This is a genomic window from Streptomyces sp. NPDC104367 (genome assembly GCF_055583825.1).
On the sequence record NZ_JBVJND010000051.1, the window covers coordinates 1 to 52,709 of the forward strand.

Annotated in this window: 54 protein-coding genes, 1 pseudogene and 1 riboswitch; of the genes and pseudogenes, 27 read left to right on the forward strand and 28 right to left on the reverse strand. The window is 72.0% G+C overall.

Annotation, left to right across the window (positions count from 1 at the left end; translation table 11 throughout):
- The 3 genes and pseudogenes from ACZ619_RS42705 to ACZ619_RS42715 all read left to right on the forward strand — a co-directional run.
- Positions 1 to 258, forward strand: a pseudogene (locus tag ACZ619_RS42705) (helix-turn-helix domain-containing protein); the annotation flags it as partial.
- A gap of 49 nt (positions 259 to 307) precedes the next feature.
- On the forward strand, positions 308 to 655 hold the full coding sequence (locus ACZ619_RS42710) for a hypothetical protein (RefSeq protein ID WP_469611248.1): 348 nt from the start codon (positions 308 to 310) through the stop codon (positions 653 to 655).
- On the forward strand, positions 652 to 909 hold the full coding sequence (locus ACZ619_RS42715) for a hypothetical protein (RefSeq protein ID WP_469611250.1): 258 nt from the start codon (positions 652 to 654) through the stop codon (positions 907 to 909). Before ACZ619_RS42710 ends, ACZ619_RS42715 begins: the two co-directional genes overlap by 4 nt.
- 39 nt (positions 910 to 948) lie before the next feature.
- Here ACZ619_RS42715 and ACZ619_RS42720 read toward each other — a convergent pair whose 3' ends face one another.
- The gene (locus ACZ619_RS42720) at positions 949 to 1,875 is read right to left on the reverse strand and encodes a DUF3027 domain-containing protein (protein WP_469611252.1); all 927 of its coding nucleotides are present in this window, start codon (positions 1,873 to 1,875) and stop codon (positions 949 to 951) included.
- A 298-nt stretch (positions 1,876 to 2,173) separates the two neighbouring features.
- Between ACZ619_RS42720 and ACZ619_RS42725 the strand changes: the two genes are divergently transcribed.
- The 4 genes from ACZ619_RS42725 to ACZ619_RS42740 all read left to right on the forward strand — a co-directional run bounded on the left by ACZ619_RS42725 (position 2,174) and on the right by ACZ619_RS42740 (position 5,685).
- A complete protein-coding gene (locus ACZ619_RS42725; RefSeq protein WP_469611254.1) occupies positions 2,174 to 3,586 on the forward strand; it encodes an MFS transporter in 1,413 nt (470 codons plus the stop codon).
- Positions 3,587 to 3,648: 62 nt separating this feature from the next.
- The gene (locus ACZ619_RS42730) at positions 3,649 to 4,122 is read left to right on the forward strand and encodes a DUF2771 domain-containing protein (RefSeq protein ID WP_469611255.1); all 474 of its coding nucleotides are present in this window, start codon (positions 3,649 to 3,651) and stop codon (positions 4,120 to 4,122) included.
- Positions 4,092 to 4,844, forward strand: a complete 753-nt coding sequence (locus ACZ619_RS42735) for a futalosine hydrolase (protein WP_469611257.1) — start codon at positions 4,092 to 4,094, stop codon at positions 4,842 to 4,844. Before ACZ619_RS42730 ends, ACZ619_RS42735 begins: the two co-directional genes overlap by 31 nt.
- Positions 4,831 to 5,685: a 1,4-dihydroxy-6-naphthoate synthase gene (locus ACZ619_RS42740; RefSeq protein ID WP_469611259.1), complete on the forward strand. Its 855-nt coding sequence runs from the start codon at positions 4,831 to 4,833 to the stop codon at positions 5,683 to 5,685. Before ACZ619_RS42735 ends, ACZ619_RS42740 begins: the two co-directional genes overlap by 14 nt.
- 76 nt (positions 5,686 to 5,761) lie before the next feature.
- Here ACZ619_RS42740 and ACZ619_RS42745 read toward each other — a convergent pair whose 3' ends face one another.
- Positions 5,762 to 6,145 (reverse strand): cold-shock protein, encoded by a 384-nt coding sequence (locus tag ACZ619_RS42745; RefSeq protein ID WP_469611261.1) that lies wholly within the window; start codon positions 6,143 to 6,145, stop codon positions 5,762 to 5,764.
- Between the two features lie 158 nt (positions 6,146 to 6,303).
- Positions 6,304 to 6,660 (reverse strand): recombinase family protein, encoded by a 357-nt coding sequence (locus ACZ619_RS42750; RefSeq protein ID WP_469611263.1) that lies wholly within the window; start codon positions 6,658 to 6,660, stop codon positions 6,304 to 6,306.
- On the opposite strand from ACZ619_RS42750, the gene ACZ619_RS42755 reads away from it, so the two are divergent.
- On the forward strand, positions 6,653 to 6,934 hold the full coding sequence (locus tag ACZ619_RS42755; RefSeq protein WP_469611265.1) for an ATP-binding protein: 282 nt from the start codon (positions 6,653 to 6,655) through the stop codon (positions 6,932 to 6,934). The two genes, ACZ619_RS42750 and ACZ619_RS42755, sit on opposite strands and share 8 nt — an antisense overlap.
- A gap of 189 nt (positions 6,935 to 7,123) precedes the next feature.
- Here the strand turns inward: ACZ619_RS42755 and ACZ619_RS42760 are convergent, their stop codons facing one another.
- Complete coding sequence (locus ACZ619_RS42760; RefSeq protein ID WP_469611267.1) at positions 7,124 to 8,737, reverse strand: recombinase family protein; 1,614 nt, start codon at positions 8,735 to 8,737, stop codon at positions 7,124 to 7,126.
- 242 nt (positions 8,738 to 8,979) lie between these two features.
- Between ACZ619_RS42760 and ACZ619_RS42765 the strand changes: the two genes are divergently transcribed.
- A complete protein-coding gene (locus ACZ619_RS42765; RefSeq protein ID WP_469611269.1) occupies positions 8,980 to 9,234 on the forward strand; it encodes a hypothetical protein in 255 nt (84 codons plus the stop codon).
- Here the strand turns inward: ACZ619_RS42765 and ACZ619_RS42770 are convergent.
- The 3 genes from ACZ619_RS42770 to ACZ619_RS42780 all read right to left on the reverse strand — a co-directional run bounded on the left by ACZ619_RS42770 (position 9,207) and on the right by ACZ619_RS42780 (position 11,482).
- The gene (locus ACZ619_RS42770) at positions 9,207 to 9,941 is read right to left on the reverse strand and encodes an HAD family hydrolase (protein ID WP_469611271.1); all 735 of its coding nucleotides are present in this window, start codon (positions 9,939 to 9,941) and stop codon (positions 9,207 to 9,209) included. The genes ACZ619_RS42765 and ACZ619_RS42770 overlap by 28 nt on opposite strands.
- A gap of 46 nt (positions 9,942 to 9,987) precedes the next feature.
- Complete coding sequence (locus ACZ619_RS42775) at positions 9,988 to 10,947, reverse strand: hypothetical protein (RefSeq protein ID WP_469611273.1); 960 nt, start codon at positions 10,945 to 10,947, stop codon at positions 9,988 to 9,990.
- A gap of 64 nt (positions 10,948 to 11,011) precedes the next feature.
- On the reverse strand, positions 11,012 to 11,482 hold the full coding sequence (locus ACZ619_RS42780) for a hypothetical protein (RefSeq protein ID WP_469611275.1): 471 nt from the start codon (positions 11,480 to 11,482) through the stop codon (positions 11,012 to 11,014).
- Positions 11,483 to 11,720: 238 nt separating this feature from the next.
- On the opposite strand from ACZ619_RS42780, the gene ACZ619_RS42785 reads away from it, so the two are divergent.
- Positions 11,721 to 14,309, forward strand: a complete 2,589-nt coding sequence (locus tag ACZ619_RS42785) for a helicase-associated domain-containing protein (protein ID WP_469611277.1) — start codon at positions 11,721 to 11,723, stop codon at positions 14,307 to 14,309.
- A 194-nt stretch (positions 14,310 to 14,503) separates the two neighbouring features.
- Here ACZ619_RS42785 and ACZ619_RS42790 read toward each other — a convergent pair whose 3' ends face one another.
- Positions 14,504 to 15,052 carry a hypothetical protein gene (locus ACZ619_RS42790; RefSeq protein ID WP_469611279.1) on the reverse strand — a complete coding sequence of 183 codons (549 nt, stop codon included), beginning with the start codon at positions 15,050 to 15,052 and terminating at the stop codon, positions 14,504 to 14,506.
- A 177-nt stretch (positions 15,053 to 15,229) separates the two neighbouring features.
- On the opposite strand from ACZ619_RS42790, the gene ACZ619_RS42795 reads away from it, so the two are divergent.
- Complete coding sequence (locus ACZ619_RS42795) at positions 15,230 to 16,873, forward strand: DNA repair helicase XPB (RefSeq protein ID WP_469611281.1); 1,644 nt, start codon at positions 15,230 to 15,232, stop codon at positions 16,871 to 16,873.
- Here ACZ619_RS42795 and ACZ619_RS42800 read toward each other — a convergent pair.
- Entirely contained in the window at positions 16,831 to 17,994 is a 1,164-nt protein-coding gene (locus tag ACZ619_RS42800; protein WP_469611283.1) for a glycosyltransferase 87 family protein, read from the reverse strand. The two genes, ACZ619_RS42795 and ACZ619_RS42800, sit on opposite strands and share 43 nt — an antisense overlap.
- A gap of 129 nt (positions 17,995 to 18,123) precedes the next feature.
- Positions 18,124 to 18,303 carry a hypothetical protein gene (locus ACZ619_RS42805; RefSeq protein WP_469611285.1) on the reverse strand — a complete coding sequence of 60 codons (180 nt, stop codon included), beginning with the start codon at positions 18,301 to 18,303 and terminating at the stop codon, positions 18,124 to 18,126.
- 332 nt (positions 18,304 to 18,635) lie between these two features.
- Between ACZ619_RS42805 and ACZ619_RS42810 the strand changes: the two genes are divergently transcribed.
- Entirely contained in the window at positions 18,636 to 20,711 is a 2,076-nt protein-coding gene (locus ACZ619_RS42810) for a HelD family protein (protein WP_469611287.1), read from the forward strand.
- Positions 20,708 to 21,127 carry an ankyrin repeat domain-containing protein gene (locus tag ACZ619_RS42815; protein ID WP_469611289.1) on the forward strand — a complete coding sequence of 140 codons (420 nt, stop codon included), beginning with the start codon at positions 20,708 to 20,710 and terminating at the stop codon, positions 21,125 to 21,127. The genes ACZ619_RS42810 and ACZ619_RS42815 overlap by 4 nt, the downstream gene beginning before the upstream one ends.
- Positions 21,128 to 21,314: 187 nt before the next feature.
- On the opposite strand, the gene ACZ619_RS42820 is transcribed toward ACZ619_RS42815, so the two are convergent.
- Positions 21,315 to 22,007 carry a copper homeostasis protein CutC gene (locus tag ACZ619_RS42820; RefSeq protein ID WP_469611291.1) on the reverse strand — a complete coding sequence of 231 codons (693 nt, stop codon included), beginning with the start codon at positions 22,005 to 22,007 and terminating at the stop codon, positions 21,315 to 21,317.
- 582 nt (positions 22,008 to 22,589) lie between these two features.
- Between ACZ619_RS42820 and ACZ619_RS42825 the strand changes: the two genes are divergently transcribed.
- The gene (locus ACZ619_RS42825; protein WP_469611293.1) at positions 22,590 to 23,255 is read left to right on the forward strand and encodes an HD domain-containing protein; all 666 of its coding nucleotides are present in this window, start codon (positions 22,590 to 22,592) and stop codon (positions 23,253 to 23,255) included.
- A 10-nt stretch (positions 23,256 to 23,265) separates the two neighbouring features.
- Complete coding sequence (locus tag ACZ619_RS42830) at positions 23,266 to 24,336, forward strand: GNAT family N-acetyltransferase (RefSeq protein WP_469611295.1); 1,071 nt, start codon at positions 23,266 to 23,268, stop codon at positions 24,334 to 24,336.
- Positions 24,337 to 24,342: 6 nt separating this feature from the next.
- Here the strand turns inward: ACZ619_RS42830 and ACZ619_RS42835 are convergent, their stop codons facing one another.
- Both ACZ619_RS42835 and ACZ619_RS42840 read right to left on the reverse strand, forming a co-directional pair.
- On the reverse strand, positions 24,343 to 24,609 hold the full coding sequence (locus ACZ619_RS42835; protein WP_469611297.1) for a DUF4031 domain-containing protein: 267 nt from the start codon (positions 24,607 to 24,609) through the stop codon (positions 24,343 to 24,345).
- Complete coding sequence (locus tag ACZ619_RS42840; RefSeq protein WP_469611299.1) at positions 24,606 to 24,989, reverse strand: hypothetical protein; 384 nt, start codon at positions 24,987 to 24,989, stop codon at positions 24,606 to 24,608. The genes ACZ619_RS42835 and ACZ619_RS42840 overlap by 4 nt, the downstream gene beginning before the upstream one ends.
- A gap of 55 nt (positions 24,990 to 25,044) precedes the next feature.
- On the opposite strand from ACZ619_RS42840, the gene ACZ619_RS42845 reads away from it, so the two are divergent.
- The 4 genes from ACZ619_RS42845 to ACZ619_RS42860 are packed head-to-tail and all read left to right on the forward strand — an operon-like array spanning position 25,045 to position 29,384.
- Entirely contained in the window at positions 25,045 to 25,971 is a 927-nt protein-coding gene (locus ACZ619_RS42845; protein ID WP_469611301.1) for a MurR/RpiR family transcriptional regulator, read from the forward strand.
- 39 nt (positions 25,972 to 26,010) lie between these two features.
- Positions 26,011 to 26,940 (forward strand): N-acetylmuramic acid 6-phosphate etherase, encoded by a 930-nt coding sequence (gene murQ, locus ACZ619_RS42850; RefSeq protein WP_469611303.1) that lies wholly within the window; start codon positions 26,011 to 26,013, stop codon positions 26,938 to 26,940.
- 16 nt (positions 26,941 to 26,956) lie between these two features.
- The gene (locus tag ACZ619_RS42855) at positions 26,957 to 28,759 is read left to right on the forward strand and encodes a PTS transporter subunit EIIC (protein WP_469611305.1); all 1,803 of its coding nucleotides are present in this window, start codon (positions 26,957 to 26,959) and stop codon (positions 28,757 to 28,759) included.
- Positions 28,760 to 28,808: 49 nt separating this feature from the next.
- Positions 28,809 to 29,384 (forward strand): hypothetical protein, encoded by a 576-nt coding sequence (locus tag ACZ619_RS42860; protein WP_469611307.1) that lies wholly within the window; start codon positions 28,809 to 28,811, stop codon positions 29,382 to 29,384.
- Positions 29,385 to 29,426: 42 nt separating this feature from the next.
- Here ACZ619_RS42860 and ACZ619_RS42865 read toward each other — a convergent pair whose 3' ends face one another.
- From ACZ619_RS42865 to thrC, 7 genes are all read right to left on the reverse strand, one after another.
- Positions 29,427 to 30,299, reverse strand: a complete 873-nt coding sequence (locus tag ACZ619_RS42865; RefSeq protein WP_469611309.1) for a metallophosphoesterase — start codon at positions 30,297 to 30,299, stop codon at positions 29,427 to 29,429.
- 100 nt (positions 30,300 to 30,399) lie between these two features.
- Positions 30,400 to 31,527, reverse strand: a complete 1,128-nt coding sequence (locus ACZ619_RS42870) for an NADH:flavin oxidoreductase (RefSeq protein ID WP_469611311.1) — start codon at positions 31,525 to 31,527, stop codon at positions 30,400 to 30,402.
- Between the two features lie 251 nt (positions 31,528 to 31,778).
- Positions 31,779 to 32,837, reverse strand: a complete 1,059-nt coding sequence (locus ACZ619_RS42875; RefSeq protein WP_469611313.1) for a tyrosine-protein phosphatase — start codon at positions 32,835 to 32,837, stop codon at positions 31,779 to 31,781.
- Positions 32,838 to 33,107: 270 nt separating this feature from the next.
- Positions 33,108 to 34,730, reverse strand: coding sequence for a chaperonin GroEL (groL, locus tag ACZ619_RS42880; protein ID WP_469611314.1), 1,623 nt, complete (start codon positions 34,728 to 34,730; stop codon positions 33,108 to 33,110).
- Between the two features lie 313 nt (positions 34,731 to 35,043).
- Entirely contained in the window at positions 35,044 to 35,250 is a 207-nt protein-coding gene (locus ACZ619_RS42885; protein WP_019057200.1) for a cold-shock protein, read from the reverse strand.
- A gap of 513 nt (positions 35,251 to 35,763) precedes the next feature.
- Positions 35,764 to 36,039 (reverse strand): MoaD/ThiS family protein, encoded by a 276-nt coding sequence (locus tag ACZ619_RS42890; protein WP_469611316.1) that lies wholly within the window; start codon positions 36,037 to 36,039, stop codon positions 35,764 to 35,766.
- A 46-nt stretch (positions 36,040 to 36,085) separates the two neighbouring features.
- Positions 36,086 to 37,369: a threonine synthase gene (thrC, locus tag ACZ619_RS42895; RefSeq protein WP_469611318.1), complete on the reverse strand. Its 1,284-nt coding sequence runs from the start codon at positions 37,367 to 37,369 to the stop codon at positions 36,086 to 36,088.
- 18 nt (positions 37,370 to 37,387) lie between these two features.
- A riboswitch (SAM riboswitch) is annotated at positions 37,388 to 37,530 on the reverse strand.
- Between the two features lie 157 nt (positions 37,531 to 37,687).
- Here thrC and ACZ619_RS42900 point away from each other — a divergent pair.
- Positions 37,688 to 38,632: a glucosyl-3-phosphoglycerate synthase gene (locus ACZ619_RS42900; protein ID WP_469611320.1), complete on the forward strand. Its 945-nt coding sequence runs from the start codon at positions 37,688 to 37,690 to the stop codon at positions 38,630 to 38,632.
- An 83-nt stretch (positions 38,633 to 38,715) separates the two neighbouring features.
- The gene (locus ACZ619_RS42905) at positions 38,716 to 40,161 is read left to right on the forward strand and encodes an alpha,alpha-trehalose-phosphate synthase (UDP-forming) (RefSeq protein WP_469611322.1); all 1,446 of its coding nucleotides are present in this window, start codon (positions 38,716 to 38,718) and stop codon (positions 40,159 to 40,161) included.
- Positions 40,162 to 40,242: 81 nt separating this feature from the next.
- Here the strand turns inward: ACZ619_RS42905 and otsB are convergent, their stop codons facing one another.
- Genes otsB through ACZ619_RS42920 form a run of 3 tightly spaced genes read right to left on the reverse strand, consistent with a single transcriptional unit; the run spans position 40,243 to position 42,671 of the window.
- A complete protein-coding gene (otsB, locus tag ACZ619_RS42910; protein ID WP_469611324.1) occupies positions 40,243 to 41,079 on the reverse strand; it encodes a trehalose-phosphatase in 837 nt (278 codons plus the stop codon).
- Positions 41,080 to 41,133: 54 nt separating this feature from the next.
- Positions 41,134 to 41,367 carry a DUF3263 domain-containing protein gene (locus ACZ619_RS42915; RefSeq protein ID WP_469611326.1) on the reverse strand — a complete coding sequence of 78 codons (234 nt, stop codon included), beginning with the start codon at positions 41,365 to 41,367 and terminating at the stop codon, positions 41,134 to 41,136.
- 17 nt (positions 41,368 to 41,384) lie between these two features.
- Positions 41,385 to 42,671: an extracellular solute-binding protein gene (locus ACZ619_RS42920; protein WP_469611328.1), complete on the reverse strand. Its 1,287-nt coding sequence runs from the start codon at positions 42,669 to 42,671 to the stop codon at positions 41,385 to 41,387.
- 109 nt (positions 42,672 to 42,780) lie between these two features.
- On the opposite strand from ACZ619_RS42920, the gene ACZ619_RS42925 reads away from it, so the two are divergent.
- The 3 genes from ACZ619_RS42925 to ACZ619_RS42935 all read left to right on the forward strand — a co-directional run bounded on the left by ACZ619_RS42925 (position 42,781) and on the right by ACZ619_RS42935 (position 45,964).
- Entirely contained in the window at positions 42,781 to 43,722 is a 942-nt protein-coding gene (locus ACZ619_RS42925) for an ROK family protein (protein ID WP_469611329.1), read from the forward strand.
- Positions 43,722 to 44,927 carry an N-acetylglucosamine-6-phosphate deacetylase gene (gene nagA, locus ACZ619_RS42930; RefSeq protein ID WP_469611330.1) on the forward strand — a complete coding sequence of 402 codons (1,206 nt, stop codon included), beginning with the start codon at positions 43,722 to 43,724 and terminating at the stop codon, positions 44,925 to 44,927. The genes ACZ619_RS42925 and nagA overlap by 1 nt, the downstream gene beginning before the upstream one ends.
- A gap of 107 nt (positions 44,928 to 45,034) precedes the next feature.
- On the forward strand, positions 45,035 to 45,964 hold the full coding sequence (locus tag ACZ619_RS42935) for a 1-phosphofructokinase family hexose kinase (protein WP_469611331.1): 930 nt from the start codon (positions 45,035 to 45,037) through the stop codon (positions 45,962 to 45,964).
- On the opposite strand, the gene ACZ619_RS42940 is transcribed toward ACZ619_RS42935, so the two are convergent.
- Together ACZ619_RS42940 and cdgB are read right to left on the reverse strand one after the other, a co-directional pair.
- Positions 45,961 to 46,908 (reverse strand): carbohydrate-binding protein, encoded by a 948-nt coding sequence (locus tag ACZ619_RS42940; RefSeq protein WP_469611332.1) that lies wholly within the window; start codon positions 46,906 to 46,908, stop codon positions 45,961 to 45,963. The two genes, ACZ619_RS42935 and ACZ619_RS42940, sit on opposite strands and share 4 nt — an antisense overlap.
- 130 nt (positions 46,909 to 47,038) lie before the next feature.
- Positions 47,039 to 48,703, reverse strand: a complete 1,665-nt coding sequence (gene cdgB, locus ACZ619_RS42945) for a diguanylate cyclase CdgB (protein WP_469611333.1) — start codon at positions 48,701 to 48,703, stop codon at positions 47,039 to 47,041.
- A gap of 371 nt (positions 48,704 to 49,074) precedes the next feature.
- Here cdgB and ACZ619_RS42950 point away from each other — a divergent pair, with 371 nt between their 5' ends.
- Positions 49,075 to 49,593: a flavin reductase family protein gene (locus tag ACZ619_RS42950; RefSeq protein WP_469611335.1), complete on the forward strand. Its 519-nt coding sequence runs from the start codon at positions 49,075 to 49,077 to the stop codon at positions 49,591 to 49,593.
- Between the two features lie 125 nt (positions 49,594 to 49,718).
- Here the strand turns inward: ACZ619_RS42950 and arfB are convergent, their stop codons facing one another.
- The gene (gene arfB / locus ACZ619_RS42955) at positions 49,719 to 50,147 is read right to left on the reverse strand and encodes an alternative ribosome rescue aminoacyl-tRNA hydrolase ArfB (protein WP_469611336.1); all 429 of its coding nucleotides are present in this window, start codon (positions 50,145 to 50,147) and stop codon (positions 49,719 to 49,721) included.
- A gap of 181 nt (positions 50,148 to 50,328) precedes the next feature.
- On the opposite strand from arfB, the gene ACZ619_RS42960 reads away from it, so the two are divergent.
- Positions 50,329 to 50,904: a TerD family protein gene (locus tag ACZ619_RS42960; RefSeq protein WP_469611337.1), complete on the forward strand. Its 576-nt coding sequence runs from the start codon at positions 50,329 to 50,331 to the stop codon at positions 50,902 to 50,904.
- Positions 50,905 to 50,967: 63 nt separating this feature from the next.
- Here ACZ619_RS42960 and ACZ619_RS42965 read toward each other — a convergent pair whose 3' ends face one another.
- Both ACZ619_RS42965 and ACZ619_RS42970 read right to left on the reverse strand, forming a co-directional pair.
- Positions 50,968 to 51,249 carry a DUF397 domain-containing protein gene (locus ACZ619_RS42965; RefSeq protein ID WP_469611339.1) on the reverse strand — a complete coding sequence of 94 codons (282 nt, stop codon included), beginning with the start codon at positions 51,247 to 51,249 and terminating at the stop codon, positions 50,968 to 50,970.
- A complete protein-coding gene (locus tag ACZ619_RS42970; protein ID WP_469611341.1) occupies positions 51,246 to 52,100 on the reverse strand; it encodes a helix-turn-helix domain-containing protein in 855 nt (284 codons plus the stop codon). The genes ACZ619_RS42965 and ACZ619_RS42970 overlap by 4 nt, the downstream gene beginning before the upstream one ends.
- 147 nt (positions 52,101 to 52,247) lie before the next feature.
- Between ACZ619_RS42970 and ACZ619_RS42975 the strand changes: the two genes are divergently transcribed.
- Positions 52,248 to 52,709 (forward strand): ATP-binding protein (locus ACZ619_RS42975; protein WP_469611343.1); only part of this gene is annotated, 462 nt, incomplete at its 3' end.

The following is a 52,709-nucleotide window of genomic DNA, read 5'->3' on the forward strand; positions in this document are numbered from 1 at the left end:
GAACGAGACGTCACCCCCACCGCCGTAGCCCACGCCCTCAGCCACGACCTACCCCCCGGACACCTGCACCGCCCCGCCGCCCTCCTCGCCCACCGGCTGACCGACCGGCTCCCGCCGCCACCGCCGTTCCGCGCGCCGCAACCGCCGCCACCCACCCCGACCAGCATCCAGAACTGCGACCGCTGCGACCGCGGCTTCCGCTCCCCCGCCCCAGGACGCTGCCGCGACTGCCGAACCGATCCCGTGGAGGCCGCCTAGCCTGAAAGCGACGATCCTTGCCCCCGGGCGCTGACGAGGAGCGAGCGCCATGAGCACCGAGGCCGGCCACGGGAACGAGCTGATCGCCCGTCCCGAACCGACTCCTGCCGCCCTGCGTGCCGCGCTCGCCGTCCTCGCCCCGGGACGCCTGGACGAAATGCAGGCGTCGAAGGACGAGGCCTTCGCCCGAGCTGTCGAGTGGCAGTCGCTCAGCCCGGTGCAGAGCTGGGTCCTGATCTGGGCCAGGGACATCGAGATCGCCCACCGCCCGGACCTGTCGGTCCGGTACGCACAGGCGGAAGGCAACCTGGAGCACGAGGATCCGGTCGCCGCCCGGGAGGCACTCCGCGAGTTGAGCGCGGTCCTGGACGAGGCCCTGAAGGCAGTACGCGAGTGAGCTGGAAACGGGAGTACGCCTTCGGAGCCGAAGCAGCCGCTCGCAGCGCTCCCCAGGACTTCCTCACCGCTGTGGAACGCAGGGCCGACGAACTGGTCCGGGCCGCTGAAGCGCTCCATGTCCACGGCCGGGTCGACGAACGGACGGACCCGCGAGGCGGCGACATCACTCTTCCCGGCGGCATGTTCAGGTACCAGGTCGTCGTGCGCGGCGAGCGGGTCCACGTCGTCCAGATCACGTACCTGGGATTCTGAGCCGCCCGCGGGATGCGGGCGGCGCTTCCCCCGGGTCCGTCACGAGTGGCCCAGGTCCGCCGTCTCCGTGTCGGAGGAGGGGGGGACGGAGCCGGAGTCGGCGGCGGGGCGGAGGGGGAAGGGGTCGACGCGGGTCTCGTCGATGACCGGCGCGGGCGGCTGCGGGGGTTTGGGCATGACCGCGGCCTCCGAGTGCCCGCCGCAGCCGTAGGAGAGGGAGACGACCCTGCCGTCGGCCGGCGAGAACTCGTTGGCGCAGACACCGAACGCCTGGCCGAGGGAGCCGCCGATGGGGCTCAGGAAGCCGCAGCTGACGCAGGTCGCGGGGGCCGCCTGGGCCATCGGCGTCTTGGCGCCGAACGACTCCTCCCAGCGGTCGGCGGCGGTGTGCAGGCCGTACCGGGACAGCACACGGGCGCGGCGCATGCCGAGCTCCTCGGCGACCGAGGCGATCGTGCCGCGGGCCGGGACCGTGGGGAGGTGGGCCGGGGTGCCCGCGGTGACGTCGGCGTCCTCCGCCTCCGCCAGCTGCTCCATCTCCTCGGAGATCGGGGCGTTCGGGACCGGCTCGTCCTCGCCGCTGTAGCCGGGCTCCAGGCGGAGGTCCTCCGCCTCGGTGGGCAGCAGGTCGCCAGGGCCCATGTCGCCGGGGCGCAGCCGCTCGCTCCACGGCACCCACTCCGGCGCGAGCAGGGCGTCGGAGCCGGGGAGCAGGACCACCTCGTCCAGGGTGACGACCTTGGCGCGGGAGGCGCGGGCCACCGTCACGGCCCAGCGCCAGCCCCGGTAGCCCGGTTCCTTGCACTCGAAGAAGTGTGTGACCACACGATCGCCCTCGGCCACCGCTCCGGCGTGCTCGCCGACCACCCCCGGCGCTGCGGCCTCCTCGGCGGCGGCACGGGCGAGGTCGACCGCCTCGGCGCACAGACGGTCGGGGGTGCGGCTTCGCGTTGTCGCTGCGCTCACAGGTATCGCTTCTCTCCTACGCCGTCTCACGAGTGCGGTTGCCTCCGGCGGTGGGGCGGACGGAGCGGACCTGTGGGCCGCATCGACGTCCGCGTCCGATCGCGCTCGGGCGCACCTATGCCATCCATTCTGCGCTATGGCTGAGATAGGCACGCTACCCCGTCGCAGGTAGTGGGGGACAGTCCGGCGGGGCCGAGAGCCTCGGGGGGTGCGTCCCGGATGCCTCGCACGGGGCTCCGCGGACGCGCTTGGCCACAAAGTGCACTAGGACGAGTCCGCTCAGGGCACTATGAACGACGTGGCAACCGCGAGGTCCCCCCAACGTGCCGTCGGGGCCGGTAGCGGTGCGGGCCGGGTGCGCGGTGCCGTCCGCTCGGTGGGGCGTGCCCTGAACGTGCCGGTGACGGGGACGGCCCGGGGCATCCGGAAGGCCACGCACGCGCACGGGGCCGGCGAGTCCGGGCTCGGCAAGCTGATCGAGCTGCACGCGGTCAACGGCGCCGGGGACGTCATGATCACCGTCGCGCTCGCCTCGACCGTGTTCTTCTCCGTGCCGACCGACGAGGCCCGCGGGCGGGTCGCGCTCTACCTCGCCATCACGATGGCCCCCTTCACCGTCCTCGCCCCGGTCATCGGCCCGCTCCTGGACCGGCTGCCGCACGGCCGGCGCGCCGCGATGGCCGGCGCGATGCTGGCCCGGGCGCTGCTCGCGCTGGTCATCGCGGGCGCGGTGGCCGACGGCAGCCTGGGGCTGTATCCGGCCGCGCTCGGCGTGCTGGTCGCGTCGAAGGCGTACGGGGTGGTGCGCAGCGCCGTCGTACCGCGGCTGCTGCCGCCCCGGTTCTCGCTGGTGAAGGCCAATTCCCGGGTCACGCTCGCCGGGCTGCTCGCCACCGGCGTGGCCGCCCCGGTCGGGGCCGGGCTGCACGCGATCGGCGATCCGTGGCCGCTGTACGGCGCCTTCGTGATCTTCGTGGCCGGGACGGTCCTCTCCTTCACCCTCCCGCCCAAGGTCGACTCGGCCAAGGGCGAGGACGTGGCGCTGCTCGCCGCCGACGAGAAGCACCTGCACGGCCCCCGGAGGGAGAGAGAGGCGAAGGACGCCAGGCGGCCGGGGCTGCGGACCGTCGGGCCCGCCGTCACGCACGCCCTCGGCGCCAACGCCACGCTGCGCTGCCTCTCCGGCTTCCTGATCTTCTTCCTGGCGTTCCTGCTCCGCGAGCACCCGCTGACCGGCGAGAGCGCGGCGGTGTCGCTGGGGATCGTGGGCGTGGCGGCGGGCGCCGGGAACGCGCTCGGCACGGCGGTGGGCGCCTGGCTGCGCTCCCGGGCGCCGGAGATCATCATCGTGACGGTGGTGGCCGTGGTGCTGGGCACGGCGGTCGTGGCGGCCCTGTTCTTCGGCGCGCTCCTGGTGGCCGTGCTCGCCGCGGTGGCCGGGTTCGCGCAGGCGCTGGCCAAGCTGTGCCTGGACGCGCTGATCCAGCGGGACGTGCCGGAGCTGGTGCGCACCTCGGCGTTCGCGCGGTCGGAGACGCTGCTTCAGATGGCGTGGGTGTTCGGCGGCGCGGTGGGCATCGTGATGCCGCTGAACGGCACCCTCGGTCTGGTGGTCGCCGCCGCGATCGTCGCGGCCGGCTGGCTGGCCACGCTGCGCGGTCTGCTGAGCTCCGCCCGGCACGGCACCCGGCCCCGCGCGCGAGTGGCGTAACGAACCGGGCACGCCGTACCCCACATGGGGAGACGGCCCCAAGCGCCCGATAGCCTTCGGCCATGACCACGCTGCACTCCCGCTCGCGACGCCGCCGCGTCGTCGCCGCCGCCGGCGCCGTTTCCGCCGGACTGCTCGTCCTGTCGGCCTGTGACAAGCCCACCCCGATCGCCACGATCACCGTCGGCACGACCTCGGTCAACTCCGAGGCCACCTGCTACAACGACGGCAAGGCCCTGGACACGGCCTCCCTCACCGCCTGCCTGAAGGACACCGGGATCAAGTCCATCAAGGTGGACCCGGACGACACCGTCCGCTTCGGTGTCGACCCGAAGATCGCGGACAGCGGCTGGACGATCCTGATGAACGGTCAGGCGCTCACCGACTCCAGCACCAAGACCTACCGCACCATCCCGGGCAGCGTGTTCTTCAACGCCCAGTACGGCGCCTCCGGCGACTCGACCCTCGTCTCCATCAAGGAGGGCGACAAGTCGGTGCTGGGCCTGTGGTCCTTCAAGCTCAAGAAGGACGCCTGACCACGACCACGGCACGGATCCTCGTAGCCACCGCGGTCCCGGCCGAACGGGACGCGGTGGCACGGGCGTTCACCGGCCCGGTCACCGAGGTGCGGCTGCCGGCCGGGACGCTGCTGCGCACCGCCGGTGGGTACGACCTCCTCGCCGCCGGGGTCGGTCCGGCCCTGGCCGCCGCCTCCACCGCGACCGCCCTGACGGCCGCCGCCCTGGCGGGCCGCCCCTACGCCCTGGTCGTCTGCGCCGGGATCGCCGGCGGTTTCCAGCCCGAGGCGCCCGTGGGCTCGCTCGTCGTCGCGGACGGGATCGTCGCGGCCGATCTGGGCGCCGAGACGGCCGACGGGTTCCTGCCGGTGACCGAACTGGGCTTCGGGACCGTCAGCCACCGTCCACCGAATTCGCTCGTACGAGCGATCGCCGAGGCCACCGGGGCTCACTCCGGAGAGGTACTCACGGTCTCCACGGTGACCGGCACCGCCGCCCGCGCCACCGCGCTCCGCGCCCGGCACCCGCACGCGCTCGCCGAGGCCATGGAGGGCTTCGGGGTCGCCGAGGCCGCCGCCGCGCACACCGTGCCCGTGCTGGAGATACGCGCGGTCTCCAATCCCGTCGGCCCCCGCGACCGCGCCGCCTGGCGCATCGGCGACGCGCTGGCCGCCCTCACCGCGGCCTTCGGGAAGCTCACGCCCGTCCTGGAGAGTTGGAACCCACATGACCACCGGTGAATCGCTGAAGATCGCTTACTCGCCCTGCCCGAACGACACCTTCGTCTTCGACGCCCTCGCCCACGGCCGCGTCCCCGGCGCCCCCGCGCTCGACGTGACCTTCGCGGACATCGACATCACCAACGGCATGGCCGAGCGCGGTGAGTCGGACGCGCTGAAGGTGTCGTACGCCGTGCTGCCGTACGTCCTCGACGCGTACGCGCTGCTGCCCTGCGGCGGTGCGCTGGGCCGGGGCTGCGGGCCGCTGGTGCTGACCCGGGAGGCCGCAACCGACCTCACCGGCCGGACGGTCGCCGTGCCGAGCGAGAAGTCGACCGCCTACCTGCTGTTCCGCCTCTGGGCCGCCGACACCCTCCGGGAGGGCGGCGTGGGCGAGATCGTGGTCATGCCCTTCCACGAGATCATGCCTGCCGTGCGGGACGGGAAGGTCGACGCGGGGCTGGTGATCCACGAGGCGCGCTTCACGTACCAGAACTACGGCCTGCACAAGCTCGCCGACATGGGCGAGCACTGGGAGAGCACGACCGGTCTGCCGATCCCGCTGGGCGCGATCATCGCGAAGCGCTCGCTCGGCGCCGAGACGCTGACCCGCCTCGCCGAGTCGATCCGTGCCTCCGTCCACGCGGCCTGGGACGACCCCGAGACCTCCCGGCCGTACGTCATGGCGCACGCGCAGGAGATGGACCCGGCCGTCGCCGACCAGCACATCGGGCTCTACGTCAACGAGTTCACCTCGGAACTCGGCGAGGACGGCTACGCGGCGGTCCGCGGCCTGCTCACCCGCGCGGCGGCCGAAGGGCTCGTCCCGCCCCTCGGCCCGCACGCACTCGACTTCCCGTAACCGGTCTCCCGACCCGTATCCCGCTCACTGGCCCGGTTCGGCATTCCCCGGTCGTTCCGTGACGTTCCCTTGCCGCCTACACGTCCAATTGGTCGGCGACCGCGCGCAGCAATCCGGCGATCTTCTTCCCGGCGTTCTTCTCGGGGTAGCGGCCGCGCTCCAGCATCGGCGTGATGTTTTCGAGCAGGGTCGTCAGGTCCTGCACGATCGAGGCCAGCTCGTCCGGTTTCTTGCGCTGGGCCGCCGCGACCGACGGGGTGGGATCGAGAAGGACCACCGACAGGGCCTGGTCACCGCGTTGACCGGCGACGACGCCGAACTCCACGCGCTGGCCCGGCTTGAGAACGTCGACCCCGTCGGGGAGAACCGAGGAATGGACGAAGACGTCACCGCCGTCGTCACGGGAGAGAAAGCCGAAGCCCTTCTCGCTGTTGAACCACTTGACCTTGCCGGTAGGCAAAGCACACGCTCCCTCTGTCTGCCCCGGACTGGCCGGACGCCTTTGAACTGCCGTTGCGACAGCCTACCGGGGGTCTCTCCAGCGGAACACGCCTTAAAACGGTAGCGAGCCCCTGCCAGTGATGACAGAGGCTCAAAGTGGCGGGGAAGTGTGAGGGGCTATCCGATGTGCCGGTAGAGGGTGGTGCGGGAGACACCGAGTGCCTTGGCAATGGCAGTGATGCTCTCCCCCTTGGCCTTACGTGCCTTGGCCACAGTGAGCACGTCCTCGGTGATGACGGTGGGACGGCCACCGGTACGCCCCTGCGCCTTGGCTGCATCCAGACCCGCACGGGTGCGCTCAACGATCATGTCTCGCTCAAGCTCAGCAAAGGCAACCATCATCGTGAAGAAGAACTTGCCCTCCCCCTTCGGCGAGCAGTTACCGGCGAGAGTTCCCGTGAGGATACGGAGCGCGATTCCACGTGCGTGCAGATCCTCAGCGATCGTCAGCACGTCCTTGACCACGGTGAACATCGAGCTTCCCGAAATCCCTGGGGTCAAAGAGTGGCGCTGGGCAGCGACCGAGGGGTGCGCCCCGCTCTCAAGGAAGGTGTTCCGGAAGTGGCCGTTCAAGGTGGGCTCATCTCACCTTGAGGAAGACGCCACCGTTCTCTTCTCCGAGCTGTTCACCAACGCTCTGAGGTACCCGCCGCCCGACCGGCTGATTCCAACCCGCCGGCTCGACCTGCCGGAAGCCATCAGGGTTGAAGTGGACGACGCGTCAGACCAGCACCCCCGTAGCGAGTAGTCCGCCAATGGGATCTGAAGAAGGGAACTGCCTCTCAGGGAAAACCGTCTGGTTCGAGCCAAAGAAAACAACCACCGCCTAACCGGTAGGCAACTCCAGGCACTCGAAAGACTAGGCCACCCCGGAATCTTTACCAACTTTTAAGGCCCCGCTATTCAGCGGAGCCTTTTCTCTACGCCTGTTTACCTCTTACGGCTTAGCGAGGTCCAACGATTTCCGCAATTGAGCTTCCGCATTGTGGCTAACCACCAGTCTTGCCATCTTCTTCCCTCCAGGGCGCGCGAGTGCAAGTTCATTTGCCATTGACTGAATGTCCCCAAGGTCCATGACCATTCCCCTTTCACTCTCGTCCGTCCCCTTGTTCCACCCCCAGACCTTTACCCGATAGGCACGAAGGAATTCCCTTCGGTCTTCCTGGTCTTTGACTCCCCAGGCTTCCCCGTACTTCTTACCCGTCGCCTTGAGTGTGGGGTTAGCCCTTTCCGCCTCCTGCTTGGCAAGGAGAGCGACCTTTGCGGAGAGACCCTTATGCATTCGCATGTACGACTCTTCCTGCCCCTCTCCGTCGTACTCCCCTGCAATGTATTTGGCTTCCAGGCTTTCCAGGCGTGCCCTGGTGTCCTGGAGTTCCCTTGCCTGACTGGGCCCCGTACCGGCACGCTCGTACATGTCCCACGTGCCTACGCTGCCTAGAATCTCCTGGTCAACCCACGTGTCCAGGAGATCAGCACGGACGTAAAGCCCTTCGGTACACGCTCCGCCCTTGAACTTATTGGAGCAGCGGTAATACCTGTGTCCGGGAACCCTGGTGCCGTCCTTCTTGACGTGTCCCGAATTCAGGAGAGAACTAACAGCCGCTCCACAGTTACCGCACCGGGCAATACCAGCAAGCAGGCTCTTTGTACTGCTGCGGCTCTCTGCACCTTCAGCCTTTGCCGCAGGCTTGACCTTATCGACCAGGTCTGTCCATTCATCCATGGTGGCCAAAGGCTTCTCAGGGAGAATGACAGGCTCTCCCTGGTCATTCAGAACAGCCTCACCCTTGTACGCGTAGATACCGGGAATCCAAGAGGAGCGGATGAATTTGTTGATGATGGTGGACTGCCACTGAGTCCCCTTTGTTTCCTGTCCCTTGAGCTTCCGGAGATGATCCCCCCACGTGAGTACACCACGGGAATTGAAGTCCCGTGCGATCCGGTGCGTGGACTGTCCCTCACCGATACGCCGGAAGATCTCTTGAACGATGGGGTAGTAGTCCTGGTCAATCTCCAGAACCTTCCTCTTGCCACCCTCTACGGCCTTGATGGTGTAGCCGGTAGGCGGAGCGCCCGTGAGCCATGAGCGGTTCTCCAGACGGCTTTGTACGCCGTTGAGAATGCGTGCCTGAATGGTGTCCCACTCGGCCTCAGCAAAGACGGCAGTCATGCGAGCCATCATCTTGCCTTGGGGAGTCGAAAGGTCGAACCCTTCCTCTACGCACACGATGAACTTGCCGTTCTGCTGCGCCCACTCCAAGAGTTCGTTGAAGTGCATTGAGCGACGGGTGAGCCGGTCCATCTTGGCCGCAATGATCACGTCGAACTCATCGGCTCGGGACGTGAGCCAGCGTCCCAACTTGGGGCGCTTGAAGGGGGAGATGGACCCTGAGACTTCTGTGTCCTCTGCCTCGCCCACCAGGACGCCCGACAGGAGAGGGGAGCTGACGTGGTGTCGGATCACGCCACGCTGCCACTCGATGGACGTCGAGCCGTCCGAGTCGGCAGAGAGCCGGAGACAGGAGAGGTAGCGCAGACCAGGTGTCATGGCAGGAGCGTAGCGCGCCGTGTGTGCCTAATTAACCGGCTTAGCCTTGCCGGTAGGCACGTCTCGTCCTCGTATCTCGTCGGAAACTGCTCGGGAAACTTTGAATGCAACGGCTCTGGAACGGGCCTTGATAGCACTCTGGCGGGTCGACCATGACCCGCCGGTACCAAGGCTCATGGTCTTCGCGCGCGTGACGAGACGTCGCCCGGTTGTCCCTTCGGGCAGGGAACTACCCTGGTCGAGTGCGTGACGAAACCCAAGCGAATTCCGCCGTGCCCGGTGACCGACTGATCCGTGCCGGTGCCCTGGTCTTCTTCATCGGTACGGTGGCCACACTCGTCACCGTGATACCGCTGTTCCTCGGCGCGAAGCCTTTTCCGACGTACATGTACGGGCTGAGCATGCTGATGGGCGTCGGCTTCCTGGTCGCGGGCGCCGGCGTGCTCCGATCGGCCGCGGCGGGACGCCGTCAGGCGAGGGCGGCGTCCTCGCGGTAGCCGTCGTCGCGGCGGTCGTTCTCGCGGCGGTCGTTCTCGTGGCGGTCGTTCTCGTGGTGACCGTCCTCGCGGTAGCCGTCGTCGTGGTGGCCGTTCTCGCGGTAGCGGGTGAGCCAGGCGGGCAGTTCGGTGAGGTCGCCGAGCACCACGTCGGCGCCGGCGGCGCGCAGTTCCCCGGCGGGGCACGGGCCGGTGGCCACGGCCACGGACAGTGCTCCGGCCTTGCGGGCCCCCCGCACGTCCCCGACGTGGTCGCCGACGTACACGCCCGCGCCGTGTTCGCGCAGCGCCTCGGCCTTCTGCTCGGCCCACAGGTTCCCGACCACCACGTCCGGGACCAGGCCGAGGTGGTCGAGGTGCAGCTTCGCGTTGGGTTCGTACTTGGCCGTCACGACCAGAGTCCTGCCGCCGGCCTCCCGCACGGCGGCGATGGCCTCGTGGGCCCCCGCCATGGCGGGCGTCGCCGTGATCGCGATCTGCGGGTACATGGCCCGGTACAGATCGCCCGCCTCCGCGATCCGCTCGGCCGGGAACCAGTTCACCAACTCCTCGGCCAGCGGCGGCCCCAGCCGGGTGACCGCCAGATCGGCGTCGATGTACGTCCCCGTCCGCTCGGCGAGCGCCACGTACGTCGCGTGGATACCGGGCCGTGAGTCGATGAGCGTCATGTCGAGGTCGAATCCGACAGTGAGGTCACGAGAAGTCATATCCCCCATTGTGCAGCCCTCGCGGGGCCCTGACCGGGGGCGGTGGCTACCGCGGCCGCTGCGAGCGCCAGGCCACGTACAGCGCCGAGGCCACCGCCGCACCCCTCACCACCCAGGGCCAGGTCTCCGACAGGGCGCCGCTCATCCGGCCCTCGGCGATCGGCTCGCCCCAGCGGCCGGCGCTGCGTCCCCAGAGCCACACCAGTCCCGCGGTGACGGACAGCCCCGGCACCCACATCACCGCGAGCTTCGTCTCCGCCGGGGTGAGGCGCCGGGAACCGTAGGCGATGAGCCAGCCGAGGATGAGCGCGAACCAGTTGCCGAGCACCGCGCCCGCCACCAGCGCCGCGGCGGCGAGGAGCAGCAGCGGGTTGTTCCAGCCGGCCGCCGGGCGGGGCACCCGGATCCTGCGGCGCGAACCGCCGCCGGTCCCGGCCTCGGCCTCAGCCGCCCCCGCACCCGCACCCGCGGGCGCCGCTTCCTTCGCCCCGCCGGTCCCGCCCTCCGCCGCCTCCTCGTTCCGCGGCCGGGGCTTCCTGAGCAGCTCCGGGATCTCCACCCCGCCCACGAACCCGGGCACACCGTCCCCGTCCGCGTCCCCGGGGAAACCGCCGCCCACCCGCCACCAGTCGGTCCGTCCGGGCCCCGCCCCGGGCTCGCCGGGCTCGCCGGGCCGGGGCCGCGGCACCACACGGCGCATGTCCCCGGCCGGGTCGGCCGGCTCCCCGTCGCGCTGGACCGGTACCGCCGGTGACGGCGCTTGCGGCGCGCTCTCCGCCGTGCCCCCGGCCGCGTCGACGACCTCGTCGGGCGTGCCCAGCCGGTCCAGGATGCGCCGTACCGCCGCGGGGCTGTCGACGGTCGTCTTCGCCCGGTGCCGGTCGATCTCGTTGCGCAGCCCGGAGACCAGCCGCATGCGGTCGGCCGACGACAGCTGGCGCTGGTGCGCGATGTCCCCGACGCGGCTCAGATACTCGTAGACGACCTGGTCGCTCTCGATACCCACGAAGTCCCCTCCGGGGTCGCTGCGTTGGTTGCCCCGTCCCGACGACGGTAGCGCAGGTCACCGCTCACGACGGCCGGCACACCAGCGAGCAGCGCCTCCACGAGCAGGGGCGGCCGCCGTACACACACCGGATGTCCTCGCAGCCCGCATCCTCGATCCACGCCGACCCGTGGGCACCGACCGCGTGCATGCGCCCGGCGCGTGCACGGTGTCCGGCGCGTGCGCGGCGTTCGTGGTGTGCGCGGTGTCCGTGGCGGGGGGCGTCCGTGGCGGGAGTGGTGTGCGCGGCGGGGGTGGTGTGCGTGGTGTCCATGACGGGGGGGGTGCGCGCGGCGGGCGCGGCATCCGTGGCGTGCGCGGCATCCGTGGCGTGCGCGGCATCCGTGGCGTGCGCGGCGTCCGTGGCGGGGGTGGTGTGCGCGGCATCCGTGGTGTGCGCGGCGTCCGTGGCGGGGGTGGTGTGCGCGGCGTGCGCGGCGACGGTGTCCGTCGCGACGACGTGGTGTCGGAGCCGGGCTCGACGCCGAACGCTCACCCGGCCGGTTCCCCCGGATCCCCTTGCTCCGGCGCGCAGTCGGCCGCACGTGGCGGCCGACGGGCCCAGGGTGACGCGTGCGCGCCGGGCGGTGCCGGGGTTGCCGCGTCCCTCCGGCCGACGTTCATCCGGCGGCCGTCTGCGCGACGTTCCGTCCGCCCGGTGGCGGCCGCTCGCGCGGAAGCGACGGCCGTACGGTGATCCCGGCGCCCACCCGGCACCCGCTACCGTGGGTCGGATGAGCAACCCGGCCACACCGCCGCGCTCCCTCGCGGAGGCGCTTCGCGCCAGGGACGACACCTCCCTGGCCGTCCTGCTGCGCGCCCGCCCCGACCTCATCACCCCCGTCCCCACCGACCTCACCCAGCTGGCGACCCGGGCCGGCACCCGGGCGTCGGTGCTGCGCGCCCTGGAGCGGCTCGACCGGTTCGCGCTCCAGACCGCGGAGGCGCTGGCCGTGGCCGGCGACCCGGCGCCGTACGGCGAGCTGCTGGGGCTGATGGCCGGCGACGGCGGGGACCCGGCCCTGGCCGCCGCCCTGCCGCGCGCCCTCGGCGCCCTGCGCGACCAGGCGCTGGTGTGGGGCGACGACGACCGGCTGCGGCTGGTGCGGACCGCGCGGGAGGTGCTCGCGCCGTCCCCGCAGCACCCCTCACCGACCGGGCTGGGCCCGACCGTGCGGGAGGCCACCTCGGGCATGTCGCCGGGGCGGATCCAGGAGATCGTGGCCGCGGCCGGGCTGCCCTCGACCCACGACTCGGTGTCCGCCGTCGACGCGCTCACCAAGCTGTTCGGCCACCGCAGGAAGATGACCCGGCTGCTCGCCGCCGCGCCCGCCGAGTCCCGCGAGGTGCTGGGCCGGCTGGTCTGGGGGCCGCCGTACGGCCAGATCACCCCCGAGCCGGCCGCCCATCTGCGCTGGCTCCTGGACCGCGGCCTGCTGCTGCCCACCGCGCCCGGCACGGTCGTGCTGCCCCGCGAGGTCGCCCTGCATCTGCGCGAGGGCCGCGCGCACCGCGAGCCGGAGCCCGCGCCGCCCGTGGTCGAGGCGGCGGCGACCCACCGTCCACAGGTTGTGGACGCCACCGCGGCCGGACAGGCCTACACCGCGCTCGCCACCGTCGAGGAGCTGCTGAAGGACTGGGACGAGGGCGGCCCGGCCGTCCTGCGGGCCGGCGGGCTCAGCGTCCGCGACCTGAAGCGGACGGCCGTGGCCCTGGACGTGCCCGAGCCGGTCGCCGCCTTCTGGGTCGAGCTGGCCTACGCGGCCGGGCTGCTCGCCTCCGACGGCGAGGCCGACGAACGGTACGCGGCCACCCCCGGCTACGACGAGTGGCTGGAGCGCCCGCCCGCCGAGCGCTGGTCGCAGCTGGCCCGGGCCTGGCTGACCGCCACCCGCACCTCCGGTCTGGTCGGCGGCCGGGACGCCAAGGACCGCACCCTGTCGACGCTCGGCCCCGGCCTGGACCGCTCGGCGGCGCCCGAGGTACGGCACCGGGTGCTGGCCCTGCTCGCCGGGCTCCCGGAGGGCACCGCCCCGGCCGCCGCGTCGGTGCTGGCCCGGCTGCGCTGGGAACGCCCGCTGCGCGGCCCGCAGCAGGGCGAGGACGACCTGCGCACCCGCCTGGCCCGCTGGACCCTCACGGAGGCGGAGATGCTGGGCGTGACCGGCCGGGGCGCGCTGTCGGCCCACGGCCGCGCCCTGCTCGGCGCACCCGCGGCCGCCCCGGCGTCCGCCACCGCCTCGGCTCCCCCGCCCGCGGACCCCGCCGGCCAGCCCGGCGGCCCCGGCGGCCCCGGCGGCCCCGGCGGCCCCGGCGACAAGCTTCCCGTGCACCACCACCGGCCCGCCCCGGTCCTCGAACCCCTCTCCGCGCCCGAACAGGCCGTCGCCGCGGCGGCCGCCGGCCGGCTGCTCGCCCCGCTGCTGCCCGAGCCGCTCGACCACGTCCTGCTCCAGGCCGACCTGACGGCGGTCGCCCCGGGCCCGCTGCGACGCCCGCTCGCCGACGCGCTGGGGGTGCTGGCCGACATCGAGTCGAAGGGCGGGGCGACCGTCTACCGCTTCACGCCCGCCTCGGTCCGCCGCGCCCTGGACGCCGGGCGCGCCGCCGCCGACCTGCACGCATTCCTCGCCACGCACTCCCGTACGCCGGTCCCGCAGCCGCTCGCCTACCTGATCGACGACGTGGCCCGCCGGCACGGCCATCTGCGGGTGGGGGCGGCCTCGGCGTACGTGCGCTGCGACGACGACACCGTCCTCAACGAGATCATGGCCGACAAGCGGGCCGCCGCCCTGCGCCTGCGCCGGCTGGCCCCGACGGTCCTCGCCACCCAGGCCGACCCCGCGGCCCTCTTGGAGGGCCTGCGCGCGATGGGCTACGCCCCGGCCGCCGAGTCCGCCGAGGGCGACGTCCTGATCAGCCGCGCCCACGCCCACCGCACCCCGCAGCGCACCGCCCCCGAGCCGGTCCCGGACGGCCCGCCGCCGCCGGACGCCACGCTGCTCACGGCGGCGATCCGCGCGATCCGGGCCGGTGACCTGGCCGCCACCACCCCGCGCAAGTCCGCCGGTGCGGCCGTCAGGGGAGGCGAACTCCCCCGCACCAGCCCCGCCGAGACCCTCGCCACCATGCAGGCCGCCGTCCTCACCGGCGACACCCTCTGGATCGGCTACGTCAACGCCGAGGGCACCGCCAGCCAGCGCGTCATCGCCCCGGTCCGCGTCGAGGGCGGCTTCGTCACGGCCTACGACCACACGGCCGACGAGGTCCGCACCTACCCCCTGCACCGGGTGACCGGCGTGGCGGAACTGGCGGAGGAGTGAGAAGGGGCGGCACCCGTCCGGCGGCGGCCCAGGGCCCTAGCTAGTGCTGCGACCGGAAAGGTTCACCGGCTCGCGACGTCCGGCACGGCACCTCGCCGCGTTGTCGCATCACCCGAGTACATCCAGTACGCGGGCCATGCTCCGCCTTGCGATGCACCGCACCGGACGCCGCGAGCTTTCCGGTAGCCACAGCACTAGCAGTACGTCACCGGGGCGTCCGTCGGCAGGCCGAAGTGGGAGCGGGCCGCGGTCAGCAGGCCGGCGGAGTCGAGTTCCGTGCCGAGCCGGGACTCGGCGGCACGGCTGAAGTGGCCGGACTCCCACTCCGCGTTGCCCTCCCCCTCCGGCCCCTCCTCCTGGGAGACGACGCGGTACCCGCCGGCCGCCGACGTGTCCCGCTCCAGCCGCATCACCTGCGGTATCTGCGCGCCGCCGCACAGCACCAGGGCCCCCGCCCGGACGCCGTACTCCTCGCACAGGGTGTTGACACCCGCCCGCACCCGGTCCCCGGCCGCCTCCAGGTCCAGCGCCTCGGCCCGGCAGAACCAGCGGGACCTGAGCGCGGGCTCGCTCTCCCCGGCTCCGGTCCCGGCGGACTGCGCCACCAGCCGGGCCTCGATCACGGGCCGCACCTCGGCCCACAGGCCCGCGTCCACGGCGGTCGATCCATAGGCCCAGACCCCCGTCGCAGCCAGCACCGCCACGGCTGCGGCACCGGATCCCCAGATGCGTGCGGATGTCACCGCGCTCTCCTCCCCGGGCCACGCGCGCTGCGCGGCCTCCCCCGGACACGACACCCGAAACGGGCACATGGTTGCACCGCGGCCGGCCGCCGCCCCTCACGGTCGTCTCGTACCTCCCTTGATCTTTCGCGGATGAGGCACACTGGAACTTTGGCCGATGACGAAAGGGTGCCGCGCGTGAATGGTCCGTTGATCGTCCAGTCCGACAAGACCCTGCTCCTGGAAGTCGACCACGAGCGGGCCGACGACTGCCGTCGGGCCATCGCGCCCTTCGCCGAACTGGAGCGGGCACCGGAGCACATCCACACCTACCGGGTGACCCCGCTGGGACTGTGGAACGCGCGGGCGGCCGGGCACGACGCCGAGCAGGTCGTGGACGCGCTGGTGGAGTACAGCCGCTACCCGGTGCCGCACGCGCTGCTGGTCGACATCGCCGAGACGATGGACCGGTACGGGCGGCTGACCCTCAGCAAGCACCCGGCCCACGGTCTGGTGCTCACGACCACCGACCGCCCCGTCCTGGAGGAGATCCTGCGCTCCAAGCGGATCATCCCGCTGGTCGGCGCCCGGATCGACCCGGACAGCGTCGCCGTGCACCCCTCCGAGCGCGGGCAGATCAAGCAGACCCTGCTGAAGCTGGGCTGGCCCGCCGAGGACCTCGCCGGGTACGTCGACGGCGAGGCGCACCCGATCGAGCTCGCCGAGGACGGCTGGGCGCTGCGCCCCTACCAGAAGCAGGCCGTGGAGAACTTCTGGCACGGCGGCAGCGGCGTGGTCGTGCTGCCGTGCGGTGCGGGGAAGACGCTGGTCGGCGCCGGGTCGATGGCGCAGGCCAAGTCGACCACCCTCATCCTCGTCACCAACACCGTCTCCGCGCGCCAGTGGAAGCACGAGCTGGTGAAGCGGACGAGTCTCACCGAGGACGAGATCGGCGAGTACAGCGGGACCCGCAAGGAGATCCGGCCCGTCACCATCGCCACGTACCAGGTGCTGACGACGAAGCGGAAGGGCGTCTACCCGCACCTCGAACTCTTCGACTCCCGCGACTGGGGTCTGATCGTCTACGACGAGGTCCATCTGCTGCCGGCTCCTGTCTTCAAGTTCACCGCCGACCTCCAGGCGCGTCGGCGGCTCGGGCTGACGGCCACCCTCGTGCGCGAGGACGGCCGGGAATCGGACGTGTTCTCCCTCATCGGGCCCAAGCGCTTCGACGCTCCCTGGAAGGAGATCGAGGCGCAGGGCTACATCGCGCCCGCCGACTGCGTCGAGGTGCGGGTGAACCTCACGGACTCCGAGCGGCTGGCGTACGCCACCGCCGAGACCGAGGAGAAGTACCGCTTCTGTGCGACCACCGCGACCAAGCGGAAGGTCACGGAGGCGATCGTGAAGCGCTTCGCCGGGCAGCAGATCCTGGTCATCGGCCAGTACATCGACCAGCTCGACGAGCTCGGCGAGCATCTGAACGCGCCCGTCATCAAGGGCGAGACCTCCAACGCCCAGCGCGAGAAGCTCTTCGACGCCTTCCGCGAGGGCGAGATCAGCGTGCTGGTCGTCTCGAAGGTCGCCAACTTCTCCATCGACCTGCCGGAGGCCACGGTCGCCATCCAGGTCTCGGGCACCTTCGGCTCCCGCCAGGAGGAGGCCCAGCGCCTCGGCCGGGTGCTGCGCCCCAAGGCCGACGGCCACCAGGCCCACTTCTACTCGGTCGTCGCCCGCGACACCATCGACCAGGACTTCGCCGCCCACCGGCAGCGCTTCCTGGCCGAGCAGGGCTACGCCTACCGGATCGTGGACGCCGACGAGATGCTGGCGGAGGGCTGAGCACGGTCCGGCAGGGCGCCGCCGTACCCGCGTAGGACGGCGACCGCGGCGCCCGCCAGCAACGCCAGTCCCAGCACCGGGTACGGCGACGCGAACGGCTGCTGCCACCACGGCAGCCGCAGGTCCAGGTCGCCCTCGTGGGGCAGCAGCCACATCGTGCGGGCGGTGAAGAGCGCGGCGACGGCGAGGACGGCCGCCGTACGGGCCTCGGCGAGGAGGACCGCCAGGAGCGGGAGGCACCACACCCAGTGGTGGGACCAGCTGATCGGGCAGACCAGCAGCGCGGTCAGGGCGGTGAGCAGGACGCCCCAGTGCTCCTTTCCGGTGTCGTGGGCGCGGGTCGCCAGCCACAGGCCCGCCGCCGCGACCGCCGCCGCCGGGAGCGCCCAGGCCAGGCCCGGTGTCTGTGTGCCGAGGGCTCGTGCGATCAGGCCCTGGAGCGACTGGTTGTCGATGATCCACGCCTTGCCGACCCGGTCCGTCTCGAACAGGCGCCGCGTCCAGAAGTCCACGCTGGCCCCGGGGAGGAGCAGGGCTCCGAGCAGTGCCGTACCGGCGAAGGACGCCGTGGCGACGCCTGCCTCCTTTCTGCGTCCGGTGAGCAGGAGATGGACGATGAAGACCGCGGGGGTGAGTTTGACGCCCGCCGCGATGCCGAGGGCCAGGCCCCTGGCGCGGGCGCCGGCCGGGCGGGTCAGGTCCCACAGGACCAGGCAGGCGACGGCGAGGTTGATCTGGCCGAAGAGCAGGGTCTGGAAGACCGGCTCCAGCCAGAGGGCGAGCGCGGTGGCCGCGCACAGCACGGGGAGGGGTGTGGCGCGGCCGGCCAGCCGGGCGGAGAGGGTGACGAACCAGGCGAGCAGGAGCGCGTTGCCCGCGAGGAAGGCGGTCTTCAGGGCCGGGACGGGGATCCAGGTCGTCGGGACGAACAGGACCGCCGCGAAGGGCGGGTACGTCGCCGGCAGCCGCCAGGGGGTGACCGTGAAGCCGTACAGGTCACCGCCGTGGACCACGGCCTCGCCCTCGGCCCGGTAGACCAGCAGGTCGGCCATCGGGGCGCGGAGCAGGAGGCACAGGGCGGCGAAGGAGCAGAGGGAGACCGCCAGGAGGGCGAGGGACAAGGAGAGGGAGGAGGAGTGGGAGGAGGAGGGGAAGGGGGCAGGCCGCGGGGCGAGAGGGCGGGAGGAGGAGGGGGAAGAGGGGTGGGATGACGTCACCGTCCGGTTCGGCACGGAGGCGACCCTATGCCGTCACTTACGGCGTATGCCCGCTTCCTCGCCGTACTCACCGAGGATGACGACGCTGAACGCCGCGCTCACGAAGACCTTGACGGCGCGCAGGGCGTCGCCCAGGCGGTGGGCAGGGGCTCCGTCGACGGCGGTGGCGCCCGGGGGGCGGCCGGGGGCTGGGTTGATGGTTGCTGCGCTCATGCCTCAATGGTGGTACTTCGGACATAAGGACGGCATCGGCCCACGGGTCCACTTTCCGGCAGCCGTCCGTCCACCCCCGGACGGAGCTCCACCCCTACTCCCGACCGGCCTTCCGGGGGACACGCCCCCTAGGGGTCAAAGGGCCGGCCGGAAGGCCGGGCGGGCGCCGGGAAAATCCATTGGCCTCCGCCGCCCCCGCCTCACTAGAATCTCCGCTCTTGCCCGCCTCCCTCCCCGGAGTGCCGCCGACCGGACGGAAACCGGCCGGCTGATCGCCACCCGCGCGACAACCGCACGCGCGCCGTCCACCGCAGGCCTTCGGAGGCACCCCCTTGTCCACGCCCGCCCACGACCCGCTCGCGGACCCGCACACCGCACCGACCACCGACCCCCTCTCCCGCGAGCGCTCCCACCTCGCCGGGTCCCGCGCCGCGCTGCGTGCCATGCGTGAGGACGTCGAGTCGCTCGACATCCGCGACGTCACCGCGAACTGGGTCAACGCCGAGGTGCTGGCCCGCCAGATCGAGGAGCGCATCAAGGCGCTGGCCGACCTCAGCGACACCCCCCTCTTCTTCGGCCGCCTCGACTACCTGCACGCCCCGGGCGCCGACCGGGCGGAGGGCGCGTACGGCGAGCGCTTCTACATCGGGCGCCGGCACGTGCACGACCACGACGGCGACCCGATGGTCATCGACTGGCGGGCGCCGGTCTCACAGCCGTTCTACCGGGCGTCCAAGAAGGACCCGATGGACATCGCCCTGCGCCGCCGCTTCGGGTACACGGGCGGGGACCTGACGGCGTACGAGGACGAGCACCTGTCGGACCCCGAGGAGGCGGCCCGGACCAGCAGGCTGCTCCAGCGGGAGATCGAGCGGCCGCGCGTCGGTCCGATGCGTGACATCGTCGCGACGATCCAGCCCGAGCAGGACGAGATCGTCCGCAGCGGGCTCGGCGGGACCGTGTGCGTACAGGGCGGCCCGGGGACCGGGAAGACGGCCGTCGGCCTGCACCGGGTGGCCTATCTCCTCTACGCCCACCGCGAGCGGCTCGCCCGTACCGGCACGCTGGTCATCGGCCCGAACCGCTCGTTCCTGCACTACATCGAGCAGGTGCTGCCCGCGCTGGGCGAGCTGAGCGTGCAGCAGGCGACGGTCGACGACCTGGTGGCGCACGTCGCGCCGCAGGGCACGGACGAGGCGCCCGCCGCGGTCGTCAAGGGCGACGCGCGGATGGCGGAGGTCCTGCGCAGGGCCGTCTACTCGCACGTGACCCTGCCGACCGAGCCGGTCGTGGTCGTGCGCGGCTCCCGCCGCTGGCGCGTGCCGGCGTACGAACTGGAGTCCATCGTGCGGGAGTTGCTGGACCGGGACATCCGCTACGGCGCGGCGCGCGAGGCCCTGCCGCAGCGCATCGCGCACGCGGTGCTGGTGCAGATGGAGCGCTCGGGCGAGGCGCCCGACGACCGGGTGCAGGACGCGGTCGCGCGCAACGCGGCGGTGAAGGCGGCCGTCAAGCAGGTCTGGCCGCCGGTCGACCCGGCGAAGCTCGTGCTGCGGCTGCTCACGGACGCGGAGTTCCTCGCGGAGCACGCGGACGGCCTCCTCGACGAGGAGGAGCGGAAGACGATCCTCTGGGCGAAGCCGGTGCGCAGCGTGAAGTCGGCCAAGTGGTCGCCCGCGGACGCGGTGCTGATCGACGAGGCGACGGACCTCGTGCAGCGGACCCACTCGCTCGGCCACGTGGTCCTCGACGAGGCGCAGGACCTCTCGCCGATGCAGTACCGCGCGGTGGGCCGCCGCTGCACCACGGGCAGCGCGACCGTCCTCGGCGACCTGGCGCAGGGCACCACGCCCTGGGCGACCCGGAGCTGGGACGAGGCGCTGGCCCACCTCGGCAAGTCGGACGGCGTGATCGAGGAGCTGACGGCCGGTTTCCGGGTGCCGACGGACGTGATCACGTACGCCTCCCGGCTCCTCCCGCACATCGCCCCCGGCCTCGCCCCGGTCGCCTCGGTGCGTGAGAACCCCGGTTTCTTCGAGGTCCGTACGGCGGCGGAGGCCGCGGACGTGGTCGCCGCCTGCGAGGAGCTGCTGCGCAACGAGGGCTCGACGGGGCTGATCGCGGCGGACGCGCGCGTGCCCGCGCTGGCCGAGGCGCTCACGGCGGCCGGGATCGGCTTCCTGGCCCCCGGTGAGGAGACGACGGCCGAGACCCGCCTCACCCTGGTCCCGGCGTCCCTCGCCAAGGGTCTGGAGTACGACTACGTGGTCCTCGACGAGCCCGGGGCCGTGGTCGACGGCGAACCGGACGAGCGCACCGGGCTGCGCCGGCTGTACGTCGCGCTGACCCGGGCCGTCTCGGGCCTGATCGTGACCCATGCGGCCCCGCTGCCGTCGCAGCTGTCATGAACCGGCGACGGCGCAAGAAGCTCTCCCGGCGGTTCTTCGACGCGGTCGTGGCGGGCGACCCGGTCCGGGTACGGGCGCTGCTGCGGGCCGGTGCGGATCCGCGGTGCGCGGACGGCGACGGCACCACCCCGCTCTACCTGGCGTCCGTGCAGGGAGACGCCGAGGTGGCGCTGCTGCTCCTGGCGGCGGGGGCAGCGCCGGACGCGGAGAGCGCGGGGCCCGGTTCGGAGGGCACCCCGCTGTGCGCGGCCGCGTGCTGGGGCCACACCGAGACGGTGCGCGCGCTGCTGAGCCACGGCGCGGACCCCAGCCTCCGCGAGGACCGCGGAACCGGCTGGTCCCCTCTGACCTGGGCACGCCGCGGCCCCCACCCCGACACCGCGCGACTCCTCGTCGCGGCGGGGGCGCACGCCTGACGCGGCCCAGACCGACCGCCCCCGGCTGCCCCGGCTGCCCCGGTCGGACCGGTCGGACCGGTACCCCCTGCCTGACCGGTCGCGGCGGTCAGGTCAGGGCGAGCGTCGGCGGTCACGGCGAGTGTCGGGGCCGGTCGGCACGCGCGTGGTGAAACGGCCCCGCCCTGTCACCGGCCAGGAGGACTCCTCAGGGGTGGTCCAGGGTCCGGCGCCACTGTCGTACGGCGGGGGTCGAGACCGGGCCGGTCCAGCCGGAGGGGCGGGCCGCGCCGCCGATGTGGAAGGCGTCGACGCCGGCCTTCCGGAGTTCCGGGACGTGGTCGAGGCGCAGGCCGCCGCCGACCAGGAGGTGCTGTCCGTAGCCCGGCTCGCCGCGTCGCCGGGCCTCGGCGAGCAGGGTGGGCAGGCCGTCGTCCACGCCGCCCGCCGCGCCCGCCGTCAGGTAGGTGTCCAGGCCCGGCAGGTCGGCGAGCTGCTTGCGCAGGGCGTCGCGGTCGGCGGCGCGGTCGATGGCGCGGTGGAAGGTCCACCGGCAGCCCGCCAGCTCCCTGGCGACCCGCTCCACCGCGTCCAGGTCCACCCCGCCGTCCGCGGCCAGGAACCCGAGCACGAACTGGTCGGCCCCGGCCGCCCGCAGCTCCGCGGCCACCCCCATGAGGCGCGCCACGTCACCCGCCGCGAAGCCGTCCGCGAGCCGCAGCATCACGCGCAGGTCGATGTCGACGGCCGCCCTGATCGCGCTGAACGTGCGGGTCGACGGGGTCAGCCCGTCGGCGGCCATGTCGGTGACCAGTTCGAGGCGGTCCGCGCCTCCGGCCTGGGCGGCGACCGCGTCCTCGGCGTCGAGGGCGATCACCTCCAGGACTGCACGCGTGCTCATAGGGCCCCTTCCGCGGTGTTCCCCGTGTACCTCCGGCGCAGCCCGCCATGGGAGGTCCGGTCCAGGAGGTCTAGTCCAATCTAAGCGTACGCGGCGGACAGGCACGGCCGCGAGACCGTCTCACGCCGGACCACCTCACACCGGACCGACCCCGGACCGACCGACCCGCCAACCGGCCGACCGGCCAACCCGGCTGGCCGACCCACCGGCCCGCCGACCCGCCAACTGACCAACCCGCCAAACCGACTGGCCGACCCACCCACCGGCCCACCAACCCGCCAACCCGCCGACCGACCAACCCTCCAAACCGACTAGCCGACCGGCCCACCGGCCCACCGGCCCACCGGCCCTCCAACCCACCCGGCTCACCCGGCTCACCCGGCCCACCGCGCCCTCCAACCCACCCGGCCCACCGCGCCCCCCAACCCGCCCGGCTCACCCGGCCCACCGCGCCCCCCAACCCCCCAACCCACCCGGCCCACCCAACCCACCCAGCTCACCCGGCTCACCCGGCTCACCCGGCTCACCCGGCTCACCCGGCTCACCGCCCCCGTTGTCGGTGGTTCGCGGGAGAATGAAGGCATGGCCGAACTTCAGGAGCTGCGCTCCCGGTGGCGGGGTGCCCTTCTTGCGGTGCGCGGGGGCGAGGGGGAGCGTCCCGACCCCGACGCGTACGCCGACGAACTGCTGCGCCGCTGGCAGGAACCCCAGCGCCGTTACCACACGCTCGCGCACCTCACCGCGGTCCTCGACCGTGTCGACGTACTGGAGCGGCACGCGGCCGACCCGGACGTGGTCCGGCTCGCCGCCTGGTTCCACGACGCGGTGTACCTGCCGGACCGCTCGGAGAACGAGGAGCGCTCCGCCCGCCTCGCCGAGCGCGCCCTCGCCGAGGCCGGCGTCCCGGCGGGGAAGACCGCGGAGGTCGCCCGCCTCGTCCGGCTCACCGTCACCCACGACCCGGCCGCCGGCGACCGCGACGGCGAGGTGCTGTGCGACGCCGACCTCGCGATCCTCGCCGCCCCGCCCACCGCGTACGCCGCCTACACCGCCGCCGTCCGCGAGGAGTACCACTTCGTGCCGAACGACGCCTTCCGCGAGGGCCGCTCCGCGGTCCTGCGTCATCTGCTCGGCCTGCCGGAGCTGTTCAGAACCCCGCACGGCCGGGCGGAGTGGGAGCCGACCGCCCGCTACAACCTCACGGCGGAGCTGGAAATGCTGTCGACCGCCAAGGACCCGGCGCCCTAGGGTGCCGCGCATGCGTGCCTTCGGCGGGGATCAGGTGGAGGAGGCCGTCACGGGCTGTGTCACGGCCCTGCGGGCGGCGGTCGACCAGGACTGGGAAGGGGTGCGGGCGAAGGGGCTGGAGTGGACCTGCCGCGAGACGGCGGTCCATGTCGCCGACGACCTCGTCGCCTACGCCGGCAACCTGGCCGGCCGCGCCCAGGACGCGTACGTCCCCTTCGAGCTCACGCTCGACGACGGCACCGACAACTCCGGGGTGCTCCAGGTCGTCCGGACCACCGGCGCCCTGCTCGCCGCCACCGTACGGACCACGCCGCGCGAGGTCCGCGCCTTCCACCCGTCCCCCTTCCGCAGCGCGGACCGCGTCGGGTTCGCGGCGATGGGGGTCGCCGAAGTCCTGCTCCACACCCACGACATGACCCAGGCGCTGGAGGTCCCCTACCACCCCTGCGAGGAACTCGCCGAGTCCGTCCTCGCCCTGCTCTTCCCGCACGTCCAGCCCGGTCCGGCACCCTGGCCGACCCTGCTGTGGGCCACCGGCCGCGGCGAGTTGCCCGGCCGCGCCCCGGTCACCGAATGGCTCTGGCACAACAACCTCGTCGTCCCCGCCGACCGCCTCGACCTGGTCGGCATCCGCCCCGCCGAGGCCCGTGACCTGCGCCTCGGCGGCGACGGCGGCTTCGAGTGGATCGAGGGCGGGCCCTACGAGGGCACCCGCGACGCCGCCCGCTTCCTGCTCAAGGCGTACGAAGGAGGCGTCCTGCGGCCGGAGTTCGGCGTCTTCGCCCTGGTCCGCCGGGTGGACGGCCGGGCGATCGGCGGCCTGGGCTTCCACTCCGCCCCGGACGCGGAGGGCCGCGTGGAGATCGGCTACGACCTCGCCGAGGCCGCCCGCGGCCACGGCTACGCCACGGAGGCGCTCCGCGCCCTGGCCGACTGGGCCCTCGCCCGCCCCGACGTACGGTCCCTCTTCGCAACCGTGGACCCCGCCAACGCCCCTTCCCAGGCGGTCCTCAGCCGCGCCGGGTTCGTGCGGGTGAGCACGGACGACGAAGGCCTGGCCTTCGAACTGCGTTCCCGCTGACGGCCGTCACGCGCGGCCGCCCTTGCGTCTGCGCAGCCCCGCCCCGTGCAGCAACCGCACCACCTCGCGGCTGCTGACCTCGACGGCACCGGCCCGTACCGCGTCCGGGTAGCGGTGGGACGGGATGTCGTAGTGGTCGCGTTCGAAGCCGCGGCGGGGCACGCCCAGGCCCTCGGCGAAGAGGTGGAGTTCGGCGTACGAGACATCGCTGACCAGGTGCGACCACATGCGGCCGTGGCCCGGCCAGTTCGGCGGGTCGATGTACACCGTCACGAGGAGGGTGTCCCGCCGGTCGCGGTGCCCAGGGAGCCGACGGAGGCGACCTTCACGCCCGCCTTGTGGCACACCCAGTGCGGATCGGGGCCGAGTTCCGGTTCGACGTCCAGCGCGTGCGGGTCACCGGCGCCGCACACCGGGCACAACGGCCAGCGGCCGTACCGCTCCAGCAGCGCGTCCTGGACGTCCTGGGCGACCAGCCCCGCCACGTAGTCCGCGCCCTGCGGCCACTGCTGGACCCACCAGCGCCGCGCCACGACGGAGTCCTCGACCAGCGAGACCACGTCCGCCTCGGCGACCTCGCCCGCGACCAGGTCGGCCAGTACGAGGGCGCGGGCGGCATGGAGCGACTGTTCGAGGGGGCTTACGGGGTCCATGGTCCCATTGTGCGCGGTCTTGACCGGGACACCGAGCCGAAAATATCTTTCAGTTGTGACCGAGGACGTGAAGGAAACTTTCGGTGCCCCGCCGGCTCCCGCCGCCCTCGCGGCCAAGGTGCGCACCCTCGCGCCCTCCATGACCCGTTCCATGCAGCGGGTCGCCGAGGCCGTCGCGGGCGACCCCGCGGGCTGCGCCGCCCTCACGGTCACCGCTCTCGCGGAGCTCACCGGCACGAGCGAGGCGACCGTCGTGCGCACCGCCCGTCTGCTCGGCTACCCCGGCTACCGCGACCTGCGGCTCGCCCTCGCCGGGCTCGCCGCGCACCAGCAGTCGGGGCGGGCGCCCGCGATCACCACCGACATCGACGTCGACGACCCGATCGCCGACGTCGTCGCGAAACTCGCCCAGGACGAGCGGCAGACCCTCGCGGACACGGCCGCCGGCCTCGACACGGCGCAGCTGGGGGCCGCGGTGAACGCGCTCGCGGGGGCGCGGCGGACCGACGTGTACGGCATCGGGGCGTCGGGGCTGGTCGCGCAGGACCTCACGCAGAAGCTGCTGCGAATAGGGCTGATAGCCCACGCGCACAGCGATCCGCATCTCGCGGTGACCAACGCGGTGCAGCTGCGGGCCGGCGACGTGGCGATCGCGATCACGCACTCCGGGGCCACCGGGGACGTCATAGAGCCGTTGCGGGTGGCGTTCGAGCGGGGGGCCACGACCGTCGCGATCACCGGGCGGCCGGGTTCGTCGGTGACGCAGTACGCGGACCACGTGCTGACGACGTCCACGTCCCGGGAGAGCGAGCTGCGGCCGGCGGCGATGTCCTCCCGGACGAGTCAGCTGCTGGTGGTGGACTGTCTGTTCGTGGGGGTGGCGCAGCGCACCTACGACGCGGCCGCTCCCGCGCTGGCGGCGTCCTACGAGGCGCTGGCCCACCGGCACCGCAGCCTGCCGCGCAGTTCCCCGCGTCCCTGACCTGCCGCACTCGTCCGCGTCGAAGAGAGCCGTCCTGCCATGACCACCGAACACCGCGCGCTGCGCACCGAGCTCGAGACCCTCACCACCGAGGCCTTCCGTCCGGAGCTCGCCGAGATCGACACGCTGCCCACCCTCGACATCGCGCGGCTCATGAACGGCGAGGACGCCGCGGTCGCCGCCGCGGTGGCGCTCCGGCTGCCCGAGATCGCGGGGGCCGTCGACGCGATCGCCGCCCGGATGGCACGGGGCGGCCGGCTGGTCTACGCCGGTGCGGGGACGGCGGGGCGGCTCGGCGTCCTGGACGCGTCGGAGTGTCCGCCGACGTTCAACACGGCCCCGGGGCAGGTCGTCGGGGTCATCGCGGGCGGGCCCACGGCCGTGGTCACGTCGGTCGAAGGGGCCGAGGACTCCGTCGAGCTGGCCCGGGAGGACCTCGACGGACTCGGGATCACGGCCGCCGACTGCGTGGTCGGGGTGTCCGCGTCCGGTCGTACGCCGTACGCCGTCGGCGCCGTGGAGCACGCGCGCGGCCTGGGCGCGCTGACGGTGGGGCTGTCCTGCAACGCGGGCAGCGCGCTGGCGGCCGCGGCGGAGCACGGGATCGAGGTGGTCGTCGGTGCGGAGCTGCTCACCGGGTCGACCCGGCTCAAGGCGGGCACCGCGCAGAAACTGGTGCTGAACATGCTGTCGACGATCACGATGATCAGGCTGGGCAAGACGTACGGGAACCTGATGGTCGACGTGCGGGCGTCGAACGAGAAGCTGCGGGCGCGTTCGCGGCGGATCGTGGCGCTCGCCACGGGGGCGGCGGACGAGGAGATCGAGGCGGCCCTGACCGCGACCGGCGGCGAGGTGAAGCACGCCGTGCTGGTGATCCTGGCGGGTGTGGACGGGCCCTCGGCCGCCCGCCTTCTGGAGGAGTCCGGCGGCCGTCTGCGCGCCGCGCTCGCCTCGGCGGGCGGCTGACCCGCACGCTCGGGGAGTGCACCGATCGCCTTCCTCGTCGCCTCACGACACCGCCGCCGCGCTGCTGCCCCTCGTCGGCGGGGCCGCGAACGTCACCTCCGTCGCCCACTGCATGACCCGGCTCCGGCTGGGCCTGGCCGACCCGGCCCTGCCCGACGCGGACGCGCTGCGGGCGGTCCCCGGGGTCCTGGGCGTCGTCCCCGACACCGACACGCTCCAGGTGGTCCTCGGCCCGGGACTGGTGACCCGGGTGACCACGGCCTTCGAAACACTCCTGACCACCGACCGACTCCCACGGACCGGGCAACCGGAGCCCACCGAACCCACCGAACCCACCGAAGGCCCCCCGCACACCGGGCGACCGAGAACCCCCGGGCAGCCACCGACCACCGCCGAGCCACCGACCACCGACGCGCCACCGACCACCGACGCGCCACCGGCCACCGACGCGCCACCGACAACTGACGGGCCACCGGCCACCACCGGATCGCCGACCCCCGACGGATCGCCGTCCACCACCGGATCGCCGTCCACCGACGGATCGCCGTCCACCACCGGATCGCCGTCCACCGACGGCTCACCGACCACCACCGGATCGCCGTCCACCGACGGCTCGCCGACCTCCGTCGGCTATCCGACCCCCGACGGCTCGTCGGTTCTCGGGGCGGCGTCGAGTGCCGAGCGGCTGGCCGGGAGGGGGGAGGTGTTGCGGGGGGAGCGGGCGCGGCGGAATGCCACGCCGTTCAAGACCGCCCTGCGCCGTGTCGCCGACGTCTTCGTGCCGCTCATCCCGGCGCTGATCGGCTGCGGCGTGCTCGCGGGGCTGAACGGGCTGCTCGTGAACGCCGGCCTGCTGCCCTGGCTGACCCCGGCGCTCGCCGCGATCGCCTCCGGCTTCATGGCCCTGATCAGCGTCTTCGTCGGCTACAACACGGCGAAGGTGTTCGGCGGGACGCCGGTCCTGGGCGGCGCGGTGGCGGCGATCGTCGTCTACCCGGGCGTCGCGAAGGTGTCCGCCTTCGGCGTGGCCCTCTCCCCCGGCCAGGGCGGGGTGCTGGGCGCGCTGGCGGCGGCGCTGCTCGCGACGTACGTCGAACGGTGGTGCCGGGGCCGCGTCCCCGCCGCCCTCGACGTCCTCCTCACCCCCACCCTCACCGTCCTGGTCGCCGGGCTGGCCACGCTGTACGGCCTGATGTACGCCGCCGGGGTGGTCTCCGCCGCCATCGGCACCGCCGCCGACCGGCTGCTCGCCACCACCGGCCCCTTCGCCGGCCTGGTCCTCGGCGGTCTCTTCCTCCCCCTGGTGATGCTGGGCCTGCACCAGGCCCTGATCCCCATCCACACCACCCTCATCCAGCAGCAGGGCTACACCGTGCTGCTCCCGCTCCTGGCCATGGCGGGCGCGGGCCAGGTGGGGGCCGCCCTCGCCGTCTACGTCCGGCTGCGCCACGACACCTCGCTGCGGACGACCATCAGGTCGGCGCTCCCGGCCGGCCTGCTGGGCGTCGGCGAGCCGCTGATCTACGGCGTCTCGCTGCCGCTCGGGCGCCCCTTCCTGACCGCCTGTGCGGGCGGCGCGGCCGGCGGGGCGTTCGTGGGGTTCTTCGCGGTGCTCGGCGACCGGGTGGGCTCGACCGCGATCGGACCGTCGGGCTGGGCCCTGTTCCCGCTCCTGACGGGGAACAGGGGCCCGGCCCTGGCGGCGGCGGTCTACGCCGGCGGCCTGCTGACGGGCTACGCCGTCGGCTTCCTGGCCACGTACGTCGGTCTCAGCCGTGGTGTACGACGGGACGGCCCGTCACCTGAGCCATCCACGTGACGGTCAGCGCACCACGGCCTTGTCGGTGCCCTGTGCAACCCTGGACCGCATGAACCACTCCCAGCTCACCGCCCTGGGTCGTGCCCTTCGTCTCCTCGGCGAGCACGGGGAGGCCCTGACCGCCGACACGCCCGACGCCAGGCTGCACGAGGTCAAGGACGACCTCCGGCGCGCCCTGGACCTGCTGGAGGAGAGCGTCGGCGCGGCGGCGCCCACCACCCGGTGCGCCGAGCATCCGCAGGGGCCTGTGGACGCGAGCGCCCCCGACCTGTGCCTGCTCTGCGAGACGCGGCGGCGGTCGGCCCGGCGGTCGGAGTACGCGGGCGGACCCCAGCCGGTGCCGGCGGAGGCCGCCGGTCCGTCCCTGTCCCGCTACGGGGTGCGGGCCGACCGGCCGCAGCCGCAGCAGCGCTGGCTGCCCGAGTCGTGGAACGGCCGGGAGTGGGAGCTGTGCGGCACCCCGCGCCGCGACCGGCACGAGGCCGAGCTGTACCTCGCCGCCCAGCGCCGCGGCTCCCGGCCCGCCATGGCCTACCGGCTCGTCCACGAGTTCACCGACTACGAGGTGCTCCGCGTCTGGGGCACCCCCGTCCACGTCGACATCGAGCCCCTCGGCAACCTCTGACGCCAGCGACAGCGACAGCGACAGCGACGACGAGAGGGTCCCTCAGCCGTGCTCGGCGACGATCTCCCGGGCCCGTTCGTCGTCGATCTCGTAGACCGTCTCGTGGGCCCGCGGATCCCGTGCGTGGAAGGTGTGGAACATCGGGCTCGCCGGTCCGTCCAGCTCCACCAGCGAGGCCGACGCCCCGCGCACCGCGCGCTCTCCCCCGCCCGCCACGGTGAGGTCGATCCGGTTCACGACCCCGGGCGTCACCCACACCGGCACCGACTCCAGCAGCCCGAAGAGCTGGAGGTGGTAGTGCCCGGTGAGGATCACCCGTACGTCGCTGCCCCGGATCGCCGCCGCCAGGTCGCCGGGGTCACGGAGCCCGAAGACCGCCTGGGTCGAGGAGAGGTCGAGGGCGAAGGGCGGATGGTGGAAGGCGAGGACCGTGCCGCGCTCGGCCGGGGTGCGCAGCACCTCGCGCAGCCACTCCAGCTGGGGCGCGCCCAGCCGGCCGTGGATCTTCCCGGGTACGAGCGAGTCCAGGGTGACGAAGCGCCGGCCGTCGACCGTGCTGACCGCGGACCGCTCCTCGGGCCCGTACACCAGCTCGGCGCGGTCGGTGCCGTCGGCGGCGAGGTGGCCGCTGCCCAGCACCTCGGCGAAGGCCGCGCGCTCGTCGTGGTTGCCGGTGGTGCAGAAGAGGGGGACGCCCCGGTCCCGGGCGTAGCCGCCGATCAGCGTGCGCAGGGCGGTGTAGGCCTCCACCGAGCCGTCGTCGGCGAGGTCGCCGGTGACGACGACCGCGTCCAGGCCCTGGAGATGGCGGAGTTCGTCGAGCATCAGCCGCAGCGACGCGGTGGCGTCGACGCCCCGCCGGTTGGGCGCGTCGGTGCGGTCCAGGTGGGTGTCGGAGAGATGCAGGATCCTCATCCCCCGGAGCCTAGAAGCCGGCCGGGGGCCCTGGCCACGGCCGCCTGTGAAACGCCCACCCTGACGGCGCCGGTCGCGAGGGTGGGCGGAGGTGCGGGGTTCAGCTCAGGGTCTTGAGGGCCGCCGCGTCGTACGGGGCGAGTTCCGCCGTGCGGCCGGCCAGGACCTTCGCGGCCCATTCGGGGTCCTGGAGGAGGGCGCGGCCGACGGCGACCAGGTCGTACTCCTCGCGCTCCAGGCTGTCGAGGAGGTCGTCGATGCTCTTGAGCGGGGAGCCCTCGCCCTGGAAGCCCTTGATGAAGTCGCCGTCGAGGCCGACCGAGCCGACGGTGATGGTGGGCCTGCCGGTGAGCTTCTTGGTCCAGCCGGCCAGGTTGAGGTCGGAGCCCTCGAACTCGGGGAGCCAGTAGCGGCGGGTGGAGGCGTGGAAGACGTCGACACCGGCGGCGGCCAGCGGCGTGAGGACCGCCTCCAGCTCCTCGGGGGTCTCGGCGAGCCGGGCGTCGTAGTTGTCGGACTTCCACTGCGAGTAGCGGAAGAGGACCGGGAAGTCGGCGGAGACCGCCGCGCGGACCGCCGCCACGATCTCGGCCGCGAACTTCGTACGGGCGACCGCGTCACCGCCGTACGCGTCGGTGCGGCGGTTGGTGCCGGCCCACAGGAACTGGTCGAGGAGGTAGCCGTGGGCGCCGTGCAGCTCGACCCCGTCGAAGCCGATGCGCTCGGCGGCGGCCGCGGCCTCGGCGAACGCGCGGATGACGTCGTCCAGGTCGCCCTGGGTCATCGCCCGGCCCTCGCCCTCGGTGCCGTCCAGGCGGATGCCGGAGGGGCCGACGGCGGGCGCGTCCGCGAACGGCGGCTGGCCCTGCTTGCGGACCATGCCGATGTGCCACAGCTGCGGGACGATCGTGCCGCCGGCCGCGTGCACCCCCTCGGCCACCTTCGCCCAGCCCGCCAGCTGCTCCTCGCCGTGGAACCGCGGGATACGGCTGCTCTGCCCGGCCGAGTCGTGGCCGACGTACGTCCCCTCGGTGACGATCAGGCCGACACCTGCGGCGGCCCGGCGGGAGTAGTACGAGACCACGTCCTCGCCGGGGACGCCACCCGGGCTGAACTGGCGGGTCATCGGCGCCATCACGATCCGGTTGGGGACCGTGAGCCCGTTGAGGGCGATGGGGCGGGAGAGGATCTCGGCCGCGCGGGATACGGCGGGCGTGGTGGCGGTCACGTGGGGGGCTCCTCGCGAGTAGGGCGGATCATTGACCAGGCGGTATGTGCACATGCATCAAGTGCACACACGTGGCTAACGACCCGCCCCGACACACACATTCCGGCTCCCGCCAACCGCCCGTGTGATCCTGGCCACGCGCCACGCGCCACACGCCACACGCCACGCGCCACGCACCACGCGCCCCGCGCCCCGCAGCCCGCGACCGGCGACCGGCGACCGGCGACCGGCGACCGGCGACCGGCGACCGGCTAGCCCACCAGCAGTTCCCGCTTCAGCGCGCGCAGTTCCTTCGCGTCGACGCCGAGGCCCTTGTCGAGGTACGCGCCGAAGGTGCCGTACTTGTCGTGGACCTCCTGGAAGCCGGAGTTCAGGTACTCGGCGCGGACGTCCAGGAGCGACTTGTAGACCTTCGCCTGGGCCGGGGTCATCGCGGCGAGCGTGGCCGCGTTGGCCGCCGCGCGGTAGGTGTTGCTGGCGAGGTAGTCCGTCATCACCGTCGAGCGGGGCACGCCGAGCGCGGTGAGCAGGGCGGCGCTGGACCAGCCGGTGCGGTCCTTGCCGGCGGTGCAGTGGTAGACGAGCCCGTGCTGGTCCTCGTCGGCCACGCCCGCGAAGACCGAGGTGTAGGCGGCCTGCGCGGTGGCACCGCTGACCATGTACTTCTCGCCGTCCACCATCATCTGGACGGCGGCCTCCTCGGTGGTCGGCATGGTGGTGGTCATGGCGGACCCGGCCAGCACGTCGGCCACGTGGTACGTCACGTACGACGGCACGACGTCCGGCGCCGAGGTCCGCTCCGACTCGGTCCGCAGGTCGTAGTCCGCGCGGATGCCCAGGCGCCCGAGCTTGGCGACGTCGGCGGCGGTGAGCTTGTTCAGGGCGTCGGAGCGGTAGATCTCGCCCATCTTCACCCAGTGGCCGTCGGCGGTGCGGTAGCCGCCCGCGTCACGGAAGTTGACGGTGCCGTCGAGCTTGACCAGCCGGTCGGCGAGGTGCAGCGAGCCGCCGCGCTCGGGCACGAGGTCGAACCACTGCCGGTCGGCGGCGGGCAGCCCCTTCACGGTGACGTCACCGGTGGCACCGCCGCGCGCGACCACGTGCCCATTCGCCCGGACGGCGACCGAGCGCACTCCGGGCGCGGTCCAGACGACGTGGTACGAGCCGTCGTCGTTCGCGGTCACGGTGGCGGCGGTGAAGGGGATGCGGTGGGAGGACGCCGGGTGGGCCGCGGCCGGGGCGGCGACGGCGGCCGGGGCGGTCAGGGCGAGGACCGCGGCGGCGAGCAGTGCGGGCTTGATGAGCTTCATGGGACGGATGCTGTGTGCACCTACCGACGGCCGGGTGAACGGCAGGTGACTGACAGCATGTGCATGAGTGGCAGTTTGTGCCACCCGGCGCACCCAGCCTGAAACCGACGCCCGGCCGACACCCGGCTGGCGCCCGGCCCCCGCATCCCCGCCGACGACCGGCCCCCGCCCCCGCCCCTGCCCCCGCCTGCGGAAAACGCCCGAGGGCGGCACCTCCTGCCGTAGCAGGGGATGCCGCCCTCGGAGAAGGACGAGCCGATCCGTGACGGATCAGAAGTCCATGTCACCGCCCGGCATGCCGCCCGGAGCGGCCGCGGCGGCCTTCTCCGGCTTGTCGGCGATGACGGCCTCGGTGGTGAGGAACAGCGCGGCGATGGAGGCGGCGTTCTGCAGGGCGGAACGCGTCACCTTCGCCGGGTCGATGATGCCCTCGGCGACCAGGTCGACGTACTCACCGGTCGCGGCGTTGAGGCCGTGACCCGGGGTGAGGTTGCGGACCTTCTCCACCACGACGCCGCCCTCGAGACCGGCGTTGACGGCGATCTGCTTCAGCGGGGCCTCCAGGGCGAGCTTCACGGCCTGCGCGCCGGTCGCCTCGTCACCCTCCAGCTCCAGCTTCTCGAAGACCTGGGAGGCCTGGAGCAGGGCCACGCCACCACCGGCGACGATGCCCTCCTCGACGGCCGCCTTGGCGTTGCGCACGGCGTCCTCGATGCGGTGCTTGCGCTCCTTGAGCTCGACCTCGGTCGCGGCACCGGCCTTGATGACGGCGACGCCACCGGCGAGCTTGGCCAGGCGCTCCTGGAGCTTCTCGCGGTCGTAGTCCGAGTCGGACTGCTCGATCTCGGCGCGGATCTGGTTCACGCGGCCCTGCACCTGCTCGGAGGAGCCGGCGCCGTCGACGATGGTGGTCTCGTCCTTGGTGATGACCACCTTGCGGGCCTTGCCCAGCAGGTCGAGGGTCGTGTTCTCCAGCTTGAGACCGACCTCCTCGGAGATGACCTCGCCGCCGGTGAGGATGGCGATGTCGTTCAGCATCGCCTTGCGGCGGTCGCCGAAGCCCGGGGCCTTGACGGCGACGGACTTGAAGGTGCCGCGGATCTTGTTGACGACCAGGGTCGACAGGGCCTCGCCCTCGACGTCCTCGGCGATGATCAGCAGCGGCTTGCCCGACTGCATGACCTTCTCCAGGAGCGGGAGCAGGTCCTTGACGGAGCCGATCTTCGAGTTGGCGATCAGGATGTACGGGTCGTCGAGGGACGCCTCCATACGCTCCATGTCGGTGGCGAAGTACGCCGAGATGTAGCCCTTGTCGAAGCGCATACCCTCGGTGAGCTCCAGCTCCAGACCGAAGGTCTGGGACTCCTCGACGGTGATGACGCCTTCCTTGCCGACCTTGTCCATGGCCTCGGCGATGAGCTCGCCGATCTGGGTGTCGGCGGCGGAGATGGAGGCCGTCGAAGCGATCTGCTCCTTGGTCTCGACATCCTTGGCCTGCTCGAGCAGGGCACCGGAGACGGCCTCGACGGCCTTCTCGATACCGCGCTTGAGGGCCATCGGGTTGGCGCCGGCGGCCACGTTGCGCAGACCCTCGCGGACCAGGGCCTGGGCGAGAACGGTCGCGGTGGTCGTACCGTCACCGGCGACGTCGTCCGTCTTCTTGGCGACTTCCTTGACCAGCTCGGCGCCGATCTTCTCGTACGGGTCCTCGAGCTCGATCTCCTTGGCGATGGACACACCATCGTTGGTGATCGTGGGGGCGCCCCACTTCTTCTCGAGGACGACGTTGCGGCCCTTGGGGCCGAGCGTCACCTTGACGGCGTCCGCGAGCTGGTTCATGCCGCGCTCGAGGCCGCGCCGCGCCTCCTCGTCGAACGCGATGATCTTGGCCATGTGAAGTGGTCCCTCCAGGACTGGGGGTGATTCCTTCGGACCGCGCCCGCGCCCGCGACGGACGGCTCACATGCCTCGTGGTTCCTTCCCCACCCGGCCTGCGGGCCTCACCGACCCGGTCCTTCTTTGTCACTCTCACCTTCAGAGTGCTAACGCCAATGATTAGCACTCGGGGTAGGCGAGTGCAAGCGCCTCCCGGGGATCGGGCCCGCGGAGTCAGCCCCCTCCCGGGCATGCCGAAGGGCTCGTGCCCCGGGAGGCACGAGCCCTTCGAAGTTGTACAGAAGAACGTCGCTGTCAGTCGGCGCGTGCTTCAGCTGGTCGCCAGCCGGACCATGTCCGCCTGCGGCCCCTTCTGGCCCTGCGAGATCTCGAAATCGACTCGCTGACCTTCCTCCAGGGTGCGGTACCCGTCCATCTGGATCGCGCTGTAGTGGACGAAAACATCCGCACCACCGTCGACCGCGATGAAGCCGTACCCCTTCTCCGCGTTGAACCACTTGACGGTGCCCTGAGCCATGCCTAACTCCCCTATTACTGGCCCTTGCACAGATCCACACTTCGCGGATCCGGGTCAGACCTCACCCCCCAATGGTTGGGGGCGTGCGCCGGAACGCGTCGACCGCGGCCGAATGTATCTGCCCAACTGCCGTCTGCAACAGGTCAATCGGACGAGAATTCTGGACGGAAGGGGTCCGGAATGTAGCGAGAATTCGGCGGAATTCAGGGCAAGTCGGGCCCCGTAAAGGCCACAAAAGCCGCATTTAACGCGCACACTTTGGCTACTTCTTGCCGGGCCCGCGGTATCAATACGGGGCCTCCGACCCGGAGATCGGGAGCGCGTTCCCCAACTGTACCGCGCTCAACCACACAGAATTGCCCCCTCCGCTTCTCTCGCGGAGGGGGCAATCGGATGAACACTCGGTGATGGCCGTTACCAAAGGTAATGTTCGGTCATTCGGCCATCACGTCAACCCCCGCCGACCCCACGTCAGGACGGTCAGGGCGGCGTCAGGGCCGCGTCAGGGCTGGGTCAGCCACCGGCGACGGCCGGGATGATGGAGACGCCGGCCCCGGCCGGGGTGGCGGTCTCCAGACCCTGCTCGAATCGCACGTCGTCGTCATTGACGTAAACGTTGACGAACCGGCGCAGCTTGCCCTGGTCGTCGAGAACGCGGGCGGCGATTCCCGTGTGGTTCTTCTCCAGGTCGGCGATGACCTCGCCGAGGTTTCCGCCTTCGGCGCTGACTTCGGCCTGACCACCGGTGTAGGTGCGCAGGATGGTGGGGATGCGAACGGTGACGCTCACGTTATAAACCTCCGGATTAGAGCGGCTGCCTGCTTATTACTGCCGGCTAGGCCAGCCCGGCCTCACGGAACGACTCGAGACTCGGTCGAATAGTCGCCGTGAGTCCGGTACCCGCGACTGCGTCCAGCGTCTTCAGTCCATCGCCCGTGTTGAGTACGACAAGCGACTTCGTCGGATCGATGAGCCCATTCTCAATGAGCTTTTTGGTGACTCCAACCGTCACTCCGCCGGCGGTTTCCGCGAAGATTCCCTCGGTCCGCGCGAGCAGTTCGATCGCCTCCACGACCTGCTCGTCGTTCACGTCCTCCACCGCACCGCCGGTGCGGCGCGCGATGTCGAGAACGTAGGGGCCGTCGGCCGGGTTGCCGATCGCCAGCGACTTGGCGATGGTGTTCGGCTTCTGCGGCCGGACCACGTCGTGGCCCGCCTTGTACGCGGTGGAGACGGGCGAGCAGCCCTCCGCCTGGGCGCCGAAGATCTTGTACGGCTTGTCCTCGACGAGCCCGAGCTTGATCAGCTCCTGGAGGCCCTTGTCGACCTTGGTGAGCTGCGAGCCGGACGCGATCGGGATGACCAGCTGGTCGGGGAGCTGCCAGCCGAGCTGCTCGCAGATCTCGTACGCCAGCGTCTTGGAGCCCTCGGCGTAGTACGGCCGCAGGTTCACGTTGACGAAGCCCCAGCCCTCGCCGGCCGAGTCGCCGATCAGCTCGGAGCAGAAACGGTTCACGTCGTCGTAGTTGCCCTCGATGCCGACGAGCTCGCCGCCGTAGATCGCGGCCATGACGACCTTGCCCTGCTCCAGGTCGTGCGGGATGAACACGCAGGAGCGGAAGCCGGCCCGGGCGGCGGCGGCGCCGACCGCGCCGGCCAGGTTGCCGGTGGAGGAGCAGGAGAGCGTGGTGTAGCCGAAGGCGCGCGCGGCCTCGACGGCCTGGGCGACGACACGGTCCTTGAAGGAGTGCGTCGGGTTGCCGGAGTCGTCCTTCACGTACAGGCCGCCGGTCACCCCCAGCTCCTTGGCCAGGTTGTCGGCCTTGACGAGCTTGGTCCAGCCCGGGTTGATGTTCGGCTTGGTGGCCACGTCGGCGGGGACGGGCAGCAGCGGCGCGTAGCGCCAGATGTTCGAGGGGCCCGCTTCGATCCGCTCGCGGAGCTGCTCGGTGTCGTAGTCCGAGAAGTCGTACGCGATCTCCAGCGGGCCGAAACACTCCTCGCAGGCGAAGTGCGGGCCGAGCGGGACGCGGTGACCGCACTCCCGGCAGGAAAGCGCCGTGGCGGGGCCCAGGTCTACGGTCTTCGGGGAATCGGGTGCAACAGTCTGCGCAGCCATGTGAGGCGAGGCCCTTTCTCCTCATCTTCCTCACGACGCATCTCGCCGTGAGACGGATTTGGCACCTTCCCAAGCCGGGAGCCTCGCTGTGAACACGAGTACCGACTGGAGGGTTGCCGGGGCTTCATCGGGCCGTTTCCCTCTGCCCCTCTGGATGAGCTGTATGTGGTTGTGGGCGCCGGGTGACCCTCCGACATGCGATGGTCATCGGCGTTGTTCAAGACTGTAACCGAAGGCCAGGACAGTTGAGATAGTCGTCCGTACCGCGAGATGGATCACACCTCGCAGTGTGATCGTGACAGTGAGGAGCCGCTGACTGTGCTGGAAGAAGTCGAGCGCTGGCTGGCCACCCGCTCCTGGGCCGTGAACGACCGTCCGCTGCACCGGATACTCGCCGCGAAGCAGCGCACGGGTCAGACCGTCTCCGTCGTGCTGCCCGCGCTCAACGAGGAGGAGACGGTCGGCGACATCGTCGCGATCATCCGTCACGACCTCGTGCGGCAGGCACCGCTCGTCGACGAGATCGTGGTCGTCGACTCGGGTTCCACCGACCGCACGGCGGCGGTGGCCGCCGCGGCGGGCGCGCGGGTCGTCCACCGCGACGAGATCCTCCCGCGCATCCCCGCCGTCCCCGGCAAGGGCGAGGTCCTGTGGCGCTCGCTGCTGGTCACCACCGGGGACATCGTCTGCTTCGTCGACGCCGACCTGAAGGAGTTCTCCTCCGACTTCGTCGCCGGGATCGTCGGCCCGCTGCTGACCGACCCGGACGTGGACCTGGTCAAGGCTATGTACGACCGCCCGCTGGCCGGTGCGGCCGGGCAGGGCGGCCGGGTCACCGAGCTGATGGCCCGCCCGCTGCTGAACATGCACTGGCCGCAGCTGGCCGGATTCGTGCAGCCGCTGGGCGGCGAGTACGCGGCCCGCCGCTCGCTGCTGGAGCAGCTGCCCTTCCCGGTCGGCTACGGCGTGGAGCTGGGCATGCTGGTCGACGCCCTGCACCTGGCCGGCCTGGACGCCCTGGCCCAGGTCGACGTCGGCGTCCGCAAGCACCGCCACCAGGACGGCCAGGCCCTCGGCCGGATGTCCGCGGCGATCTACCGCACGGCCCAGCTGCGGCTGGCCCGCGGCCATCTGATCCGCCCGTCCCTGACCCAGTTCGAGCGGGGCGAGGACGGCTTCGAGCCGCGCACCTACTCCGTCGACACGGAGGAGCGCCCGCCCATGGTGGAGATCGCGGAGTACGCCGAGCGCCGGGTGGCGTGACTTCGACGTGCGGTCCGTATACGGCCGCTCATCGGGCGTAGCAGTACGTTTGAGCGTTTCCGGGCCGGGCTAGGTTGACGCGTATGGCTTCCCCCATCGCTTCCTCCGACGGTGCCGATGTGCTGGTCGCGTCCAACCGCGGCCCGGTCTCGTACGAGCTGCGCCACGACGACCCGGCCGGCGCGCTGCACGCCAGGCGGGGCGGCGGCGGGCTGGTCTCCGGGCTGTCGGCGATCGGCCCCGACGCGAACGCGGTGTGGGTGTGCGCGGCCCTCGGCGACGGCGACCGCGAGGCGGTGCGCCGGGCCGGGGGCGGTCTGCTGCCGGAGGCGGACACCGGCGGGCAGCGGGTCCGGATGCTCGACATCGAAGCGGACGTGTTCTCCGACGCGTACAACGGCATCGCCAACTCGGTCCTGTGGTTCGTGCACCACATGCTGTACCAGACCCCGCTGGAGCCGGTCTTCGACGCGGAGTTCCGGCGGCAGTGGGCGGCGTACGAGGCCTACAACCGCGCCTTCGCCGAGGCGCTGGCCGAGGAGGCGGCCCCGGGGGCCGTCGCCGTCATCCAGGACTACCACCTGGCGCTGGCCCCCCGGATGCTCCGCCGGCTCCGCCCGGACCTGCGCATCGGCCACTTCTCGCACACACCCTGGGCCCCGCCGGACTACTTCCGGCTGCTCCCCGACGACATCGCGGCGGAGCTGCTGAGCGGGATCCTCGGCGCGGATCACGCGGCGTTCCTGACCCGGCGCTGGGCGGACGCGTTCGTCGACTGCTGCCACGCCGTGCTGGGGCCGGGCATCCCGGCGGCCGGGGAGACCCGGATCGGGGTGCACGGGCTGGGGGCCGACGCGGACTTCCTGCGCAAGCGGTCGCACGAGCCGGACGTGGACGAGCGGATGGCGGCGCTGCGGGCGGAGATCGGGGAAGGGCGGAAGACCATCGTCCGCGTCGACCGCACGGAGCTCTCGAAGAACATCGTGCGGGGGCTGCTGGCGTACCGGCAGCTGCTCGACGACCACCCCGAGTGGCGGGAGCGGGTGGTCCACGTCGCGTTCGCGTACCCCTCGCGGCAGGACCTCGCCGTGTACCGGGACTACACGGCCGAGGTGCGACGGGTCGCCGACGAGATCAACTCGACGTACGGGACGGCGGGCTGGACGCCGGTCGTGCTGCACGTCAAGGACGACTTCGCCCGGTCGCTGGCGGCGTACCGGCTGGCCGACGTGGCGCTGGTGAACCCGATCCGGGACGGCATGAACCTCGTCGCCAAGGAGGTCCCGGTGGTCTCCGACGAGGGGTGCGTGCTGGTGCTCTCGCGGGAGGCCGGGGCGTTCGAGGAGCTGGGCGAGGACGCGGTGGTGGTGAACCCGTACGACATCGGGGGGACCGCGGAGGCGCTGGCGCGGGCGCTGGTGGTGCCGGCGGAGGAGCGGGCGGAGACGTCGAAGCGGCTGGCTGCCGCCGCGACGGCGCTGCCTCCGGCGCGGTGGTTCCTTGAGCAGGTGGAGGCGTTGGGCGGGTGAGGGCGGTTTCTTCGGGTGCGGGCCCGTGGGGGCTGGCGCGCCCACGCGGCGGAGCCGCACGTCGGTACGGCCCCGCGCCCCCTACGGAGCGCTGAGCCTGGCCAAGTCGTTCAGCAGGCGGACCACTCCCCGCGGGCCGTCGACGACCAGGTCGGCCCGGTCCGTCAGTTCGGTGACCTCTTCGCTGCCGCTGCACACCAGGACGCCGGGGACGCCTTCCTCGCGGAGTTTCTCGACCGCCGCGAAGGCGGGGATGTCGCCGAGGTCGTCGCCGGCGTAGAGGATCGCGCCGGCGCCGATCTCCCGTGCGTACTCGCGCAGCGCCACGCCCTTGTCCATGCCCGGGGGGCGGAGTTCCAGGACCAGCCGGCCCGGCTCGACGATCAGGGCGTTGCGGGTGGCCAGGTCGGTCAGGGGGGCGCGGAGGGACTCGAAGGCGGCCTGGGGGTCGTCGGCCCGGCGGGTGTGGACCGCGAGGGCGAAGCCCTTCTCCTCGATCCAGGTGCCGCGCGCGGCGCCGACGCGGTCGAGGAGCGCGGGGAGTTCGGCGCGGGCGGCCGCGATACCGGGGTGCGGGGGCGGCGCGGTGATCCCGCCGGTGGCCGCGTCCCAGCGCTCGGCGCCGTAGTGGCCGAGGACGACGAGGTGTCCGAGGCCGGGGACCCCGGCGAACCCGCCGTGGCGGACGGCCACCTCGGCCGGGCGGCCGGTCACCACGGCGACGGCGGCCACCCGGGGCGCGAGCGCGGCGAGCGCCGGTACGGCGTCCGGGTGGGCCCGCGCCCGCTCGGGATCGGCGACGATCGGCGCGAGCGTCCCGTCGAAGTCGAGCCCGACCAGCGCGGTGCGCGGCCGCGCGAGGAGAGCGGCGAGCCCGTCACGGCCGGCCTGCGTACGGGGCGTCGGAAGAGGGTCCATGCAGCCGACGGTATCCAAACGCCCCTGCGGGGGCGCGGGGAACCGGTCACGGCCTCACCGTTCCCCGCGCCGCGCCTCCCGCACCCTGCGCAGCCGGTTGACCGTCACCGGGTCGTGCGCCAGCGCCCGCTCGTCGTCGAGCAGGGCGTTGAGGAGCTGGTAGTAGCGCACGGGAGCGAGGTCGAGCTCTTCCCTGATCGCCCGTTCCTTCGCGCCGGGGCTCGGGATGCCCCGGCGTTCGAGGGCGAGGATCGCCCGCTCGCGCGCGCCCAGTTCTTGCCGGTCCATGCCGAGAACGGTAGCGCTCAGCCCGTCGTCGTACGGCTGTCCGCGGCCGAGGCCTCCGCCTGGAGCCGGGTGAGGATCGTCTCGGGGCTGCCCGTCGGGGTGACCGCCGTGCCGATCTGCTTCTTGACGTCGGCGCTGATGGCGGCCCAGGACGTCTTGCCCGCCGGGTAGAGCTCGGAGGTCGGCAGCTGGTCCAGGAAGGGGCGCAGTTGCTTGTCCTCGGCCCGGGTGGAGTCGGTCATCGCCTGGGACGCGGACGTGGTGACGGGCAGCAGCCCGTACTCGCGGGAGAAGGCGAGGACGTTCTTCTCGCTGTAGACGTAGTTCAGGAAGTCGCCGACCTGGTCCGCGTGGCCGTTCTGCTTGAACGCGGCCATCCAGTCGGCGACGCCCATGGCCGCGGTGGTCCGGCCGGTGCGGCTGGGCATCGCGACCGTGCCGAACTCCACGCCCTTCTTCTCGGCCTGCTTGATGAGCGTGGGGTGCCCGGTGAGCATGCCGACCTGGCCGTCGGCGAACGCGGTGAACGCGGTCGCGCGGTTGAGCTTGCCGGGGGCCGTCGGGCCGGTCAGGCCCTTGCCCACCAGCTCGTCCTTGAGCCAGGTGAGGGTGTCGACGTTCTGCGCGGAGTCGATCGTGTACGTGCCGATGTCGTCGGTGTAGCCGCTGCCGCCGCTGAGCAGCCACTGCATGGTCTCCGCCTGGGCCTCCTCGGGGCCGAGCGGCAGCGCGTACGGGTACTTCACGCCGTTCGCCTTCAGCGCCTGCGCGTCGGCCGCCAGCTCCTTCCAGGTGGTGGGCGGGGTGCCGATGCCGGCCTCGGAGAAGAGCGTCTTGTTGTAGAAGAGGACGCGCGTGGAGGCGGCGAAGGGTATGCCGTACTGGGCGTGGTCCCACTGGCCCGCCTCGGCGAGCTGGGTGGGGAAGTCGGCCTGGACCGGGATGGAGATCAGGTCTCCGGCCTCGTACAGCTTCCCGGCGGCCGCGTAGTCGGCGTACGAGCCGATCTGCGCCAGGTCGGGCGCGTCGCCGGCCGCGACCATGTCCTTGACCTTGCGGTCGACGTCGTTCCACGAGTAGACGCTGACGTCGACCTTCACACCGGGGTGCTGGGCCTCGTAGGCCTTGACGAGCTTGTCCCAGTACTTCTGGGAGCTGTTGGCGGCCGAGTCCCCGTAGTCGGCGGCGACGAGTCTGAGGGTGACGTCCGAGGAGCCCGTCGTGCCACAGCCACCGAGGACCGCCGTCATGCCCAATCCGGACACCACCGCGATCATTCCTGTCCTACCCCGCCGCACGTGCATTGCCCCAATCACCGGTGTCTGTCTGAACTGTTCACTATGTGGATGTCGTAAGGTCTACACCACGTAAGTGGACTAGACCTCTTGCGGGTCGGCGGGCCACACTGTCCCCGTGAGACATGTCATCGCCCTGGACGTGGGCGGCACCGGAATGAAGGCCGCGCTGGTCGGGCCGGACGGCGAGCTGCTCCACCAGGACCGCCGGGCGACCGGCCGCGACCGCGGGCCCGAGGCGGTAGTCGCCGCCGTCCTCGACTTCGCCGCGGATCTGCGGGCGTACGGCGAACAGCATCTCGGCGAACCCGCGGCGGCGGCCGGCCTCGTGGTCCCCGGCATAGTCGACGAGGGTGCGGGCGTCGCCGTCTACGCGGCCAACCTCGGCTGGCGCGACGTACCCCTGCGCGCCCTGCTCGCCGACCGCCTCCGCATCCCGGTCGCGCTCGGCCACGACGTGCGCACCGGCGGCCTGGCGGAGGGGCGGCTCGGCGCGGGCCGGGGGGCGGACCGCTTCTTCTTCGTGGCGCTCGGCACGGGCATCGCGGGCGGCTTCGGGCTGGACGGCCGGGTGGAGTCGGGCGCGCACGGCTTCGCGGGCGAGATCGGCCATGTCGTCGTACGGCCGCGGGGTGCCGCCTGCCCGTGCGGGCAGCACGGCTGCCTGGAGCGGTACGCGTCGGCCGCCGCGGTGACCGAGGCGTGGGCGGCGGCCTGCGGCGACCCGGACGCGGACGCGGCCGACTGCGCCAAGGCCGTCGCGTCCGGTGACCCGAACGCCGTCCGGGTGTGGGGAGAGGCGGTGGACGCGCTGGCCGACGGGCTGGTCACGGCCCTCACCCTGCTCGACCCCCGCGTCCTGATCATCGGCGGCGGCCTGGCCGAGGCGGGCGACGTGCTGTTCACCCCCCTGCGGGAGGCCGTACAGGCCAGGGTGACCTTCCAGAAACTGCCGGCCATCACCCCGGCAGCCCTGGGAGACACGGCCGCCTGTCTGGGCGCGGGGCTTCTGGCCTGGGATCTCCTCAACCACACCGACCTAACGGAGGTAACCCCCTGATGGCAGCCGACCCAGGGGCGCGGGGAACTGCGCGACCAGCCACGACATACCCGCAGCCGGGACCGGACGGCCTGGTCCTCGACGGCGCCCGGCTGGTCCTGCCCACCGGAGTGGTCGACAAGGGACAACTGGCCGTCGACGGCACCCGGATCGCCGCCACCGCCCCCGAGAACGCCCAGGTCGTCGACGTCACCGGCCACTGGCTGCTGCCCGGCTTCGTCGACCTCCACAACCACGGCGGCGGCGGAGCCTCCTTCAGCTCGGGCACCGCGGAGGACGTCCTCGCCGGCGTCCGCACCCACCGTGCGCACGGCACCACCACCCTCGTCGCCTCCACCGTCACCGACGACATGGACGTCCTCGCCCGCCAGGCCGGCCTGCTCTCCGAACTCGCCGAGCAGGGCGAGATCGCTGGTATCCACTTCGAGGGCCCGTTCATCTCCCCGTGCCGCAAGGGCGCCCACTCCGAGGCGCTGCTGCGCGACCCCGACCCGGCGGACGTCCGCAAGCTGCTCGACGCGGCGCGCGGCCACGCCCGGATGGTCACGCTCGCCACCGAACTGCCCGGCGGCCTCGACTCGGTGCGGCTCCTCGCCGAGCACGGTGTCATCGCGGCCGTCGGCCACACGGACGCGTCGTACGAGCAGACGCTGGAGGCGATCGACGCGGGCGCGACGGTCGCCACCCACCTCTTCAACGCGATGCCCCCGCTCGGCCACCGCTCCCCCGGCCCGATCGCCGCGCTGCTGGAGGACGAGCGGGTGACGGTCGAGCTGATCAACGACGGCACGCACCTGCACCCCGCCGCGCTGCGGCTCGCCTTCCACCACGCCGGTCCGGACCGGGTCGCGTTCATCACGGACGCGATGGACGCGGCCGGCCGCGGTGACGGCCGGTACCTGCTCGGCCCGTTGGAGGTCGAGGTGACCGACGGGGTGGCCCGGCTGGTGGAGGGCGGCTCGATCGCGGGCTCGACGCTGACGCTGGACCGCGCGCTGCGGCGGGCGGTGACCGTCGACCGGCTGCCCGTCGAGCACGCGGTGGCCGCCCTGTCCGCCAACCCGGCCCGGCTGCTGGGCCTCTACGACCGCGTCGGCTCCCTGGAGCCCGGCAAGGACGCCGACCTTCTGGTGCTGGACGCGGACTTCACGCTGAAGGGCGTGATGAGGAAGGGAACTTGGGTGGTCACACCCGAACCTGCCTGATCAATACGGGTGTTCCGAGACGGCGACCCTAGGCCGGTCGCCGTCTCTTTGGCATGATCGAGGTCCCGAAGGAACGGCACGGTCACGCAGACGAGGGAGGTCGCCCGGTGATCCTCACGGTCACGCTGAACACCGCTCTCGACATCACCTACCGGGTCGGGGCGCTGCGCCCGCACGGCTCGCACCGCGTCCTGGAGGTCATGGAACGGCCGGGCGGCAAGGGCGTGAACGTGGCCCGGGTGCTCGCCGCGCTCGGACACGAGACGACCGTGACGGGTTTCACGGGCGGTGCCACCGGGCGGGCGGTGCGGGAGCGCCTCGCGGAGGCGGCGGGGGTCGTGGACGCGCTGCTGCCGGTCACGGGGGCGACCCGCCGGACCATCGCGGTCGTGGACGAACTGACGGGTGACACCACCCAGTTGAACGAGCCGGGCCCGCACATAGCCCCCGCCGAGTGGGGCGCGTTCCTCGACCACTACGAGCAACTGCTGGTCGGGGCCTCGGCGGTGGCGCTGTGCGGGAGTCTGCCGCCGGGGGTGCCCGTGGGGGCGTACGCGGGGCTGGTCAAGGCCGCGCGTACCGCCGGTGTCCCGGTGCTGCTCGACACCAGCGGGGAGCCGCTGCGGCGCGGGGTGGCGGCCCGCCCGGACCTGGTCAAGCCGAACTCCGACGAACTGGCCGAACTCACCGGCTCGCACGAGCCGTCGCGGGCCACGCAGGACGCGCGACGGCGCGGGGCGCGGACGGTGGTCGCCTCGCTGGGCGAGCGGGGGCTGCTGGCGCTCACCCCGGAGGGCCGCTGGCACGCGGTCCCGCCCACCAGGGAACACGGCAACCCGACCGGCGCGGGCGACTCGGCGGTCGCCGGCCTCCTGTCGGGCCTCGTGGAACAACTCCCCTGGCCGGCCCGGCTGGCCCGGGCGGTGGCGCTGTCGGCGGCGACGGTACGGGCCGCCGCCGCGGGCGAGTTCGACCGACCGGCCTACGAGAAGCTGCTCGGCCAGGTGATGGTGACCGGCGGGACGACGGCCGCCTAGTCGTCGCGCTTCTGCTCGCCCTGCTTCACCCAGAGCTGGTCCAGCAGGACGTCGCAGCTGTCGCCGTCCTGGCAGGAGAGCGAGATGGTGTTGGTGCCCTTGGTGAGGGTGGGGTACGAGTAGGTGGTCGTCCAGGCCTTGGCCGGGTCGCTCTGGCCCGTGTAGTTCTTCAGGCTGAACTTGCTGCCGAAGGTCTTGCCGTTGATCGACAGGGTCATGCTTCCGTCCTTCACCGCGCTGTAGTGCGCGAAGACGGTGTAAGTGCCGTCCGACGGTATGCCGTTGAGCGTCCAGGTGACGCCGGCGCCGCTCTGGTTGAGGTTGGTGACGTAGATGCCGCCGTCGGCCTTGGCGCCCTTGACGTCCGAGGCGAGGGTCGCGCCGCCGTCGAGACGCAGCGCCTTCGCGTCGATCGACTGCTCGCCCGTCGCCGACACCGAGCTGGTGCCGGAGGGGGTCGAGGAGGCGGAGGCGGACTGGCTGGGGGCGGCGGAGGTGTCGGCGGACGCCTTGTTGTCGTCGGAGCTGCCGTTCGCCATGGCGACGCTGATGCCGATGACGACGGCGGCGACGACGGCGATGGCGCCGATGAGGAGGCCCTTGGTGTTCGGGCCCCGGCCGCGGCCCTGGTTCTGCGGGGCGTGGCGGCTGGTCGGCGCGCCGCCCGGGAAGGTCTCCGGCGCCTGGTAGGCCGCGTTGGGCTGCTGGCCGTAGCCGCCGGGCTGCTGCTGCGGGATGGTCGGGCCGCCGCCGTACTGCGGCGCCTGCTGCTGTCCGCCGTACGTGCGTTCACCGACCGGGCGCACCCTGCTGACCGCGTTCGGGTAGCCGTAACCACCGGAGCCTGACGGCGGCTGGGCGCCTCTGGCCTGACCGTCGGCGTAGAGGTAGCCGAACGGGTCGTCGTCCTCGGGCGTGCTCGCGCCGTTGTCGCCGGGCGTCATCCCTTGGTACTCCTCAACAGGTGCGGGCGGATGCGGTACAGGTATTGAGAGTCGAGCCTACCCGCTCTGACTGAGCCAAACAGGTGACTCGGACCGCATCGGTGCCATGACCAGCGCGATGACCTGGGGATCAGCCGGCACGGCGGTGCGCTTTGGGACGAGATCGTTTCTCTACGTACATCCGCTCGTCGGCGGATTTCAGGACTTCGTCCGCCGTCATGCCGCAGTGCGCCCAGCCGATGCCGAAGCTGGCGCCCACCCGGACCGCCCGGCCCTCGGCGCGGATCGGCTGGATGATCTCGTTGCGCAGGCGTACGGCGAGGTCCTGGGCGTCGGCCTTGCCGAGGCCGTCGGCGAGGATGACGAACTCGTCGCCGCCGAGCCGCGCGACCGTGTCGCCGTCGCGGACGCCCCGGGAGAGCCGGCGCGCGACCTCGATGAGGACCGCGTCGCCCGCGTTGTGCCCGAAGCGGTCGTTGATGGACTTGAAGCCGTCGAGGTCGCAGAAGAGCACCGCGAGCCCTTTGGCGCCGTCGTCGAGGCCCTCCTCGGGGGCGACGGTGTGCACATGGTGGTCGTAGCCGTCGTACGACGCCGAGCCGCTCGTCGTGCCGGCGAAGTCGAAGCCGTGGCCGTTGGCGTCGAAGGCGGGGTGGCCGTGGCCGTAGGCGGCGTCCACGGAGTCCAGGGCGCTGCCGTCGGCGCGCCGGCAGAGCCGGGAGGCGAGGCGGGAGCGCAGTTCGGCGGAGTTCGGCAGACCGGTGAGGGAGTCGTGGGAGGCGCGGTGGGCGAGCTGGAGCTCGCGGCGCTTGCGTTCCTCTATGTCCTCGACGTGGGTGAGGAGGAAGCGCGGCCCGTCGGCGGCGTCCGCGACGACGGAGTTGCGCAGGGACACCCAGACGTAGGTGCCGTCGCGGCGGCCCAGCCGGAGCTCGGCGCGGCCGCCCTCCGCGGAGGTGCGCAGGAGGGTGCCGATGTCCTCGGGGTGGACCAGGTCGGAGAAGGAGTAGCGGCGCATCGCGGAGGCGGGGCGGCCCAGCAGGCGGCACAGGGCGTCGTTGGAGCGCAGTATCCGGCCGTGCTGGTCGCCGCCCATCTCGGCTATCGCCATGCCGGAGGGGGCGTACTCGAAGGCCTGCCGGAAGCTCTCCTCGCTGGCCCTGAGTGCCTGCTGCTCGCGCTCCAGGCGGACCAGGGCGCGCTGCATGTTGGCGCGCAGCCGGGCGTTGCTGATCGCTATCGCGGCCTGGAAGGCGTACATCTGGAGGGCCTCACGGCCCCAGGCGCCGGGGTGGCGGCCGTTGCGCGGGCGGTCCACGGAGATCACGCCGAGCAGTTCGCCGCAGGAGCTGCCGGATATGCCGGGCGTGTACATCGGGGCGAAGAGCCGGTCGGCCGGGTGCCACTCGTCCTCGAAGCGGGGCTCGGGCCCCTCGGTGTACCACTGGGGGACGTCGTCGTCGTCGAGGACCCAGCCCTCGGTGTGCGGTATGAAGACGAGGTCGCCCCACCGCTCGCCCATGCCCAGCCGCCGGTCCCAGGAGTCGCGGGAGCCGGCCCGGCCGGTGATCAGGGCCTCGGCGGCGGAGTTCCCGGAGAAGGCGGCGACCACGAGGTCGCCGTCGGGGCGCACGAGGTTGACGCAGGCCATCTCGTAGCCGAGGGCGGTGATCACGCCGTCGGCGACGGTCTGCAGCGTGTCCGCCAGGCTGCGGGCCGTGTTCATGTCGGCCATGACCTGATGCAGCTGTCGCAGGGACGCAAGGCGGACGTAGGGCTCCGACTCGGTCTCCATGTTCGCCCTCCCCCCGAGACCTCGCAGTGAATCAAGGGTCTGCTTCGGCGCTACTTTTCCCAGCCACTGAATCACAGCGCGCTGCCCACTCGGTACACAGGGTCAACAATTCACGTCCCTTGTGACTCAAGTCACAGGCGAACGTGAACAATTGAGTGGAGTTTCTGCGTTTCCCCTGTGCGTTTACTGAACACAGCCTTTGGGTGCGTGTGCACATGATGCACGCATCGCTACGACTCGTGGTCCTCGGGTCCTAGGACCAGGCTCGGGCCGATGGCCGATGCGTTCGCACAGGGGCCGAGATTAGCGTTTCCGGCGTGCTGAAGACTCCCTCCCCCGCCGCCGCCGAACCTTCCGGGCATGCTGTGGGGGTGAGCAACGATGCGTTCAAGGCCGCCATGTCCCGGCTGGCCTCGGGCGTGGTCCTGGTGACCGCGCAGGAGCCGCCGCTGGATCCGGACGACCCGCTGGCGCCGGCCGGCGAGGACGTCGGCATGACCGCGACCGCGTTCATGTCGGTGTCGCTCGACCCGCCGTTGGTGCTGGTCAGCCTGCGGACCGGGGCCCGGATGGACGACCTGCTGGACGAGCAGCCGCGGTGGGCGGTCTCCGTGCTCACCGAGAGCCAGCGGCACATCGCCGGCCGCTTCGCGATGAAGGGCCGCATCAGCGACCGCCTGCTCTTCGAGGACGTCCCCTACGTCCGCGGCGAGGCCACCGGCGCCCCGCTGGTCGGCGGCGCGCTGGCGACCCTGGAGTGCCACACCGAACAGCGCGTCGCGGCCGGCGACCACACCCTCGTCATCGGCCGCGTCCTCACCGCCGAACTCCCGAGCACGGAAGGCGGCCCACTGATGTATTTCCGGGGCCGGTACCGCCAGTTGGGATAAAACCGCGTGGTCTGTTTCTCTCGAATTCCACGAGCGGAAGCAGAAGAAGTAGGCACCGAGTCGACGCGGAGCGGGCAACGCGAATTCGGCCCCCGCACCCGGTGTTCGGTATTCGCCCCGGGGCGCTATGACCAGTCGCGGCCGGTGCGGCCCCGCTTGGTGTCCGAGCGCTGCTTCTTCTCCCTCAGGCGGCGTTCGTTGATCCCGCGCGGGATGCGGGTCGGCCTGCGGGGCCTGGGCGGCGGCGCGGTGGCCTCCGCGAGCAGCGCGGCGAGGCGTACGGCGGCGGTCTCGCGGTTGCGCCACTGGGAGCGGTGCTCGGACGCGCGTACGACGACGACCCCGTCGACGAGCCGGCCGGCCAGCCGCTCCAGCGCCCGCTCCTTCCACACCTGGGGCAGCGCCCCGGTGTTCGCGAGGTCGAAGCGCAGCTCCACCTGTGAGTCGCTGGTGTTGACGTGCTGTCCGCCGGGTCCCGACGAACGCGAGAAGCGCCAGGTGAGCTCGGCCTCGGGGAGCGAGACGGAGCCGCGGATGACGTAAGGACCGGACATGCCCCCATGGTCGCGCGGCTGACCGGCGCACGTCACGTGAATATCGTTCACCCAGGGTTCGGTAAAGAAGGTAAAGGGAGCTGGAACCTTCGGTACCCCTCGTGGCGTTCATACGGGTAGCTGTAGCTTCAAGACCGTACGCCGCACGGCCGTACGCAAACGAGGGAAAGGACTCCCGACCATGGCTGTAAGCCTGTCCAAGGGTGGCAACGTCTCGCTCACCAAGGAGGCTCCGGGCCTGACCGCCGTCACCGTGGGACTCGGCTGGGACGTCCGCACCACCACCGGCACGGACTTCGACCTGGACGCCTCGGCCATCGCGGTCAACACGCAGGGCAAGGTCTACTCCGACGCCCACTTCGTCTTCTTCAACAACAAGAACACGCCGGACAACTCGATCGTCCACACCGGTGACAACCGCACCGGCCAGGGCGAGGGCGACGACGAGGCGATCAACGTCAACCTGGCGGCCCTGCCCGCCGACATCGACAAGATCGTCTTCCCGGTCTCGATCTACGACGCCGAGAACCGCAGCCAGAACTTCGGCCAGGTCCGCAACGCCTACATCCGCATCGTCAACCAGGCCGGCGGCGCGGAGATCGCCCGCTACGACCTCTCCGAGGACGCGGCGACCGAGACCGCCATGGTCTTCGGCGAGCTGTACCGCAACGGCGCGGAGTGGAAGTTCCGCGCGGTCGGCCAGGGCTACGCGTCCGGCCTGGTCGGCATCGCCCAGGACTTCGGCGTCAACGTCTGACAGACGCTGCGCTGCGCGGGAGCCCCTGGCCGTGTCGTCACGGCCGGGGACTCCGGCGCCGGGTCAGTGAGCCGACGCGTACGGCAGGAAGGCCGCCCAGGCGGAGGGCCGGAGCGCGAGCCGGGGGCCGGGGGCGGCGGGCGTGTACTTCGAGTCGCGGATGTGGATGGTGGTGGGGGTGGGGGCTATTTCGAGGCAGGATTCGCCGTTGTTGCCGTCGCTGTAGCTGCTTTTGAACCAGGCCAGGGCTACTTCTACGCAGCTGTCACCGTCGGGTCCGTCGCTGTAGCTGCTCTTGAACCACGCCAGGTCGGAGGGATTCCCGGCCGAGTTCTTGCGGATCATGTCTCTCCCAGCAGTTGCTCGATGAGGGCCAGCGACTCCCCCGGCGAGAGAGCCTGCGCCCGGATGGTGCCATATTGCAACTCAAGGACACGGAGCTCTTTCGGGTCCGATGTGGGACGACCGTTGAAGGCGCCGTCGGAGCGTCCCACAGCCGTGCCGTCTGGGAACTTCAGCAACTCGATCCGCCCGTCCAAACCGGAGTGGACCTCGGAGTTCAACGGCATCACCTGAAGCGTGACGTTGTGCAGCCGACCCACCTCCAACAGATGTTCAAGCTGCCCTCGCCACACCATTGTGCCTCCGATGGGACGACGCAGCGGCGCCTCTTCCAGCACGAAGTGGATGGAACGAGTCGGGTGTTGCTCAAAGACCGATTGCCGAGCCAGGCGGGCAGTCACCATGCGCTCCACATCGTCCGGTGAATAGGGTGGTTGAGCCGCAGAGATCACAGCTCGCGCATGCTCAGGAGTCTGCAAAAGCCCGCTGATGCTGTGGCACACATACACCCGGATCTCCACCGCCTGCCCCTCCAGCTTGGCCAGCTCGCGGACCTTCTTCGGATAGCGGACCCTCTTGACGTCCTCCCACATCGCGGAGACCTGGCCGCCCGCGTTCAGGATGTCGTCCGCCCTGTTCAGGTACTCCTCGCGGGGGATCCGCTTGCCGCCCTCCACCTTGTAGACCATGTCCTCGCCATAACCCACAGCCGCCCCGAACTCGGCCGCCCGCATCCCCACCGCCTCGCGCCGCAGCTTCAGTTGGCGGCCGACGGTCGCGATGACCGCCACGCCCCAGTCGTCGTCCGGGTCGACCTCCCAGCCCGGCTCGGCCACCTCGCCGTCCACGCCCATCCCGCACACCCCTTTCCCGACAGCCAAGACAGCACTGGACAGACGCCGGACAGTCACCGTACGTAAGGCCTCCGTCACTGTTCACGGTACGCACGGGCGGCCACGCTGAGTGATGTGAACGACGAAATCTCCACCCCCGTCCGCAACATGAGCCTGCGCCTCTCCCCCACGCCACGGGGCGCTCGCCTGGCCCGGCTGCTCGCCACGGAGCAACTGCGCAGCTGGGGCCTGCCCTTGGACCCGGCGAGGCAGATCGTCGCGGAGCTGGCGGCGAACGCGGCGACGCACGGGCGGGTGTCGGGCCGCGACTTCAGCCTCGTGCTGTACGTCGTGGGGCACACGCTGCGGATCGAGGTCACGGACACGCGCGGTGACCGGCTGCCGCACACCCAGCCCCTCGGAACGGACACCGAGTCGGGCCGGGGCCTCGTCCTGGTGGCGGCGCTCACCGACAAGTGGGGTGTGGCAGCGGGGCTGCCGCCGCGCAAGACGGTGTGGGCCGAGATCGGCGTGTCACCGGAACCTCGAAACGCGGGCTCTGGTCGCGAGGGACGTCACCGACAAAGGAACGACGAGGGGAAAGAACCCCACCAAACCCCACCCCTCCCG

Coding starts and splice junctions, on each gene's coding strand:
- ACZ619_RS42860 (WP_469611307.1), top strand. CDS start 28,809: ATGAACCACTCCCAGCTCACCGCCCTGGGTCGTGCCCTTCGTCTCCTC.
- nagA (WP_469611330.1), top strand. CDS start 43,722: ATGGCAGCCGACCCAGGGGCGCGGGGAACTGCGCGACCAGCCACGACA.
- ACZ619_RS42960 (WP_469611337.1), top strand. CDS start 50,329: ATGGCTGTAAGCCTGTCCAAGGGTGGCAACGTCTCGCTCACCAAGGAG.
- ACZ619_RS42940 (WP_469611332.1), bottom strand. CDS start 46,908: ATGACGCCCGGCGACAACGGCGCGAGCACGCCCGAGGACGACGACCCG.
- ACZ619_RS42840 (WP_469611299.1), bottom strand. CDS start 24,989: ATGGACCCCGTAAGCCCCCTCGAACAGTCGCTCCATGCCGCCCGCGCC.
- ACZ619_RS42965 (WP_469611339.1), bottom strand. CDS start 51,249: ATGATCCGCAAGAACTCGGCCGGGAATCCCTCCGACCTGGCGTGGTTC.
- ACZ619_RS42920 (WP_469611328.1), bottom strand. CDS start 42,671: ATGCACGTGCGGCGGGGTAGGACAGGAATGATCGCGGTGGTGTCCGGA.
- ACZ619_RS42875 (WP_469611313.1), bottom strand. CDS start 32,837: ATGAAGCTCATCAAGCCCGCACTGCTCGCCGCCGCGGTCCTCGCCCTG.
- ACZ619_RS42740 (WP_469611259.1), top strand. CDS start 4,831: ATGACCACCGGTGAATCGCTGAAGATCGCTTACTCGCCCTGCCCGAAC.
- thrC (WP_469611318.1), bottom strand. CDS start 37,369: ATGGCTGCGCAGACTGTTGCACCCGATTCCCCGAAGACCGTAGACCTG.
- ACZ619_RS42770 (WP_469611271.1), bottom strand. CDS start 9,941: ATGACTTCTCGTGACCTCACTGTCGGATTCGACCTCGACATGACGCTC.
- ACZ619_RS42760 (WP_469611267.1), bottom strand. CDS start 8,737: ATGACACCTGGTCTGCGCTACCTCTCCTGTCTCCGGCTCTCTGCCGAC.
- ACZ619_RS42805 (WP_469611285.1), bottom strand. CDS start 18,303: ATGAGCGCAGCAACCATCAACCCAGCCCCCGGCCGCCCCCCGGGCGCC.
- cdgB (WP_469611333.1), bottom strand. CDS start 48,703: ATGGAGACCGAGTCGGAGCCCTACGTCCGCCTTGCGTCCCTGCGACAG.
- groL (WP_469611314.1), bottom strand. CDS start 34,730: ATGGCCAAGATCATCGCGTTCGACGAGGAGGCGCGGCGCGGCCTCGAG.
- ACZ619_RS42865 (WP_469611309.1), bottom strand. CDS start 30,299: ATGAGGATCCTGCATCTCTCCGACACCCACCTGGACCGCACCGACGCG.
- ACZ619_RS42710 (WP_469611248.1), top strand. CDS start 308: ATGAGCACCGAGGCCGGCCACGGGAACGAGCTGATCGCCCGTCCCGAA.
- arfB (WP_469611336.1), bottom strand. CDS start 50,147: ATGTCCGGTCCTTACGTCATCCGCGGCTCCGTCTCGCTCCCCGAGGCC.
- otsB (WP_469611324.1), bottom strand. CDS start 41,079: ATGGACCCTCTTCCGACGCCCCGTACGCAGGCCGGCCGTGACGGGCTC.
- ACZ619_RS42915 (WP_469611326.1), bottom strand. CDS start 41,367: ATGGACCGGCAAGAACTGGGCGCGCGCGAGCGGGCGATCCTCGCCCTC.
- ACZ619_RS42750 (WP_469611263.1), bottom strand. CDS start 6,660: ATGTTCACCGTGGTCAAGGACGTGCTGACGATCGCTGAGGATCTGCAC.
- ACZ619_RS42825 (WP_469611293.1), top strand. CDS start 22,590: ATGGCCGAACTTCAGGAGCTGCGCTCCCGGTGGCGGGGTGCCCTTCTT.
- ACZ619_RS42885 (WP_019057200.1), bottom strand. CDS start 35,250: ATGGCTCAGGGCACCGTCAAGTGGTTCAACGCGGAGAAGGGGTACGGC.
- murQ (WP_469611303.1), top strand. CDS start 26,011: ATGACCACCGAACACCGCGCGCTGCGCACCGAGCTCGAGACCCTCACC.
- ACZ619_RS42830 (WP_469611295.1), top strand. CDS start 23,266: ATGCGTGCCTTCGGCGGGGATCAGGTGGAGGAGGCCGTCACGGGCTGT.
- ACZ619_RS42785 (WP_469611277.1), top strand. CDS start 11,721: ATGAGCAACCCGGCCACACCGCCGCGCTCCCTCGCGGAGGCGCTTCGC.
- ACZ619_RS42815 (WP_469611289.1), top strand. CDS start 20,708: ATGAACCGGCGACGGCGCAAGAAGCTCTCCCGGCGGTTCTTCGACGCG.
- ACZ619_RS42970 (WP_469611341.1), bottom strand. CDS start 52,100: ATGGGCGTGGACGGCGAGGTGGCCGAGCCGGGCTGGGAGGTCGACCCG.
- ACZ619_RS42905 (WP_469611322.1), top strand. CDS start 38,716: ATGGCTTCCCCCATCGCTTCCTCCGACGGTGCCGATGTGCTGGTCGCG.
- ACZ619_RS42820 (WP_469611291.1), bottom strand. CDS start 22,007: ATGAGCACGCGTGCAGTCCTGGAGGTGATCGCCCTCGACGCCGAGGAC.
- ACZ619_RS42730 (WP_469611255.1), top strand. CDS start 3,649: ATGACCACGCTGCACTCCCGCTCGCGACGCCGCCGCGTCGTCGCCGCC.